At 50.2% G+C, this 57,671-nt stretch carries 50 protein-coding genes (2 of these 50 only partly in view); 30 read left to right on the forward strand and 20 right to left on the reverse strand.

Annotated elements, in window-relative coordinates:
- Positions 1-1,214, reverse strand: the 5' portion of a protein-coding gene (locus DFP95_RS03635) for a carboxypeptidase regulatory-like domain-containing protein (RefSeq protein ID WP_115991173.1). It extends 784 nt beyond the left edge of the window; the window shows 1,214 of its 1,998 coding nt (coding positions 1-1,214); it begins with the start codon at positions 1,212-1,214; the stop codon falls past the left edge of the window.
- Positions 1,215-1,283: 69 nt separating this feature from the next.
- Positions 1,284-1,985, reverse strand: coding sequence for a MerR family transcriptional regulator (locus tag DFP95_RS03640; protein ID WP_115991174.1), 702 nt, complete (start codon positions 1,983-1,985; stop codon positions 1,284-1,286).
- A 179-nt stretch (positions 1,986-2,164) separates the two neighbouring features.
- On the opposite strand from DFP95_RS03640, the gene DFP95_RS03645 reads away from it, so the two are divergent.
- The 4 genes from DFP95_RS03645 to modB all read left to right on the forward strand — a co-directional run bounded on the left by DFP95_RS03645 (position 2,165) and on the right by modB (position 6,235).
- Positions 2,165-4,111, forward strand: a complete 1,947-nt coding sequence (locus DFP95_RS03645) for an ATP-dependent DNA helicase (protein ID WP_115991175.1) — start codon at positions 2,165-2,167, stop codon at positions 4,109-4,111.
- A gap of 109 nt (positions 4,112-4,220) precedes the next feature.
- Positions 4,221-4,766, forward strand: a complete 546-nt coding sequence (locus tag DFP95_RS03650; RefSeq protein WP_115991361.1) for an NADPH-dependent FMN reductase — start codon at positions 4,221-4,223, stop codon at positions 4,764-4,766.
- A 204-nt stretch (positions 4,767-4,970) separates the two neighbouring features.
- A complete protein-coding gene (gene modA, locus DFP95_RS03655; RefSeq protein ID WP_245987312.1) occupies positions 4,971-5,453 on the forward strand; it encodes a molybdate ABC transporter substrate-binding protein in 483 nt (160 codons plus the stop codon).
- A gap of 119 nt (positions 5,454-5,572) precedes the next feature.
- Positions 5,573-6,235: a molybdate ABC transporter permease subunit gene (gene modB, locus DFP95_RS03660; RefSeq protein WP_115991176.1), complete on the forward strand. Its 663-nt coding sequence runs from the start codon at positions 5,573-5,575 to the stop codon at positions 6,233-6,235.
- Between the two features lie 72 nt (positions 6,236-6,307).
- On the opposite strand, the gene DFP95_RS03665 is transcribed toward modB, so the two are convergent.
- Entirely contained in the window at positions 6,308-7,282 is a 975-nt protein-coding gene (locus tag DFP95_RS03665) for a helix-turn-helix transcriptional regulator (RefSeq protein WP_115991177.1), read from the reverse strand.
- 237 nt (positions 7,283-7,519) lie between these two features.
- Between DFP95_RS03665 and DFP95_RS03670 the strand changes: the two genes are divergently transcribed.
- The 3 genes from DFP95_RS03670 to DFP95_RS03680 all read left to right on the forward strand — a co-directional run bounded on the left by DFP95_RS03670 (position 7,520) and on the right by DFP95_RS03680 (position 10,277).
- Positions 7,520-9,001: a DHA2 family efflux MFS transporter permease subunit gene (locus DFP95_RS03670; RefSeq protein ID WP_115991178.1), complete on the forward strand. Its 1,482-nt coding sequence runs from the start codon at positions 7,520-7,522 to the stop codon at positions 8,999-9,001.
- 83 nt (positions 9,002-9,084) lie between these two features.
- A complete protein-coding gene (locus DFP95_RS03675; RefSeq protein WP_245987313.1) occupies positions 9,085-10,026 on the forward strand; it encodes a glycerophosphodiester phosphodiesterase in 942 nt (313 codons plus the stop codon).
- Entirely contained in the window at positions 10,005-10,277 is a 273-nt protein-coding gene (locus tag DFP95_RS03680) for a YqkE family protein (RefSeq protein ID WP_115991363.1), read from the forward strand. Before DFP95_RS03675 ends, DFP95_RS03680 begins: the two co-directional genes overlap by 22 nt.
- Here the strand turns inward: DFP95_RS03680 and DFP95_RS03685 are convergent, their stop codons facing one another.
- Positions 10,278-10,460, reverse strand: coding sequence for a uracil-DNA glycosylase (locus DFP95_RS03685; protein WP_115991179.1), 183 nt, complete (start codon positions 10,458-10,460; stop codon positions 10,278-10,280).
- Between the two features lie 81 nt (positions 10,461-10,541).
- Between DFP95_RS03685 and DFP95_RS03690 the strand changes: the two genes are divergently transcribed.
- From DFP95_RS03690 to DFP95_RS03740, 11 genes are all read left to right on the forward strand, one after another.
- Positions 10,542-11,462, forward strand: coding sequence for a M15 family metallopeptidase (locus DFP95_RS03690; protein ID WP_115991180.1), 921 nt, complete (start codon positions 10,542-10,544; stop codon positions 11,460-11,462).
- A 91-nt stretch (positions 11,463-11,553) separates the two neighbouring features.
- Positions 11,554-11,805: a GlsB/YeaQ/YmgE family stress response membrane protein gene (locus tag DFP95_RS03695; protein ID WP_115991181.1), complete on the forward strand. Its 252-nt coding sequence runs from the start codon at positions 11,554-11,556 to the stop codon at positions 11,803-11,805.
- Positions 11,806-11,830: 25 nt separating this feature from the next.
- Entirely contained in the window at positions 11,831-12,343 is a 513-nt protein-coding gene (locus DFP95_RS03700) for a GNAT family N-acetyltransferase (RefSeq protein WP_115991182.1), read from the forward strand.
- A gap of 17 nt (positions 12,344-12,360) precedes the next feature.
- Complete coding sequence (locus DFP95_RS03705; protein ID WP_115991183.1) at positions 12,361-12,549, forward strand: cold-inducible protein YdjO-related protein; 189 nt, start codon at positions 12,361-12,363, stop codon at positions 12,547-12,549.
- 1,062 nt (positions 12,550-13,611) lie between these two features.
- Positions 13,612-14,292, forward strand: a complete 681-nt coding sequence (locus tag DFP95_RS03710) for a class I SAM-dependent methyltransferase (protein WP_115991184.1) — start codon at positions 13,612-13,614, stop codon at positions 14,290-14,292.
- Positions 14,293-14,396: 104 nt separating this feature from the next.
- Positions 14,397-14,591 carry a hypothetical protein gene (locus DFP95_RS03715; RefSeq protein WP_147304124.1) on the forward strand — a complete coding sequence of 65 codons (195 nt, stop codon included), beginning with the start codon at positions 14,397-14,399 and terminating at the stop codon, positions 14,589-14,591.
- A gap of 203 nt (positions 14,592-14,794) precedes the next feature.
- Entirely contained in the window at positions 14,795-15,979 is a 1,185-nt protein-coding gene (locus DFP95_RS03720; RefSeq protein ID WP_115991186.1) for an ATP-binding protein, read from the forward strand.
- Between the two features lie 46 nt (positions 15,980-16,025).
- Positions 16,026-21,743 (forward strand): HAMP domain-containing protein, encoded by a 5,718-nt coding sequence (locus tag DFP95_RS03725; protein WP_115991187.1) that lies wholly within the window; start codon positions 16,026-16,028, stop codon positions 21,741-21,743.
- Positions 21,744-22,156: 413 nt separating this feature from the next.
- A complete protein-coding gene (locus DFP95_RS03730) occupies positions 22,157-23,896 on the forward strand; it encodes an ABC transporter ATP-binding protein (RefSeq protein WP_115991188.1) in 1,740 nt (579 codons plus the stop codon).
- A gap of 63 nt (positions 23,897-23,959) precedes the next feature.
- A complete protein-coding gene (locus DFP95_RS03735; RefSeq protein ID WP_115991189.1) occupies positions 23,960-28,354 on the forward strand; it encodes a DEAD/DEAH box helicase in 4,395 nt (1,464 codons plus the stop codon).
- A gap of 116 nt (positions 28,355-28,470) precedes the next feature.
- Positions 28,471-28,824, forward strand: a complete 354-nt coding sequence (locus DFP95_RS03740; protein ID WP_115991190.1) for a PH domain-containing protein — start codon at positions 28,471-28,473, stop codon at positions 28,822-28,824.
- 70 nt (positions 28,825-28,894) lie between these two features.
- On the opposite strand, the gene DFP95_RS03745 is transcribed toward DFP95_RS03740, so the two are convergent.
- From DFP95_RS03745 to DFP95_RS03755, 3 genes are all read right to left on the reverse strand, one after another.
- Positions 28,895-29,539 carry a metal-dependent hydrolase gene (locus tag DFP95_RS03745; RefSeq protein WP_115991191.1) on the reverse strand — a complete coding sequence of 215 codons (645 nt, stop codon included), beginning with the start codon at positions 29,537-29,539 and terminating at the stop codon, positions 28,895-28,897.
- A 170-nt stretch (positions 29,540-29,709) separates the two neighbouring features.
- Complete coding sequence (locus tag DFP95_RS03750; protein ID WP_115991192.1) at positions 29,710-30,033, reverse strand: hypothetical protein; 324 nt, start codon at positions 30,031-30,033, stop codon at positions 29,710-29,712.
- Between the two features lie 42 nt (positions 30,034-30,075).
- Positions 30,076-30,849, reverse strand: coding sequence for a stalk domain-containing protein (locus DFP95_RS03755; RefSeq protein ID WP_147304125.1), 774 nt, complete (start codon positions 30,847-30,849; stop codon positions 30,076-30,078).
- Positions 30,850-31,009: 160 nt separating this feature from the next.
- On the opposite strand from DFP95_RS03755, the gene DFP95_RS03760 reads away from it, so the two are divergent.
- A complete protein-coding gene (locus DFP95_RS03760; RefSeq protein ID WP_115991194.1) occupies positions 31,010-31,981 on the forward strand; it encodes a ring-cleaving dioxygenase in 972 nt (323 codons plus the stop codon).
- A 7-nt stretch (positions 31,982-31,988) separates the two neighbouring features.
- Here the strand turns inward: DFP95_RS03760 and DFP95_RS03765 are convergent, their stop codons facing one another.
- On the reverse strand, positions 31,989-32,189 hold the full coding sequence (locus DFP95_RS03765; protein WP_115991195.1) for a hypothetical protein: 201 nt from the start codon (positions 32,187-32,189) through the stop codon (positions 31,989-31,991).
- A 436-nt stretch (positions 32,190-32,625) separates the two neighbouring features.
- On the opposite strand from DFP95_RS03765, the gene DFP95_RS03770 reads away from it, so the two are divergent.
- On the forward strand, positions 32,626-33,675 hold the full coding sequence (locus DFP95_RS03770) for a glucosaminidase domain-containing protein (protein WP_115991196.1): 1,050 nt from the start codon (positions 32,626-32,628) through the stop codon (positions 33,673-33,675).
- On the opposite strand, the gene DFP95_RS03775 is transcribed toward DFP95_RS03770, so the two are convergent.
- From DFP95_RS03775 to desA, 3 genes are all read right to left on the reverse strand, one after another.
- Positions 33,668-34,273 carry a response regulator transcription factor gene (locus tag DFP95_RS03775; RefSeq protein ID WP_115991197.1) on the reverse strand — a complete coding sequence of 202 codons (606 nt, stop codon included), beginning with the start codon at positions 34,271-34,273 and terminating at the stop codon, positions 33,668-33,670. The two genes, DFP95_RS03770 and DFP95_RS03775, sit on opposite strands and share 8 nt — an antisense overlap.
- Positions 34,270-35,415 carry a sensor histidine kinase gene (locus DFP95_RS03780; RefSeq protein ID WP_115991198.1) on the reverse strand — a complete coding sequence of 382 codons (1,146 nt, stop codon included), beginning with the start codon at positions 35,413-35,415 and terminating at the stop codon, positions 34,270-34,272. Before DFP95_RS03780 ends, DFP95_RS03775 begins: the two co-directional genes overlap by 4 nt.
- Before the next feature lie 89 nt (positions 35,416-35,504).
- Positions 35,505-36,569: a Delta(5) desaturase DesA gene (gene desA / locus DFP95_RS03785; RefSeq protein WP_115991199.1), complete on the reverse strand. Its 1,065-nt coding sequence runs from the start codon at positions 36,567-36,569 to the stop codon at positions 35,505-35,507.
- Between the two features lie 249 nt (positions 36,570-36,818).
- On the opposite strand from desA, the gene DFP95_RS03790 reads away from it, so the two are divergent.
- From DFP95_RS03790 to DFP95_RS03825, 8 genes are all read left to right on the forward strand, one after another.
- Positions 36,819-39,092 (forward strand): ATP-binding protein, encoded by a 2,274-nt coding sequence (locus DFP95_RS03790; protein WP_181907225.1) that lies wholly within the window; start codon positions 36,819-36,821, stop codon positions 39,090-39,092.
- A gap of 125 nt (positions 39,093-39,217) precedes the next feature.
- Complete coding sequence (locus DFP95_RS03795) at positions 39,218-39,553, forward strand: metal-sensitive transcriptional regulator (protein WP_181907226.1); 336 nt, start codon at positions 39,218-39,220, stop codon at positions 39,551-39,553.
- A 20-nt stretch (positions 39,554-39,573) separates the two neighbouring features.
- Entirely contained in the window at positions 39,574-39,774 is a 201-nt protein-coding gene (gene copZ, locus DFP95_RS03800; protein WP_115991201.1) for a copper chaperone CopZ, read from the forward strand.
- Between the two features lie 92 nt (positions 39,775-39,866).
- Positions 39,867-42,092 (forward strand): heavy metal translocating P-type ATPase, encoded by a 2,226-nt coding sequence (locus tag DFP95_RS03805; RefSeq protein ID WP_115991202.1) that lies wholly within the window; start codon positions 39,867-39,869, stop codon positions 42,090-42,092.
- Between the two features lie 17 nt (positions 42,093-42,109).
- Positions 42,110-42,985, forward strand: coding sequence for a hypothetical protein (locus DFP95_RS03810; protein ID WP_115991203.1), 876 nt, complete (start codon positions 42,110-42,112; stop codon positions 42,983-42,985).
- 457 nt (positions 42,986-43,442) lie between these two features.
- The gene (locus DFP95_RS29215) at positions 43,443-43,781 is read left to right on the forward strand and encodes a hypothetical protein (RefSeq protein ID WP_245987315.1); all 339 of its coding nucleotides are present in this window, start codon (positions 43,443-43,445) and stop codon (positions 43,779-43,781) included.
- 7 nt (positions 43,782-43,788) lie between these two features.
- Positions 43,789-45,507: an ABC transporter ATP-binding protein gene (locus DFP95_RS03820; RefSeq protein WP_115991204.1), complete on the forward strand. Its 1,719-nt coding sequence runs from the start codon at positions 43,789-43,791 to the stop codon at positions 45,505-45,507.
- Between the two features lie 14 nt (positions 45,508-45,521).
- Positions 45,522-46,028: a GNAT family N-acetyltransferase gene (locus DFP95_RS03825; protein ID WP_115991205.1), complete on the forward strand. Its 507-nt coding sequence runs from the start codon at positions 45,522-45,524 to the stop codon at positions 46,026-46,028.
- 101 nt (positions 46,029-46,129) lie between these two features.
- On the opposite strand, the gene DFP95_RS03830 is transcribed toward DFP95_RS03825, so the two are convergent.
- On the reverse strand, positions 46,130-46,615 hold the full coding sequence (locus tag DFP95_RS03830) for an SRPBCC domain-containing protein (RefSeq protein WP_115991206.1): 486 nt from the start codon (positions 46,613-46,615) through the stop codon (positions 46,130-46,132).
- Between the two features lie 171 nt (positions 46,616-46,786).
- On the opposite strand from DFP95_RS03830, the gene DFP95_RS03835 reads away from it, so the two are divergent.
- Complete coding sequence (locus DFP95_RS03835) at positions 46,787-47,821, forward strand: stalk domain-containing protein (RefSeq protein ID WP_115991366.1); 1,035 nt, start codon at positions 46,787-46,789, stop codon at positions 47,819-47,821.
- An 88-nt stretch (positions 47,822-47,909) separates the two neighbouring features.
- Here the strand turns inward: DFP95_RS03835 and DFP95_RS03840 are convergent, their stop codons facing one another.
- The 8 genes from DFP95_RS03840 to DFP95_RS03875 all read right to left on the reverse strand — a co-directional run bounded on the left by DFP95_RS03840 (position 47,910) and on the right by DFP95_RS03875 (position 56,723).
- On the reverse strand, positions 47,910-49,265 hold the full coding sequence (locus DFP95_RS03840; RefSeq protein WP_115991207.1) for an MATE family efflux transporter: 1,356 nt from the start codon (positions 49,263-49,265) through the stop codon (positions 47,910-47,912).
- 3 nt (positions 49,266-49,268) lie between these two features.
- Positions 49,269-50,099: a Cof-type HAD-IIB family hydrolase gene (locus tag DFP95_RS03845; RefSeq protein WP_115991208.1), complete on the reverse strand. Its 831-nt coding sequence runs from the start codon at positions 50,097-50,099 to the stop codon at positions 49,269-49,271.
- Positions 50,100-50,242: 143 nt separating this feature from the next.
- A complete protein-coding gene (locus DFP95_RS03850) occupies positions 50,243-51,622 on the reverse strand; it encodes an ABC transporter substrate-binding protein (protein WP_115991209.1) in 1,380 nt (459 codons plus the stop codon).
- A gap of 94 nt (positions 51,623-51,716) precedes the next feature.
- Positions 51,717-52,538, reverse strand: a complete 822-nt coding sequence (locus DFP95_RS03855; RefSeq protein ID WP_115991210.1) for a carbohydrate ABC transporter permease — start codon at positions 52,536-52,538, stop codon at positions 51,717-51,719.
- Positions 52,535-53,422: a carbohydrate ABC transporter permease gene (locus tag DFP95_RS03860; protein WP_245987317.1), complete on the reverse strand. Its 888-nt coding sequence runs from the start codon at positions 53,420-53,422 to the stop codon at positions 52,535-52,537. The genes DFP95_RS03855 and DFP95_RS03860 overlap by 4 nt, the downstream gene beginning before the upstream one ends.
- 7 nt (positions 53,423-53,429) lie before the next feature.
- Positions 53,430-54,416: a glycerophosphodiester phosphodiesterase family protein gene (locus DFP95_RS03865; protein ID WP_181907227.1), complete on the reverse strand. Its 987-nt coding sequence runs from the start codon at positions 54,414-54,416 to the stop codon at positions 53,430-53,432.
- A 46-nt stretch (positions 54,417-54,462) separates the two neighbouring features.
- The gene (locus DFP95_RS03870) at positions 54,463-55,170 is read right to left on the reverse strand and encodes a GntR family transcriptional regulator (protein WP_115991213.1); all 708 of its coding nucleotides are present in this window, start codon (positions 55,168-55,170) and stop codon (positions 54,463-54,465) included.
- 386 nt (positions 55,171-55,556) lie between these two features.
- Positions 55,557-56,723 carry an AI-2E family transporter gene (locus DFP95_RS03875; RefSeq protein WP_115991214.1) on the reverse strand — a complete coding sequence of 389 codons (1,167 nt, stop codon included), beginning with the start codon at positions 56,721-56,723 and terminating at the stop codon, positions 55,557-55,559.
- Between the two features lie 203 nt (positions 56,724-56,926).
- Between DFP95_RS03875 and DFP95_RS03880 the strand changes: the two genes are divergently transcribed.
- Positions 56,927-57,671: the 5' end (the start) of an outer membrane protein assembly factor BamB family protein gene (locus DFP95_RS03880; protein ID WP_115991215.1), read on the forward strand. Its footprint extends 746 nt past the window's final position; the window shows 745 of its 1,491 coding nt (coding positions 1-745); the start codon lies at positions 56,927-56,929; its stop codon lies off the right edge, out of view.

The raw sequence follows: 57,671 nt of genomic DNA on the forward strand, positions 1-57,671 counted from the left end.
CCCGGATTAATGGAGCTTATTCCATAACCTCCGCCTAGATCCGAGGTTGCCATCGCGGTAACGAGGTTGGCGGAATCCAGAAGCTCGATACTTGCCCCGGATATGGGGAGACCCGTCGCTCCGTCGATAATCCTACCGCTGACGCCTCCCGAATCCGTAGCATTTACGGTAATAATCGCTTGGGCGGAAGCTAAGTTACCTCCCGTAAAGGCATCGAACCCCGTAGCCACGGCAGTGTTCAGAATGGCGGAGCCCCCCGTCTGCGAAGTGAATTGTCCAGTCACGCTAAATGTTAACGTCGCGCTTTGCCCCGACGTTAGATTCCCTACGTTCCAACTGATGGTATTCCGAAACAAGTCCACTGAAACGTTTCCGATGGAAGGTTTCTCGGAAGTGAGGAAAGTGATTAGGTTAAGACCGAATGAACTGCTGACGAATACCGTGGTAGCCGTGCTTTTCCCCGTATTCGTAATGGTGACCGTTTCGGTCCATAGACCGACTTGACCGGTTACGACGGATTTCGGTCCACCTATGAGCGTGTTGGATAGAGTAAGCAAGGCCCTTACATTTCCGGTAGAGAACGTTATCGGATCCGAAAAAGCGTCTTTGAATTGAAATCCTTGATTTTGCAGCGAGTCTTTATTGATATTATTCCCATCCGTCGCGGTGAAGATTACGACGCGGATTTGCGAGTCCGCTTTAATTTCAAGAAAGGAAAAGAGAATGGAAGCGGGGACGGTATAATCAAGAAAATAATTAGGCTGTCCGCCGAAGGAGGAGCCGTCTCCGGTCAGCCTTGCCCTGGCGGTATCATAGTTGACGACTTGTTGAATGTAGTTGGGTATCCCTTGCCCGGGCGTGCTTTCCGCGGGATCGGCCCAAGTGTTGATCTTTTGCGTTGCATTCTTGATAATAAGCAGCTTACTGTTGACGCCTGCTAAAGTCAGAAGCCATTCATAAGAATTGGGATCGTTGTTCGTATCGAACAAATACCCCCATGAGAAGCTTTGAAACCCTGTCTTGAAGCGAGGGTCTTCTAATAAACGCATACGAAAGAACACATTGCTCCCATCGTATGCGTAATAAGCCGCCGGGAATTTCTCATCCCCCACGATATCCGTACTAGTAGGAGTCTGGTCACCTGGCGGATCGAAATAAGGGGTTCCTTTAAGCAGGAGGGGTTGAAACTGAATGTCATCAGGAAATTTGGTCATCGTACACCCGCTTTCTCAAGCATTAGTGTAGGTATATGACCAGTCTCGCGGAATGTGACCTTTGTAGCTTTATGTTAACTTTAATTTACTACAGAGAAGATATAAGGAATGCATGCCCCGTAGCTGATTTTGCACGATCCGGTCCAAATATTTCAGGGAATCGCGCGCAACTCGCCTCGCTTGTTCATAGTTATTGTCGTCCAGCTCGCTAAGCACCTCGCTAATGACATCAAGAGACCAGACCGCCGATTTAAGCGTGCGAATGAGCAGAATCTTGCGAAGATGGGAATCGGATAGCAATCTATACCCGTTGTCCGGGTCGCGCGGAATTTGCAGGATGCCCATTTTATCCCAGTGCCTGATCGCCGAGCTCGGAATTCCGGTCTCCCGGGATACTTGACCGATCGTCATTCGAGGTTTTATATCGCTAACCCTATCCTCGATGAATTCCGTAGACTCCAGTAATTGTATCGTTTTCTCGGCAATCATCTTATCCTGATGAAGAGACGCTTGACGCTCGTTCACCATCCATAAGGCAGCGTTAATGTCCTGAACGATCAGCTTGCGCAACACATCCGAGGTCAACGCGAATCCGAACCCGGGGTGCATGGCCCGAATGCATTCGAAATAAGCGACATGCTCTTCCGTATACATACGGTAACCGTTCGCGGACCGTTCGATCGGAGGCAATATCCCCCAGCTCTCGTAGTGTCTTAAGGCGCTGGTGCTTATCTTCAGCTTTCGTGCGATATCGATAGGTTTAATTCGCATTGGAGCACCTCGTATGTACAATGAAAAACATTAATCAACCTAGACGGATAAATTCGATAAATGATCCGTTAGTGCAGAGATCATAACATAAAACCTTTGAGCATGGCATGGAAAGCTTTGCAATTCCGAGGCGATCGTGTGATAATGTCACGACAACAAGTCGTGGAGGCCTTAACATTGTGAACCGATATCCATTTGAATACGAACATTCCAAACCCTTCTTGCAGCAGGTCGGCGAGTGGGTCGCCGACGTGTTCTACGACATACTTCCGGAGGCCGGATTCGAGGTTCGCGACGAGCAAATCTATATGGCTTTCCAATTGGAGCGGGCTTTCGCCGAGAAGCAGACGATATTCGCGGAAGCGGGCGTCGGTACCGGGAAGACGCTCGTCTATTTGTTATACGCGGTTTGTTATGCGCGATATCATCGCAAACCGGCTATCATCGCATGCGCGGACGAGTCCTTGATCGAGCAGTTGGTAAAACCGGAAGGCGACCTGGCGAAGCTTGCGCAGCACCTGAGCTTAGCCATCGACGCTCGATTAGGCAAATCGCAGGATCGTTATCTCTGTCTGGCTAAGCTGGAGCATGCCCGAACGGACTACGAAGACGTCGAAATATACAGAAGCTTATATGAGGAACTTCCGTCCTTCGTTCACAAAAGCGAGGGCTTGCAATCGTTCTACGCATACGGAGACCGTAAGCAGTATCCGCATTTAAACGACGTGCAATGGGAACGTATCAATTGGGATCCGTTCCAGGACTGTTTCGTATGCGACAAGAGACATCGCTGCGGACAAACCTTGTCTAGAGAACATTACAGGCAATCCACGGATTTGATCATATGCTCGCACGACTTCTATATGGAGCATGTCTGGACTTACGAAGGAAGAAAGCGCGAAGGACAGCTTCCATTGCTGCCGGATCATTGCATGGTGGTATTCGACGAAGGTCATTTGCTCGAATCCGCGGCGCAGAAGGCTTTGACTTACCGGATCAAGCATACGATCTTCGAGGAGCAGCTTACCCGTCTGCTGAAGAACGAGATTCGCGAATCGCTCGCCGTACTGATCGACGAAGCTATCGAACGGAGCGAAGCGTTATTCGAGTTGCTCGAGCGTCAGAGCGTATCCATTTCCGGCTCCGATCGTAGGCAGATAAACCTGAACGACAAGCTGATTCAATCGGTAACCAAGCTTCGCGGAACGCTAGACGGGATAGAAGAAGAACTCGTCTTCGAGAGCGAGCTGTATACCCTCGACTCCTATCAGCTCCGCATCGTCGAGGAGCATTTGGAGATGATGCAGAAGGCGCTCAGCTTGTTCCAAAGCTCAAGCTCCTTGATCTGTTGGGCAACGGAGAGTCCGACCGGCCTGACCCTCGTGATTATGCCCAAAGCGGTGAAGGAAGTTCTTCGCGAGCGCGTATTCTCGATGAACATGCCTGTCGTTTTCTCGTCGGCTACCTTGTCCATAAACGGCTCGTTCGATTATTTGGCATACAGCTTGGGCGTCGAGAAATATCTTTCCTTCAGCGTAGATTCGCCGTACGATTACGAGAATCGCATGGAGGTGCTTGCGCCTAAGTGGAAGGATGGTGCGTCCTTCGACGAAAAAATGGGAACGGCCGTCAAAATGCTGCAACGCACGGAAGGCCGCGCTTTGATTCTTTTCCCTTCCAAGGAGGAGTTAAATCAATTCAAGGATGCCGTACCTTCTTATGCGGAATGCGCGGATATGAGCTTCGGATTCGAAGGAGACCGCGAGATCAGCCACCTGATCTCGGATTTCCAACGCGACGAGAAAAGCGTGCTGTGCGCGGTAACCTTGTGGGAAGGGCTGGATGTTCCGGGTCCTTCGTTATCGAACGTTATCGTCTGGTCGTTGCCCTATCCGCCGCAGGATCCCGTATTCACGGCCAAGCGGCAGGAGGCGACTTCACCATACGAAGAAGTGGATTTACCCTACATGCTGTTGCGTCTCAAGCAAGGAATCGGCCGCCTGATCCGTACGCGGGAAGATTCGGGAATGATCGTGATTCTAAGCGAACGGATCCACGACGATGCCGCTTTGCGGGAAGCGATCGAAAGCTTGCTGCCGCAAGGCGTAGTTCTGACCGTCGATTAATCGTTGCTCTCGATCTACCAAATCAAATCAATTGTTTATTACGGGGTTACGGTGATAGAATAGCTTTAGATATTATTGGAACGCAACTAGAGGAGGATGTGATCGAATGTTGAAAATCGCCGTACTTATCGGAAGTCTTAGACAAGGTTCCTACAACCTGCAATTGGCCAACACGATGAAGGAACGTTACATTAACAAATTAGACCTAGAAATCGCGGACATTCGATCTCTTCCGTTTTTTGACCAGGATATCGAGCTAAACCCTCCTCAAGTCGTCAGAGAATTGCTTGGCAAGATCGCCGGCGCCGACGGAGTGCTTATCATTACCCCGGAATATAATTGGTCGGTCCCTGGCGTGCTGAAGAACGCGTTGGATTGGTTATCGCGAGTGGACAAGGTGCTGATAGGCAAACCCGTTATGACCGCAGGAGTATCTCCCGGCATGATGGGAACGATTCGTGCTCAGCTTCATCTGCGCGAAATTCTGGCAAGCCCGGGCATTCTGGCGAAGCTATTGCCTCCGGCGGGCAACGAAATTTACATCAGTTCCGCAGGCTTGAAATTCGACGAAAGCACGGGACGTTTAGTCGACGAATCAACTCTTCGGTTTATCGACAGGGTCGTGGATAAGTTCATCGAATTCGCCAACAAATAATCGAAATGGCCGAGAAGGTTTTTCCTAGATCCTCGATAAGAGACCGGGAAGGGAACCTTCTTTTTTATGTCCAATTAAAAACTAAATATATCTATATATAATTATTTATATCTAAACATAACATGATTGTTCATTTTCCAAGGTGCATATAGTATACTCCTATACATCCATATCCGAAATCATACATAGAAGAGGTGTAGGGAAATGTATCGGAAAAGTTCGCTCATAGTCTTAAGCATGGCTTTGCGATTATCGACGATTACGGATCCTTCGAACCGCGCGAACGCGGCAACTCCCAAAACGGAGCCGCTCGTTTCCGCCGCCGCTAGCTTGAAGGATAGTCTGGATCAAATCGGAATCAAGTACGAGAAGCTTCACCCGGATATCGATCTGCAATTCAACTTAGGCTCATCCGGCACGCTGCAGAAGCAAATCGAACAAGGAGCACCGGCAGACTTGTTCCTCTCGGCGGGCACGAAACAAATGGATGCTTTGATCAACGGCAAGCTGGTATTGAAGAGCACGATGCTGCTCAAGAACGACCTCGTGCTCATCGTTCCTTCAGATTCTAAGAAAACGTTCAAATCGGTTAGCGACCTTACCGATAAAAGCATTAAGAATATCGCGATCGGACAACCCGAATCCGTTCCGGCAGCCGTGCTTAAGGAATCCAAGCATTCGAAATAAGCGGAAGATTTCTACGCTTATCTTCAGACGGCGGAAGCGGAAGCCGTCTTCGTAAAGTTCGGATTTAAATTGCCGTAACGCGAAGTCTACTTAGGATGAGGAGAGAAGGTGAATGAAAGTTGGACGGTCATGATTTTCTGGCTCCGGTCATTCTCTCGATCAAGATATCCGCGATCGCGAGCGTTCTCGTATTCGGTATGGCCGTTCTCTTCGCTCGCTGGATGGCCAAGGCAAGATTTATCGGCAAGAGTATCGTGGAGACGGTTCTTTTGCTTCCTTTGGTTTTACCGCCTACGGTAGTCGGATTCGTTCTGCTTATTATACTTGGTCGACGAAGCTTGATCGGGCAATGGTACGAGAAGTTATTCGACGGACCGATTTTGTTCACGTGGGGAGTCGCGGTCCTGGCCGCGATCGTCATTGCTTTCCCGCTTGTTTATCGTACGATGAGAGCGGGCTTCGAGGAAATCGATCGCGACCTGGAGGACGCGGCCAGAGCGCAGGGAGCGGGAGAGTGGCAGGTGTTCCGGTACGTTACGATGCCGCTCGCGTCTAGATCGTTGACCGCGGGTTACGTCCTCGGATTCGCCCGCGCGCTCGGCGAATTCGGCGCGACATTGATGGTAGCCGGCAATATTCCCGGTCGCACTCAGACGATTCCGACCGCCATCTACGTTGCCGTAGACGGAGGGAATATGCGATTAGCCTGGATGTGGGTCGGCGCGATCGTCGTGTTGGCATTCGTCATGCTAATGGTCGCGAACCGCAATTCCAAAAATTAAAAGAAGCTTTCCCTTATTAAGAATAGGGGGGAAGCTTCTTTTTGGTATGGGCTGAATAGGGATGGGTTTCAATTAGGTCTCAAACATAACGCGGCCGGTAAGGGCGAGGTCGTATCCTTGTATCATTCGCAGTTCGTTACGGAAGGCGTCCGATTGGACGATGGACAGGACGGAAGCGATCCAAGCCTTATTCTGAGGACGTTTGAGCATCATAATATCGTAGTGCTCTTGAACGAGCGGGATAAAATCGATATTCCCGACGAGGTGCGCGGCGTTCGCGATACCTATTCCGACATCCGCTTCATGGGAAGCGACTTTGCCCGCAACCGCTAAATGACTTGCTTCTTCTTGCAGATAACCGTTCAGGTTGGAGGCGTCTACATGTCGAACTCGCATTTGCTCATCCAGTAGGACGCGGGCGCCCGAGCCTGTCTCGCGATTCGCGATTCGGATTCCGGGTCGGGTCAGGTCATCCCAGCCCAAGATTCCTTTCGGATTACCGGTGCGCACGTACATTCCGGCAGAACGGGTTAGTAAACGAACGACGAGATAAGATTGCCCCACGAACAGCTTGCGAATATACGGTAGGTTGTATTCGCCCGTATCTCCGTCCCATAGGTGGGAGCTTACGATGTCCGACTCTCCCCGATACATCGACACCAATCCGTCCATGCTGCCGGTATAAGAACGAAGAGGACGCACCCCCTGCGTTCGACCTTCCATATATCTTGAAAGAATGTCTAAGCTAACGTCCTGTCCGGTAATGACAAGCTGTCTCTCGCCGCCGGCGGCTTGCTGTTGGATTCCGTTATGTATCGTTGATCTTACCGGCATAAGGTCGCTGCTCGGCAGCGGCAGCTCACTGGCAAACGTACCCTTGGATCGCATCTTGAAAGCTTCGAGGTCGCTTGCATCGACGCGCATTTGCTTTCCTACGCGGTAAGAGGGTAGATCGCCTTTTTTAAGCAGATCGTACACGGTAAGCTTGGATATTTTAAGTAATTTGGCGACTTCCTCTGTCGTATAGGATTCGTCGGATACAGACATCTCAAACCTCCGTCAATGAAATAGCTCGTTCAAACAGTATAACACATGTGTTTATTCGTCTTGCGTGAAGTTCCGTTGCGGTATACTAGCTACTCTAATTTATGTTCAAACTTACATATGTAAACATTGACATACAATTTGAATGGGAGTATTTTATTTTGTATGCGAAATATTCTACTGCGAATAATACCCGAAGAGCAGAGTAAAGGCGGGAAAAGTCAGAAAGGGGTCCAATCCATGAATAGCGTTGCCACTACCCTCAAAAGAGGCCCGATCGTCGCATCCCTCTTAATCGGAGCATTCGTCGCTTTATTAGCGCAAACTCTGCTTAACGTAGCTATGCCGGTCATGATGATCGATTTGGGCATTAGCGCGAATACGATCCAGTGGCTTTCCACAGGTTACTTGTTGGTCAACGGGGTGCTTATACCCGTTAGCGCCTTTTTGATCGAACGGTTTACGACACGTAAATTATTTATTACCGCGATGATTTTATTTTCCTTGGGTACGGTACTATGCGCCATCGCTTCGAGTTTCGAAGTGGTCCTAATCGGCCGTTTAGTCCAAGCTGCGGGAGCCGGAATTTTGATGCCGCTGATGTCCGTTATCTTTCTTACGATATTCCCGATCGAAGAGCGCGGCAAAGCGATGGGGATGATGGGACTGGCCATGATTTTCGCTCCGGCGGTAGGTCCAACGCTGTCCGGTTGGGTTGTCGAGCATTACGACTGGAGGGTATTGTTCTATATCGTATTGCCGATTTCATTGTTCGCGTTGATCTTCGGGGCCGTCTCCATGAGGAACGTGACGAAAAACTCCCTGCCCAAATTGGATACCCTCGGCGTGATTTTGTCGACGTTAGGCTTTGGGGGTCTATTGTACGGATTCAGCGATGCGGGACATGACGGCTGGGACAGCACTCGAGTCATTACAAGCATGGTCGTCGGCGGCATTTCATTGGTGCTTTTCTTCGTCAGGGAATGGACCGTCAAGAAACCTATTCTGGAATTCCGGGTATTCAAGTACAACATGTACTCGCTCACGACCGTCATCAATATGATCATTACGATGTGCATGTATTCGGGTATGATTTTATTGCCGATCTATCTGCAGAGCATTCGCGGGTTTAGTCCGCTCGATGCCGGATTGCTTTTGTTGCCCGGGGCAATCCTAATGGGGATCATGTCGCCGATTACGGGTATTATATTCGATAAGGTCGGTGCCAGATGGCTGGCGGTCGTCGGACTAGCCATTACGGTCGTCACGACTTACGAATTCAGCCGATTGACGATCGATTCGACTTATACTCATATGATCTTTATGTATACCTTGCGAATGTTCGGTATGTCGATGCTGATGATGCCGATTCAAACGGCGGGCATGAATCAATTGCCGCAGCGTCTTAATGCGCATGGTTCCGCGATGTCCCAGACACTACGGAACGTCGCGGGAGCTTTGGGCACTGCTTTGCTCGTAACGATTATGACCAATACGGCGGCCGATCGAATTAAAGAGTTAATCGTTCAAGGCAAAATCGCCGAGACGGATAAAACGGCAATTCTGGATGCCACGCAGCAGGGAACGATTTATGGGATCAACCATGCATTCGTTATCGCGACATGGATGACCGTTGCCGCGCTCGCGTTGGCGTTCTTCATTAGGAAGGTAAAGCCTCATTCGGAGACGATCGCGACGGCTCAACCGCAGACCGGTAAGTAACCGGGTTAAGCGGATCGGATATGAAGGTCGGCCTTCCTAGGAAGGACGGCCTTCATTTGCGATTTAACGGGGAGATGGTTAAAATGATAGTTCCGCGTTATTATGGTTACATCGTGCGCGCGTTTCTGTTCGTAGCCTTATTGGGGTTCTTCTGCGGGTTATCGGATTACGGATTCGCAGTCGGAAGCGTATCCGCCCATGATTCCAAGATTACGATCGTAGCCCATCGCGGGGCGTCCGGTTATGCTCCGGAAAATACGCTTGACGCCTATCGCCTGGCGGTTCGCATGCGGGCGGATTATATCGAAATCGATCTTCAGATGACCGAAGACGGCGAGCTCATCGCCATGCATGACGGGACTGTGGACAGAACGACGAACGGAACGGGGTTCGTTCGGAATATGACCTTGTCCGAGATCAAGTCGCTCGATTCAGGTTCTTGGTTCAACGATAAGCATTCATTCTATGCCCGGAAAAAGTATATTAACGAGAAGGTACCCACTTTACGGGAAGTATTCGAAGCTTTCGGCCCGAGCACGCGGTATTTACTCGAGACCAAGTCCCCGAAGGAATATCCGGGACTCGAAGAAAAGATGTGGTCGCTTGTTCAAGAATTCAAGCTCGAGGATCGCATCGCCGTGCAATCGTTCAGTATGGAAAGTCTGAAGAAAATCAGAAAACGGAGTAAGGGCGTTCCGATCTTTCAATTAATGTGGTATAAAAATCCCGCAAGCATTTCAAAAGAAAAATTGAAGGAAATCGGTAAGTACGCGAACGGCATCGGAGCGAATTTCCAGAAACTCGACAAACGATACGTACGCAGAGTCAAGAAAGCAAATTTACTGATGTACGTATACACTCCCAATTTCCGATCGAGCATGGCTAGAGCGTTGAAATGGGGAGTCGATGGCATACATACGGATTATCCGGATATACTCGTTGCCGAACAACGGCAAATCGAGAATTCGTGGTTTGCGAGTAATGACGAGAAGGAGGATCGAGAATGGCTAAAAAAAAGCAAATGAGTCGGACGCCGGCGAATGCTTCCCAGCAGAACGCAGATAAGCCGGTTACTCTTAAGGATATGCTCGGAACGGATATCGTAGCGAAGCTTAAGGAGCAAGCGGAGGCCATGAAGCGGGAGGAAGCGAGCTTGAGGGAAACCAAACGCTTAGAAGAGGAAGCGGCGCGCGCGGCGGAACAAAAGCTTAAAGAGAAGGACTTCGAATATTTGCTGAATAATAGCAGCCCGAAGGACTGGCGGAAATACAATTGATTAATCTTTCGAAGCTTTCGGCTCGAAGTTCAAGCAAGGCTTGCCCGAGGAAGAGAAAACGGCTAGGCTTGGCATCTGGGAGGTTTTGAAGCCGAATGCTTTGCAGCCCTTCGGATTCCGCGGATCCCAAGTGACATAGAAGTGACGACATTTCATGCAGTCGATGCGTGGTTTATTCGGCATTTCGATTCCTCTTTTTATTCGTATATGAACTCTATTATACTTGATGATGAGGGCATTAGAAGAGTAGAGGTGCAAAATATTATGGGCATTAGGATCTCGAGCAACAGAGGAAGAATCATTCTGATCGTACCTGTCTTATTCCTATTCTTGCTAACCGCTTGCGGAGTTGCCGCGAATGTCTCTTCGGAAACGAAGCCCGAATCGCAGCCCGATGTTGCTCAGACGCAGGATGTTCAACATTCTGAGAGCCTACCAGTAGAGAGCCTACCAGTAGAGAGCAAAACCCCGGAGGGCAGTCCGCAGAAAAGCGAAGTGTCGGCAGTTGAACCGCCAGTTAACGATCCTACTGCGACAACGCCTCCTTCGGATTCTGTTATCCCGAAGCAACGGAAGCTCCCCAAAGGATTCGTTTACGTCGACGAGATCATCCCCACGGTGCAATTGGAGGTTCGATATTACGGCGATTACAATTTCGTAGGCGAACGGATTGACGGTTACAAAGCGCCGGTAGCTATTCTGACCGAACAAGCGGCGAAGACTCTCAAGGAAGTCAGCGCGGAGTTGGAGAGCAAAGGGTATGTCTTGCACATTTACGACGCCTATCGTCCTCAGAAGGCGGTCGACCATTTTGCCCGATGGGCCAAGGACGTGAAGGATACGAAGATGAAGAAGGATTTCTATCCTATGGTTGACAAGACAAAGGTGTTCAAGCTTGGATACGTCGCATCGAAATCCGGCCATACTCGGGGTAGTACGGTCGATTTGACCATTGCTTATCAAAAAACGGGAGAAATCGTAGATATGGGTGGGCCGTACGATTTCTTCGGAGATATCTCAAGCCTTGGGACGAAGCTTATTACGGCCAAGCAAACCGCCAATCGCAATATCCTCAAGAACGCGATGTCGAAGCACGGCTTCGAGCCTTACGACAAAGAATGGTGGCACTATACGCTCATTAAAGAGCCGTACCCGAAGAAATACTTCAACTTCGACGTCCAATAGACGAAGCATTGGTTTAGCCTCCCGGCGCGCGGGTATTATAAGGTAAGTCATCATTTTACCAATCGCGTTCATTAAAAGGGAGGAAACAAATATGCATTTACTTTGGGTATTGATTATCGGCGGAGTTATCGGATGGTTAGGCGGATTAATCGTCGGAAGAGACGTTCCTGGCGGCATTATCGGCAACATCGTAGCAGGACTAATCGGTGCTTGGCTCGGAGGACTGCTCTTGGGTAGCTTCGGACCTATCGTCGCCGACTTCGCCATCGTCCCGGCTATTATCGGGGCCATCGTAGTCGTGCTGATTCTCAGCGCGATCTTAAGAGGAACTCGGCGAGCTTAAAGAGATTGACAACAGGAGGAGCTTCATGAATTCATTTACGAGCATTAGAAGAGCCGAACCGGGAGACACGACAGACATCATGCGGCTCCTCGTCAATACCGCGGATTGGTTGCTAAGCAAAGGCTCCTCCCAATGGAATGGATTGCTTAGAGGAGAGGATTCGCACAATACGCCCGAAGCGATCAATCGCGGGGATGTGTTTATTTTCAAACAGGAAGATCAAACGGCGGGAATTGTTATGCTGCTCCGGAATCCCAGCGCTTGGGATCTCGAGCTGTGGCATGATCGATTAGACCAGCCCGCGATTTACTTGCATCGCCTGGCGACCAATCGCGAGTTTGCCGGTCAAGGCGTCGGCAAACGAATCATGCAATGGGTCGATACCGAGGTTCCGACTTGGGGCTCGAACCTTGTCCGACTCGATTGCATCGCTAATAATCAAGCGCTGAATAGCTTTTATAGCTCGCTGGGTTACGAGCGCTTAGGCACGGCAAAGAATAACCTCGGCGAGTTTAGCAAGTTCGAGAAGCAGGTTTAGGAGGCAATACAGTCGTAATGGAAACAGTCAATTTGGCTCCGGTGCCGATCTGGAGATGCGTTAGTCAAGATTGCAAGGCATGGATAAGGGTAGAGATGGCGTCATCGAATACGCCGGGCTGCCCCATTTGCTTGGGAAACATGATTCGGGGAATTAAACACTTACCCAAGCTGATTCATAAGCATAAATCGGTACGAAAAGGCTAAGCGGAATATAGGGCCACCAACGAGGCAGAATCGACCTCGCTGGTGGCCTTTGTGCTTCCTCGTTCATTTCTCCACTCGCATGACCATTAACCAAACCCTTGGTGCTCGAAAAACTCTAGTAACTCCTCCCAAATAGTCGTCCCAAATGTGCGGAATTACCCGTCCAAACCGGGTAATTCCCGGCGCAGTTGGCGATTTGCTCAGAGTTACCCGTTCAAACTGGGTAATTCCCGGCGCAGCTGTCGATATGCTCAGAGTTACCCGTTCAAACCTGGTAATTCTTGGCGCAGCTGTCGATATGCTCAGAGTTACCCGTCCAAACCGGGTAATTCCCGGCGCAGTTGGCGATATGCTCAGAGTTACCCGTTCAAACCGGGTAATTCCCGGCGCAGTTGGCGATATGCTCAGAATTACCCGTTCAAACCGGGTAATTCCCGGCGCAACTGGCGATATGCTCAGAGTTACCCGTTCAAACCGGGTAATTCTCGGCGCAGCTGGCAATTTGTTCAGAGTTACACGTCCAAACCGGGTAATTCCAGGCGCAGTTGGCGATATGCTCAGAGTTACCCGTCCAAACCGGGTAATTCTTGGCGCAGTTGGCGATATGCTCAGAGTTACCCGTCCAAACCGGGTAATTCTTGGCGCAGCTGGCGATTTGCTCAAAGTTACACGTCCAAACCGGGTAATTCTTGGCGCAGCTGTCGATATGCTCAGAGTTACCCGTTCAAACCGGGTAATTCCCGGCGCAGCTGTCGATATGCTCAGAATTACCCGTTCAAACCGGGTAATTCCCGGCGCAGCTGGCAGATGGCGAACTCGAGTTGCACGAATAATTCGAATAACTCTTTCTCAAATGACCTCACCCAAGTCTGAGATACACGAGAAGTTCGAGTATCTATTCCAAATTTGCCTCCGACCCGAGAAGTCCTCCCTCACCTACCGCCGCAAAGAAGATTGTTAGACAAGAGGGTTACGAGTACGAATATAGAAATGTAATTAAACAGTCTAACAGCGGGTAAGCGATGGTTATAAAATGGAAACCGTAGCATTGGAGGATGAGCGGTGGGAGTCGAATGGTACGATAGGATCGCTAGGAAAAACGGCGGATATAGGAACGATGCGGTTTATCATTTAGAAGGAACCTCGGCGGAGAAAATATTCGAAGAACGGTTAGTGGGAATGATGCCTGAATTCCGCTCTGTATTGGATGCCGGCTGCGGACACGGAGAGTTCACGTTAAAGATGTCTAAACACGCAAAGCATGTTACCGGTTTCGATAACTCAATCGAGATGATCAAGATCGCCCGTTCCATGCTAGCGGAATCCAATGCGGGGAACTTAACGTTCGTGCACGCGACCACGAAGACGGAGCTGCCTTTTGCAGACGGGCAATTCGATTTGATTTATGACCGAAGAGGACCGACGTCCATCCTTAATCACGGAAGAGTTCTTCGCTCCGGAGGCACGGTTATTGGAATACATTCTGGCGCATTGGGAACCGTGAAGGAAAGGTTAGTCAATAATGGATTTATAAACATTGAAATCGAAGAATTTAACGAGTCCGTCGTATATTTTCCTAATAGGACTGAATTCGCGAAGTTTATTTCCGGAATACCCGGCAATCCCGATTACACAGCCCCGGATCGAAGCCGGGAACTTGAGATTATCGCTCGGGACAATATCGTTAACGGTAAATTAGGCATTAGAGAATACAGATATATCTGGCAGGCTAATAAAGCGTAGGGCTTAGAAGAAATTAGATTGTAACGGAGTAACGGCGACGTAAGTTTTCCTCTAAGGTTGGATGTGAATACGCGATCATGGAGTCGAGAGGCGGCGATTATAGCATGATACAATTCTTTGCTTTTACATCGATTTTCTTAATGCCCATTCTTGGGTTCTTATTCGTTATCGAATTGCTGCGGGCAATTAAGAAGATAGTCAAAGATAAGCCCTATACGACTGAAGCCGTATGGAGCGGAATTTTATTCGCGCTTATCGTTTGGTGTATTACTTTCGTTGCCGTGTACAGAGAATTATGAATGGAATAAATAGAACTTCCAAGTTTAGGCGACGCTAGAGCATAAAGTGCTTTGGCGTTTTTTTTCTGATTCGCGATATTTGGTTGCAAACTCATGATTCAATCCGCAGCAGAATGGGTATATAACCGTGTAGATTTCATCGAATCCATGATCAAACAATTTCATGAAGCTTTCAATCGGTAAAGGACCCGAGGAGGGATGATGTGGAGAAAACAGTCAACATATTAATCGTAGATGATCATCCCGAGAATTTGATCGCCATTGAGGCCGTGTTGACCGGGGAACCCTATCGTCTCGTTCGTGCATACTCCGGAATCGAAGCGTTGCGCGCTCTGCTGGAGGACGAATTCGCGGTTATCGTCATGGACGTGCAGATGCCGGAGATGGACGGATTCGAAACGGCCAGCATTATCCGTACGCGCGAGAAGACGAAGATGGTTCCTATCATCTTCTTGTCGGCGACGAATAACAAAATGGAGCATTACTTCACCGGATATTCCGTAGGGGCTATAGACTATATGTCCAAGCCGTTCATACCGGCGATCTTCAAATCGAAGATCGAAGGCTACATCGGCATGTACGAGGCCAATCACGCTTTGCAGGAGCAAAGCGAATTGTTGCAGTTTCAAACGAAGCAACTGGAGAAAACGAATCAGGCGCTCGTCCAGGCCAAAGAAACGGCCGAAATCGCTTCACGCGTAAAATCGGAATTTCTCGCCATGATGAGCCATGAGATCAGAACTCCGCTCAACGGCATAATCGGAATGTCCGATTTGCTCTTGGCTTCGGACCTACCGGAAGAATATACGGATATGGCCGAAATCATTCATAAGAGCGGTAACGCTCTGTTATCGGTCATTAATCATATTCTGGACTTCTCCAAGATCGAGTCCGGCAAGATGGACCTGGAAGACGAACCGTTCCTGCTCAAGCATTGCTTGGAGGAGACGGTAGACTTGTTCACCGCGGAAACGCGCAAAAGGAAGCTGGAAATGGTCGTGGCCATCGATCCTTCGCTACCGCTCTATGTAAACGGCGACGTTAACAGGGTAAGGCAGATTCTAATTAATCTCGTTGGGAACGCCGTGAAATTTACGCAAAAGGGAGGCGTCTATCTTGTCGTTAATTTGCTTGAGGATAAGGCGGACTCGCTATTGATCGAATTTATAGTCAAAGATACGGGGATCGGTATTCCGGATGACAAGCTAGAGCAAATGTTTCAGCCTTTCGCCCAATTGGATGCATCGATCAACCGGAGATACGGCGGAACCGGATTAGGACTATCGATATGCAAATCTTTGGTGGAGCTTATGGGGGGGACGATTCGGGTCGAACCTTCGGACGGGCCGGGGGCGACTTTTATTTTCACGATTCGGGCACGTAAATAATCGATTAAAGAGAGACATAAACCTGACAAACGGAGAGGTTGAGATTATGACGAATAAAGAACGGTTGCCTGAAATGGAAGAGGAACAGATCGAAGCGGGGCAATTATTGAATGCTCTAATGGCTTTGAAAAAAGGGGATTTCTCCTACCGAATGCCCTATAACTATAAGGGACTTAACGGTAAAGTGGCCGATACGTTCAACGAGATCATGGACATGCAGGAAAGCCTTGTAAATGAAGTTCAAACGGTTGCAAGAGTCGTAGGCAAAGAAGGGAAGCTCTCCAGAAGGTTCGTCCATAAAAATAGCGGCGGTTCATGGGAAACGGTATTCGATTCGCTGAACGGACTAGTCATCGATCTCATTCAACCGACCAGCGAGATGGTTCGGGTTATTAACGCGGTCGCCAAAGGGGATTTGTCCCAGAGCGTAGACTTGGAGTTCGAGGGCAGGCCGCTTACGGGAGAGTTCCAAAGAACGGCTAGCAATATTAACATGATGGTAACCCAACTCAGTACGTTCGCCTCCGAGGTTACGCGCGTGGCGCGAGAGGTCGGTACGGACGGCAAGCTAGGCGGACAAGCGGACGTAAAAGGCGTATCCGGAACGTGGAAGGACTTAACCGACAGCGTTAACAACATGGCGAGCAATCTGACGGATCAGGTGCGGAATATCGCCGCCGTGACGACGGCCGTCGCGAACGGAGACCTATCGAAACAGATTACGGTAAACGCCAAAGGCGAGATCCAGGAATTGAAAAATACGATCAACACGATGGTGGATCAGCTCTCGATGTTCTCCTCGGAGGTAACGCGCGTGGCGCGGGAGGTAGGCACGGAAGGCAAGCTCGGCGGACAAGCGGATGTTAAAGGCGTATCCGGAACTTGGCGGGATTTGACCGAAAGCGTTAACTACATGGCTTCCAACTTAACGAACCAAGTGCGGAACATCGCCGTCGTTACGACCGCGGTAGCTAACGGGGACTTGTCCAAGAAAATCACGGCGGACGTTCAAGGCGAGATTCTCGAGCTGAAGAATACGATCAACACGATGGTGGAGCAGCTTTCTACGTTTGCCTCGGAGGTTACGCGGGTAGCGCGGGAAGTCGGTACGGAAGGAATGCTGGGCGGACAAGCCGAGGTTAGCGGCGTCGCGGGCACTTGGCGCGACTTGACGGAAAGCGTTAATTACATGGCGACGAACTTAACGAATCAAGTGCGGAACATTGCCGAAGTGACGACGGCCGTCGCGAAGGGGGACCTCTCCAAGACGATTACCGTCGATGCGAGAGGCGAGATTCTGCAATTGAAGAGCACGATTAATACGATGGTCGATCAATTGAGTAACTTCGCTTCCGAGGTTACGCGGGTGGCGAGAGAGGTTTCGACCGAGGGGATTCTCGGAGGTCAAGCGGACGTTAAGGATGTATCGGGAACATGGAAAGACTTGACCGACAGCGTTAACTTCATGGCCGGAACGTTGACCGACCAAGTGCGTAATATCGCGGAAGTGACGACGGCCGTTGCGAAGGGCGATCTCTCGAAGCAGATTACGGTTAACGCGACGGGCGAGATCCTGGAGCTGAAAAATACGATCAATACGATGGTGGACCAGCTCTCTACCTTCGCGTCCGAGGTTACGAGGGTAGCGCGGGAGGTCGGTACGGAAGGGATGCTGGGCGGGCAAGCGCAGGTTAAAGGAGTCGCGGGCACATGGCGGGATTTAACAGAGAGCGTTAACTACATGGCTTCCAACTTGACGAACCAGGTGCGCAATATCGCGGTCGTCACGACGGCGGTCGCCAACGGGGACTTGTCCAAGAAAATCACGGCTGACGTTCAGGGGGAAATACTCGAGCTCAAGAACACGATCAATACGATGGTGGACCAGCTCTCGATGTTCTCCTCCGAGGTCACGCGGGTCGCCCGCGAGGTCGGTACGGACGGCAAGCTCGGAGGTCAAGCGGAGGTTAAAGGCGTCGGAGGAACTTGGAAGGACTTGACGGAAAGCGTTAATAACATGGCGCGGAATTTGACCGACCAGGTGCGCAATATCGCGGACGTGACGACGGCGGTCGCGAAGGGCGATCTCTCGAAGAAGATCACCGTAGACGTCAAAGGCGAAATTCTGGAATTGAAAAATACGATGAACACGATGGTCGATCAGCTCAGCAACTTCGCTTCCGAGGTCACGAGGGTTGCCCGCGAGGTCGGAACGGAAGGGAATCTGGGAGCCCAGGCGGAAGTGAAGGACGTATCGGGAACATGGAAGGATCTGACCGACACCGTTAACTACATGGCGAGCAACCTGACGGTGCAAATGCGCAATATCGCGGGCGTGACGACGGCGGTCGCGAACGGCGATCTCTCGAAGAAGATTACCGTAGACGTTAAGGGAGAATTGCTTGAGCTGAAAAATACGATCAATACGATGGTGGATCAGCTCAATTCGTTCGCGTCCGAGGTTACGAGGGTTGCCCGCGAGGTCGGAACGGACGGGAAGCTGGGCGGTCAAGCCCAAGTTCGCGGCGTAGGCGGAACGTGGAAGGATCTGACCGATAACGTTAACATCATGGCGACGAACTTGACGGATCAGGTGCGCGGAATCGCGAAGGTCGTCACCGCGGTCGCGAACGGTAATCTGAAGCAGAAGCTCAACGTGGAAGCGAAGGGCGAGATCGCCGAGCTGACGGATACGATCAACAACATGATCGATACGCTGGCGACGTTCGCCGTCCAGGTTACGACCGTTGCGCGCGAGGTCGGCGCGGAAGGGAAACTGGGCGGGCAAGCGAGCGTACCGGGGGCCGCGGGTACGTGGCGCGACCTTACGGACAACGTTAACTACATGGCGAGCACGCTGACGACTCAGGTGCGCGCGATCACGAACGTCGCGACCGCGGTAACGAACGGCGACTTGTCGCGCGCTATCGACGTGGCGGCCGCCGGGGAAGTCGAGACGTTGAAAGACAACATCAACGAAATGATCCGGAACCTGAAGGAAACGACCCGCATAAATACGGAGCAGGATTGGCTCAAGACGAACCTCGCGAAGTTCTCCCGATTGCTGCAGGGCCAACGGGATCTATACGCGGTAAGCCGGATGATCCTCTCGGAATTGGCGCCGCTCGTGTCGATGCAGCATGGGGTGTTCTACATCAACGAGCCGGTCAACGGAGAACCCGTGCTCAAGATGTTCGCGAGCTACGCCTACCAAAGCCGCAAAAATCTATCGAACGAGTTTCGGGCGGGACAAGGTCTCGTCGGACAGTGCTTGATCGAGAAGCAACGGATACTGTTAACGAACGTGCCCGGCGACTACGTCGTCATCTCTTCGGCACTCGGAGAAGCAACGCCTCTTAATATCGTGCTGCTTCCGATTATTTTCGAGGATCAAGTGTTGGCGATTCTGGAGTTAGCTTCCTTCCGAGCGTATAGCGGCATCGATCTGGCATTCCTGGATCAATTGACGGAGTCGATCGGAATCGTCATCAATACGATGCAGGCGAACCAACGGACGGAAGAGCTGCTGATCCAGTCGCAGTCGCTGACGGAAGAACTGCAGAAGCAACAGATGGAGCTGCAGAACACGAACGACGAGCTGGAGGACAAAGCGAAGCTGCTCGTCATTCAGAAGGCCGAAGTGGAGAGCAAGAACAACGAGGTCGAGGTCGCTAAGAGATTCCTGGAGGAGAAGGCGGAACAGCTCGCTCTGACTTCGAAGTACAAATCAGAGTTTTTGGCCAACATGTCCCATGAGCTCCGTACTCCGCTGAACTCCTTGCTCTTGCTCGCGGAGCAATTAGCCGAGAATCCGGACGAGAACTTGACGGGCAATCAGGTGAAATACGCCAAAACGATTCAGGATTCGGGTCTCGAGCTGCTGAATCTCATCAACGATATTTTGGATCTTTCGAAGATCGAATCGGGGACGACGACGCCGGATTACGGTGAATTGACCTTGACGGAGATGACCGGGGGCTTAGATCGGACGTTCCGCCATATGGTGGACGAGAAGAAGCTCGAATATCGGATTAAGATCGAAGCGGACGTACCGGACGTAATCGTGACGGATGCCAAGAGACTTCAGCAAATATTGAAGAATCTACTGTCGAACGCCTTTAAGTTCACGGAGAAAGGCCAGATCATGCTCCTTATCCGCAGAGCTTCCGAAGGCTGGAATCCGGAGAACGAAACGCTTAACCGCGCCGATCGGGTCATCTGCTTCTCGGTGAGCGATACGGGAATAGGCATTCCTCCCGAGAAGCAGAACATCATCTTCGAAGCGTTCCAACAGGCCGACGGAAGCACGAATCGGGAATATGGCGGAACGGGTCTCGGACTAGCGATCTCCAGGGAAATCGCGGAAATGCTGGGCGGAGAGATTACCTTGGTGAGCGAAGTCAACGGCGGCAGCGTGTTCAATCTCTATTTACCCGCGCAATCGGCGTATCCGGACGTACCGGAGAAAGAGCCGAGAACGAAACGCGTGCCCGAGGTCATCGACGTGACGCCTCCTAAGCGGACTCGTAGCTTCGCGAGCGATGCTGAGGATGAAATGATCGATGATCGGAACGATATTCAGCCGGGGGACCGCGTCTTTCTCATTATCGAGGATGACCGGAAGTTTAACGAGATCATGTTGGAGGCGCTGCGGAAAAAGGGTATTAAAGCCGTCATCAGCTCCAAAGGTTTGAACGCATTGGAGCTTGTCCACAAGTACAAGCCTGTTGCGATCACGCTGGATCTGCATCTGGCGGATACGGACGGGTGGCTCGTCATCGAGCATCTGAAGAACGATATCAACGTTCGTCACATTCCGGTGTGCGTTATCACTGTGGACGAAGACGAAGTAGAGCTTATGAAGAAAGGCGTCTACGATTACTTCTGCAAGCCGGTGACGAACGAAGAGCTGGAGAACGCGCTGGATAAGCTGAACAATTTCGCGGACCATGCCGCTCTGAATCTCTTGGTCGTCATCCAGGATGAGGAGCGCCGCAAAGAAACCGTAAAGCTGCTGGATAATAAGGATATTAAGATCATCGCCGTCGATACGGGGCGCAAAGCATTGAATCAATTGCAATCGAAGGCGATCAGTTGCGTGCTCCTCGATTACGAGCTTCCGGATATGAACGTCGCCCATTTTGTCAGGGAAATGCAGAAGCATGCCTCCAACAAGCTGAAGCCGGTCGTGATCAACCGGGGCAACAAGAAGCTGAGCGTTCAGGAAGAGAACGAATTGGACGAAATCGTGAATTCGGCTGTCGTCAGGGTCGCGAAGACGCCCGTGCAGATGATGGACGAGACGACGCTATTCCTTCACCGCAAAGCGGAAAATTTACCGGAGGAATCGAGAGGCGCGCTTAAGAAGCTTCACCAGTCGGACGAGATGATCGAGTATAAGAAGGTGCTTGTCGTGGATGACGATATTCGGAATATTTTCGCGCTGACATCGATCCTCGAACGGCACCACATGAAGGTATTGCCGGCGGAGAACGGTAACGATGCGATTACCCTGCTGGAGAACACTCCGGATATCGGGATCGTGCTAATGGACATCATGATGCCGGTCATGGACGGGTACGAGACGACCCGCGCGATTCGCGACATCCCTCGGTTCAAGGATCTGCCGATCATCGCGCTTACCGCGAAAGCGATGCAGGGTGACCGCGAGCTTTGCTTGGAAGCGGGTGCTTCCGACTACATTACGAAGCCGGTCAATAGCGCGCAGTTGTTATCCATGATTCGCGTGTGGTTGGACGAGTAAAGTGACTTGGTTTGAATTGGTTTGAAATAAGCTGAACTTGCCGGAGAGCGTCTAAGTGGCGCTTTTCGGCTTTTTTGGCGGTTGCAGGCAGGGTATGGAGCGTGAAGCGGAGGGTGGGGGAAGGTGATATATCGAGAGTGACTCAACCGCCGATTTAAAGCGGTGCAGCCGCTCTAATTCCACCAAAAGTGCCTCCGTCGTCGATTTAAAGCGGCACAGCCGCTCTAATTCCGCCGAAAGTGACTCAACCGCCTTAAAGCGGTGCAGCCGCTCTAATTCCGCCGAAAGTGTCTCAGCCGCCGGGTTTAACCCGACAAGGTCGTGTTAATCAGGTTGAGGTAAACGCATTTCCTTGTCATCCACCTCCGATTATCGGTAAGATAGGTACAGCAGATAGGAAGAGGAGACAACCCATGAAAGAATTTCGCATGTATTTCCGGTTCGTGAAGCCCTACCGGTGGCTGGTAGCGTTTACGCTGCTCATCGGCATGGTCAAATTCGCGATCCCGTTGGCGGTACCGTTGTTTCTTCAATACGCGGTAGACGATATTTTGCTAGCCGAGTTATCCAAGGACGACAAAATATCTCGTTTAATAGAATTGATCATTATCTCGTTCTTCTTATTCGTTATCGTTCGTTATCCGATCGAATACTTCCGGCAATATTTTGCCCAGCTCACCACGAGCAAGATATTGTTCGACCTTCGCAACAAGTTATACGGACACCTGCAACGACTATCCCTGAGATTCTATCAGGAACGCAAATCGGGGGAAATTATCTCCCGGATGATGAACGACGCGGAGCAGACGAAAGCAATCGTAGAAACGGGAATGATGAACGTATGGCTGGATTTGTTCACGCTCACTATCGCGATCGTCATTATGCTGAACATGAACGCGACGCTGACATTGGTGGCCATTCTGATCTTGCCTTTCTACGGAATAGCGGTCGTCAAGCTATACAAGAGATTAAAGACGTTCGCCCGTTCCCGGTCGGCCGCGCTTGCGGACATGCAAGGGTATCTGAACGAGCACGTAGTGGGTATACCTGTAGTTAAGAGCTTTACGTTAGAGCAGTACGAGCGCAAACAATTCGGAGTTAAAAACGGAACTTTTCTCGAGAAAGCACTTGCCTTGACGAAGTGGAACGCGCTGACCAACGCCATTATCAATACTCTTACCGAGATCGCGCCGCTCCTCATCCTGTTAGGCGGGGGTTATCTCGTCATCATGGGCGAATTGACGATCGGAGGGTTCGTCGCGTTCTATGGTTACCTGGATCGTCTGTACACGCCGCTTCGCCGATTGGTAAGCGCCTCGACGGAGCTGACGCAAGCTTCCGCCTCCTTGGAGAGAGTCATGGAGCTGCTAAACGAACCGCAGGATATCATGGACGGTAAAGATGCTAAACCGCTAAGGAAAGTTACCGGGAGAATCGAATTCGATAACGTCTTCTTCCGCTACAGAGACGAAACGGACTGGGTGCTGCGCGATATCCGTCTGACCATAGAGCCCGGACAAACCGTTGCTTTCGTAGGAATGAGCGGGGGCGGGAAGTCTTCTCTCATTAGCTTGCTTCCGAGATTTTACGATATTCAGCAAGGCGCCATTCGCATCGACGAACAAGATATATCGAGAGTGACGCAGCACAGCTTGCGCTCGCAGATCGGCATGGTGCTTCAGGATAATATTCTGTTCAGCGGAAGCGTTCGCGAGAACATCATGCTGGGCAATCCGGACGAGAGCGAATCCCATATGCTGAACGCGGCCAAACGAGCGAACGCTCACGATTTTATCATGAGCTTGCCGCAAGGCTACGAAACGGAAATCGGGGAGCGGGGAGTCAAGCTTTCGGGCGGCCAGAAGCAGCGGATCGCCATTGCCCGCGTATTCCTGAAGGACCCGGCGATTCTGGTGCTGGACGAAGCGACCTCCGCGCTCGATTTGGAATCCGAGCATCTCATTCAAGAATCGCTGCAGGCGCTCACGGACAATCGCACGACGCTTGTCGTCGCGCATCGTCTGTCTACCATTACGCACGCGGATCAGATTATCGTCATCGAACGCGGGGAAATCGTCGAACGAGGCAAGCACGAACAGCTGATGGAGCAAGGCGGAGCGTATGCGAGGCTCTATAACGTGCAGAATCTATAATAGGTATTGGGGTGGTAGGGTTCATTCTATTCCATTCTATAACGCTAGGAGGAGTCGAAGCTTATGGCGAACGATAAGTTGTTTTTTCATCCGGTAATCAACGAATGGTTCACCGAATCTTTCGGCGAACCGACCGATGTGCAAAGGCAGGCTTGGCAATCGATCGGAGAGGGCAACCATACGTTAATCGCCGCGCCGACGGGCTCCGGAAAGACTTTGGCCGCGTTATTGCCCTGCATAGACAAGCTAACACGCAGCGCGCGCGACACTCGAGCCGACGAACGCGCCAAAGGCGTGAAAATCTTGTATTTGACTCCTCTTAAAGCGTTGAACAACGATATTCATCACCATGCCGTTCAGTTCGTCGAACAATTAGATAGACTTGCGAAGGAAAGAGATGCCGCTTGGCCGGGCATTCGTTGCGAAGTACGCACCGGGGATACGAGCGCAAGCAAACGGGCGTCTATTCTGCGGAATCCTCCGGAGCTGCTCATTACGACGCCCGAATCGTTATTTCTGTTACTTACTTCCTCCAAAGGCCGAGCCATTCTGGAGAATGTCGATCAAGTCATCGTGGACGAGATCCACGATCTGGCGGCGGACAAGCGCGGTTCGCATTTATCCGTCTCCTTGGAAAGGTTAACGATGCGTTGCGAGATACCTCCGCAACGCATCGGAGTATCGGCAACGCAGAAGCCGCTTGATCGGGTCGCGCGTTTTCTAGCGGGGTGGAAAGAACGGAAAGAACAAGGCGGCGAGTTCGTTCCAAGACCGGTAACGATTATCGAAAGCTCCATGAGCAAGAGCATAAGCGTGCTCGTTACGATGCCCGACCAGAGCAAACCAGCCGCTACGAGGGAAGCGGTGTGGATCCCGTTACTCGATCGGATTATGCAAGCGATGGACGGCTGCCGTTCCGTCTTGCTGTTCGTGAATAGCCGCAGGTTGTGCGAAAGGCTTTGTTTGCGCTTGAACGATCATGTCGGCTACGAGATGGCCCGTTCGCATCATGGAAGCATCTCGCGGGAGCGCCGGCTGGAAGTCGAGCGAATGCTGAAGGACGGAAGCTTGCGTTGCATCGTCGCGACTTCTTCGTTGGAACTCGGCATAGACGTCGGTCATATCGATCTCGTCATTCAGATCGATTCCCCCCAGGAAGCCGCGCGCGGCATTCAACGGATCGGTCGCGCGGGACATGCCGTTGGCGACGCGAGCCAAGGAATTCTAATTGCCAGGCAGAAAGCGACTCTGCCCGAGCTGGCCGTTCTCAGCCGACAGATCGCCCGGAGAGAAATCGAAGACATTCGCATTCCGAGCAGTCCGATGGACGTATTGTCCCAGCAAACGGTCGCGATGGTAGCGATGGACGACTGGGAAATCGAATCCCTGCATCGATTGCTTAGGCGCAGCGACAGCTATCACGACTATCCGCTGGATAAGCTGGAGCAAGTGCTTCAGGTGTTATCGGGCTTCTATCCATTCATTAAGCCGCTGATACAATGGGATCGCGCGAGCCGGACGCTGAGCAAGAGAAGCAATACCGCGATGGCAGCCCTCACGGGAGCGGGAACGATTCCCCAAAGCGGAGGTTACCCGGTCCATCATCTGGAGAGCCGCGCGCATCTTGGCGAATTGGACGAAGAGTTCATTCAGGAGAGCCGGGTCGGAGACGTTTTTCAATTAGGGACGAGCTCTTGGATGATCCGGGATATCCGCAACGACCGGGTATACGTGTCGGAAGCGGGCAATCGGTTCAGCGAGATCCCGTTCTGGCGCAACGAGGCGGGAAGCCGTTCATCCGAGCTAGGGGAGATAATCGGGGCGTTCCTCGGAGAGTTATCGGAGCGTTTGCAATTGAATTCCGAGCCTGACAGTACGGAAAACGAGGCCGAGATCGACGATCGGGTATCGGAGTGGCTGGCTAGTTTCTACGGGATGGATCGCGCTTCGGCGGAGGAGCTATTCTCGCTCGTGAGAGCTCAGCATCGGGCGTGCGCCTTGCCGACCGATCGTCAGATCGTCATCGAGCATTACCGCGACGTGACGAACCAAACGCACGTGATCATCCACAATCATAGCGGCAGAAGGGTCAACCGCGCCTGGCTGTTAGCTATCGAAAGGCAATTCGAGCAGCTGTTGCCTTATAAGCTATACGGAAATGCCAAAGACAACGGTATCGAATTCGTTCTGCCCGAGTGGGATTCATCATGGCTGAGAGTCGTTCATCAGGTTACGCCGGCCAATCTGGAGCAGCTGCTCGTCGAAGCGATAACAGGTTCGCCGCTTCTCGGCATAGCCTTTCGGAGAATCGCGGAGACGTCTCTGCTGTTGTCCCGAAGCTTTACGCGAACTCCGATGTGGCAGAAGCGACTTCGGAGCGAGGAGCTTCTGCGCGGGGCGCTTCCTTACGCGGAGCATTTTCCGTATTTGCGGGAAGCGATGTCGGAGTGCCTTCATGATTACTTAGGCTACGACGAGCTGAAAGCCATGCTTGAAGCGCTGGTAGAGGGGAAAATAACCATTCTCGTGCGGGAAACGCCTTATCCGTCGCCGTTCGCTTCCCAGTTCCTGGCGGATTACGTCAACATGAGAATCTATGAAGGAGACGGATTGGACGAAACGATTCGCCTTCAATTGCTTAACGTGAGCAAGGAAATGGCCGGTCAGCTATTCGACTCTGCGGCACTAGGAAACGCGATCAACGGCGAGGTCATAGAGGAAGAGAGCCGCAGGTTAAGCGGGGTCGATCAACCTCCGGGCAATGCGGAGGAGCTTGCGGCACTGCTTAAGAACAGAGGCGATTCTACTTTGAAGGAAATCGTAAAGGCTGCAGGGGACGCGTCGCTTCAATGGCTTCGACTCTTGCATGAATCAGGCAAGGTAGAGCCGATAGACTTGACCGGAGACGGAGAATTCCGGTGGATCCCTGCAGATGAACGGGAAGTATACGCTTCGTTCCCGGAAGCGGAGAGCTCCCTGCTCTTCGTGCTCGGACGATATGCCGATCGGCTAATCTCCTTCACGGAGGCCGACTTATGCGATAGATATCCGTCGTTGACGTTCGAGTCCGCGAAGGAAGCGGTCGGGAAGCTGCTCGAGAAGGGGATGATCGAGCAGGCACCGCATGCGGCGGACCGAGACGAACGGTTATGGACAAGCTCCAAGGTCGCATCCCGTCTCATACGGCTGTCTATCCGGCATGCCAGAGATCGCGCGGAGCCCGTAGAGCCGGCTAGATGGTGCAGCCAAATCGCCTTCATGCAGCATGCGCTTCAGGGCTATCAGCAGCAGGGCAACGAAGGCTTATTGACCGTTATCGAACGCTTGCAAGGCCTGTTCGTTCCGTTATCCCATTGGGAGACGATTATTTTTCCGTCGCGGATTGTTCCCTATCGTAAAGAACAGCTTGATCAGCTATGCGCTTCGGGTGAAATCATATGGGTCGGCAGCAAGGAGGAAGGGGATAAAGAAGGGAAGATCGCCTTTTTCTTGGCGGAATCCAAGTCGCTATATTCTCCCTTCCTGGATCGTGCGCAACAAGAACCTACCCGACATCCGCGTCTTCTGCGGTATCTGGAAGAAGGGGGCGCCAGCTTCCTGACCAAGCTCAGCCGGGAAATGGAGAAGCCGCCTTCGGAGCTTCTTCCGGATTTGCTGGATTTGGCGTGGGAAGGACGCGTATCGAACGACCAATTCGCGCCGCTTCGGCTGCAGGTCAACGCCAAACAAGCGAACTGGGCAAGGGCAGGCTCGGGGCTCGGGCGTTGGTACGCGACGAGTTCTCTTCGGGACGAGAGCGATCCGGCGGGCGATGTTACCGACACTTCGGAGCGGGATTCTCCGGTACTCGTCTGGACGCATCATCTGTTGCAATCGTACGGCGTCATCAACCGGGAGCTGGTGGCGAATATAGCGCCTTTCTCCTGGGATGTCTTCTACCCTGTCCTTAAGAGACTTGAAGAATGGGGCGTACTAACGAGAGGGACGTTCATTCAAGGCTTAACGAATCTTCAATTTACGACGCGCGAACTGAGCGATTCCATGCGTCAATCTCTCCCCCTTTCCTCGGAGCCCGCTTATACGATTCTCTCTTCCGCAGATCCGGCCAATCCGTTCGGTCTTCTGATGGACTGGCCGGAAGGTACTCGAGGAGCTTCTTTTGCGCGCAAGCCGGGTAACTTCCTGCTATTGAAGGGGGACAAGTGGCTGCTGTGGATCGAGAATAACGGAAAAAGAGTGTTTACGTTGTCCGGGTCGAATGAAGAGTCCGTCACGTCGGAAGAAGAAGCCGAGATTGTTCAGTCCGCGTTTCAAACGATCATTCGCAGACGAAAGCTCGTCAAGATCAAGGTGGATTCCTGGAACGGAGAGGCCATACAAGAATCGGAGACCGGAAAAACGCTGATGCGCTTAGGGGCGGAACGCGATCAACGATCACTGGTGATTTGGTCCAAGTAACTGAATTATTTTGCCATTCGTAACGCTATGCATGAAGGTGCAAAGGGTCCTCGTGGAGAATATAGGAGAAATAAGGCAGATATACTGAATCATCCAGTCGAGAGGAGCGGTCGCGCATGGTTAACGAGAACGTGCTTTGGGAGGGCAAACCGTTTAACTATGGATTTCCGAGCTTCACCCGTTATCAGATCACGGAGAGAAGAGTAATCATCGAAAAAGGGATCTTCACCAAAAAGCGCGAGGAAATCCAGTTGTATCGCGTTCGCGATATTACCTTGAAACGGAATTTGCTCGAGAGAATCTTAAAGTTCGGAGATATCACCATTTTCTCCACCGATACGACCTCGCCATCCTATATTTTACGGAACATAAGGAAAAGCGTAGACGTCTCCGACCTGCTCGGCCAAGCTTCGGAAAGCGCCAGATTGAAGTACAGGGCTCACGAGCTTACGGAAGTACAGGTTCAGTAGACATCGCATGATTCAAGTATAAAGATAAAGCGCCCTCCTGCTCTAGAAAACCAGAGCGGAGGGCGCTTTGCTATATTCGTAGCTTGATCGATTTCTTGTATAGAGGATACAACCACTTTACGCCATTGGTCGTTAAAGTATCCGCGAGTAGATGCGAGGCATATCCGGCCATCGCGACCGCGGTGATGCCGTCGACCTGAATTTGCTTCTCCAATCCCCAGCCGATCGTTCCCCATAGGCCAAGCGCCCATACGGTATGCGTCATTCCGCGATGGGCTAACCAAGGGACCCAACCGACGAACAATCCGAAGCCCATTAGCCAATTGAGCTGGTAAGTCCAGCCTACATAGATGAGCGTAGCGCCAACGACGCTTACGAGCGCGTTCCGGATCGTGCCTTCCCGGGTAACGAATCCGAGTAAGATTAGGGCAACCGCGCTGGTCGTTAACAGCGGATGGAAATCTCTCCTGTCGAAGTACAAATAAGCAAGCACGATAGCGAAGAGAACGCCGCCCCAGAGCAGAAGCTCGCGCAACAACTTGGAAACCGGCCCCAGCTTGCTGCTTAAGAGACTGGGACCATCGAGATCCGCGCTTAACGCGGAAAATCCGGCAACGGACAAATACAACAAAGCATGATTAGCCGTAAACGGGTAATACAGGCTGGCTGCCGCTCCGATAGCGACGCCAATGGCAAGATGAGTGGATCCTTTCATAATAACCTCCGCTGACTGAACTTGATGTAATAGAATATGCGCGTTCATACCGACCGTCTTATGCAAACGTATGTTTGCTTGGCTATTATACAGATAGATTCGCCAGGATGCATCCTACCGGATGACTAAAAAATCGGAAGAGCGATTGCTCTTCCGATTTCCGATGCGTGTTACTTTTGCGAATTGGATGAAGGTAAAACATATTCGTATATCGTATCTATGCCGCTTGTATGGAGCACGGAATGATTACGAAAACGCAAGGTTTGACCCTGCCGATCGATGAATTCAAGAAAATCGCCAAAATAGGGAAAATCATTCGTTTCCGCGATTTGTTGGTCCTTCTCATCTAGTAGCTGCTTGTACAGTTGCAGGGTTTCTCCGGTTTCTCGGTTGTACAGAGTGAGGATTCCCTTGTGATTCGCGCGGAATAAAAGGAAGTCGTCATCGATCCCTTCAATAAAGTAAGCTTCGTCCTCGCCGCCAAGCTTAACCAAATCGATCGTTTCCAGGACGGCGCCCGTTCCGTCTTCAATAATTCACAGCTTTTCTTCATCGATTAACAAGGGGTGATTATCGTATTGAACGACATTGGGAGTAAAGCGATTAAAGTAATTCACGGTCGATTGACGGATAACTCCCCCATCCTTAATGAGAACGGTGAACATCCGATCGTGGACATGGGGTTCGCCATAGTTGTCGTGTATCGTGACAATGAGTAGTCCGCCATCCGTAGGATGAAAATGAAATTCGGTAGAATCAAAATCGTGGTTTCCCAAGTTGGTTAACGTTCGTTTAATGCCTTTGGAGTCCGTAACATACAGGTCGCTTGTTCCAGGCTTGATAGAGTAGATCAACCCGCCGTAAGTTCGATTCTCCGTTGTAGCGTCATGTAAACCAGTCGCATGCAAACTTCTATCCGATTTGTTCCACTTTAGGTTTTTACCGCTTAACGCATTTACGATGAATCGAGCCGGGATATAAGTCCGTTTGTCGGAAACGAAAGGAAACCCGCCGATATCCGTAACCTTCCCGTTTACGTAACCCGTTGTACTTCCCAATCGCAATGCCATCTTCAGCTTATCGCCGATTAATCGAAGGCGTTGATGAGCGCTGTCCCACTCCATCTGTAAACCCGCGATTATGAAAACTTCCTCTGCTCCTATGTAGACGACTCCGTCCCTGACGATTGCGCTGCCGTTAGTCTCCATTTCGTTATGCCACGTGAAACGGAAACTCGCTGGCGTCTCGGCGAACGTAAGAGTAGGGAAAAGCAACGCCATCGCTAGAACGCAGACTGTCAATCTCTTCAAATTCACATTTCCACTCCCTTCTATTTTATAGATATAATTACCAATCTTTAGACGGTTGGGATGCGGAAAAGTTGCACCTTCGCTTTGCGTTTGCTTTCCCGGCGGATATATACTGGATTAGAATGGCTTAGCAGATTGATTGTGAAAGGATGAAGCGACAATGAACGTTAAAGGCATACACCATCTGTCGGCCATGACGGGCGACGTGCAAGGTAACTTTAAGTTTTACACGGAAGTGCTGGGCATGCGTTTGATCAAGAAAACGGTGAACCAGGACGATACGACGGCTTACCATTTATTTTACGGGGACGAGCGGGGGAATCCGGGTACCGAGCTTACGTTCTTCGACTTTCCGGGGATCGGGCCCGCGAAAGCAGGGGTGAGCAGCATTTCGGGAACATCGCTTCGAGTTCCTAACGACAAAGCGTTAGACTATTGGACGAAGCGCTTCGCGGAGAAAAGCGTTAAGCATGAGCCGGTGACCGAGTTCGCCGGACGCAAAGTCGTTTTCTTCGAGGATCCGGAAGGCCAGCAATTGGCGCTTGTATCCGACGAGGGGAATTCCGGCGTCGCGGCAGGAGTGCCGTGGGAAAACAGTCCGGTTCCTGCCGAGGCGGCGATTATCGGCTTAGGACCGGTTAAGCTCACGGTCAGGAAACCGGAAACGACCGTTGCCGTGCTGGGACTGCTCGGATATAGGGAGAAAAGCCGCGTGCCCGCGCTTGTAGAAGGTCAAGAGGACATCATCGTCTTGCAGGTAGGAGAAGGAGGATCGGGGGCGGAGGTGCAGGTCGAGCCGCGCAACGATCTATCGGCGGCGGGGCCGGGAAAAGGCGGCGTACACCATGTAGCTTTCCGCATCGAGGACAAGGAAGAGTTAATGGCTTGGATCGAATTGCTGAACCAATTCCGATTGCCGCACTCCGGCTTCGTGGAAAGATTCTATTTCCGCTCTTTATACTTCCGGGAACCGAACGGAATCCTGTTCGAGCTGGCAACGGATGGACCCGGTTTCGTGACGGACGAGCCCTTCGAGACATTAGGAGAGTCGCTCTCCTTGCCTCCGTTCTTGGAAAATCAACGGAAATCCATCGAGGCTAAATTGAGGCCGCTCCATACGAAACGGTCGTAGGGAAAAGTTATTTTTTCTTGCCGCGCTTCATGGATAATCGAATCAAATAAGGACCGACCATGCTTCCGGCCGTCGCCGCGATCATGGAGTGCAGAGGGAGCTTCAATAGATAATAAAGAAGCGTCCCTCCCACTAGGTCTATGGCAATGAATTTCTTAACTTCCGATAACGGAATGACGATTACGACGAAACCGCGGTTTTTTTCCACTTTTATACCCCCACCTCAGAACCATTCGAACCTCTATTGCTTTACGTTCGGCGATGTCCTACCTTCAGTGTACTTTTCCGCCTTTTTGTCCCATTCCTATAAGATGCAGAGTTATGAAAAAATCCGTTTCGTTACTATCTCGTCTCGATTCGCCGGTAGAGGAAGGAGATAGTCCGATTTCGTTTCACGACCTTAAGCAACAATATCACCATTCATGAGAAAATATTAATTTTTCGGAAATCGCATAGAAATCACTCTCAAACCCGCGCCGTTAGCGGGTTTTTGATATTCCAAGAGCTGCAATGGAGCGTCCGGGATCGACAAATTAACATGAATTATTCACTTAAAGAATGACAAGCTTTTCAACCGCATATATGTACAATCTAACCTATATTACTGCGAGTAGCCTTCACCATTTGACGAAAGAGGTGTTGTCATGCGTAGGAAATTCATTCGGAATTTGTTCATTTGCGCGTTTGGAGCGGCGCTGCTCCTGGCACTAGGATTACGATTCCAAGCTTCGAACAACGAAGAAGCGGCGAGTTCGATCGTTTCGGCCAATGTCTCCGTTCAACCATCTATTTCGACCATAGTAACAAAGAGTTACGCAAAACTTTCCCCTGAAACGGAGAACTCGGAAAGCAACGACGATCAGATTATTGAGAGTATGGACGAAACAGCCGTATTAGAAGAACTGGCAAAGAACGCTAAGAACGAAGTACATATCTCGGCATTACCAGCACAGACAGTTAATACATATCAAGTTACGGCACATTACTTAAACGTTCGAGCGAACGGTTATCCGAAATCGAAAGTGATTAAAGTGATCGAAAAGGGGACTCTGCTTGAAATCGTCCGGACAACGGACAATGGTTGGCTGAGAATCAAGGGCGGGGGATACGTGCACGGAGATTACGCGGCAAGAGTTAGCGGAGGGATCGCGATGGAAACGTCGCTATCGGCAAAGCCCAAGCAAGGCGAGATATCGGACGTAGTCGACACAGTTGCTAAAATCAAGCAAGCCGAAGATTTATTGAACCCCGTGAAGCCTTCGTCTACAGTCGGCGTGGATTCCGGATTATCCGAAGAGGATATCGCGGTTATTTTCGAAGGTACGGATCTGGAAGGGCACGGGCTTGAGGAAGCTATTCTGCAGGTGGAGGAGGAGTATGGAATCAACGCCTTGTTCACCATAGCGGTCATGAAGCTGGAGAGCGGCAACGGCAGCAGCAAGCTAGCCAAGAGCAAAAATAATCTGTTCGGCCTGAACGCATCGGGCGGCGATGCTCACAAGAGAGCGTTCAGCTTCGAGACGAAGGGCGATAGCGTCAGGAAATTCGGTCAGCTTCTATCCAAGAGTTACGTAGGTAAGGGATACACGACGATCGAGAAAATCGCCACGAAGTACTGTCCTGCCAATTCCAAGTGGTCGGGGCTAGTCAAGAATATCATGAAGAGGGATTACAAGAAGCTGGATCTTATTTGAACCAGCCCTTCTCGTTAAACCGTTTGATCGCTTCCACCCGGTTGCTGACGTTAAGCTTGTCTAGAATAATGGAGATGTAATTACGTATCGTGCCCGTGGTTAAATAGAGCTCCGTCGCGATTTCCTTCGTGTTTTTCCCGTCGGCGATCAGCTCAAGCACTTCTCTCTCCCGATCCGTGAGCGGGTTCTCTTTGTCGCCGCCGTAAGCATCGTCCACGAGTTCGGAGGCGAATACGCGTCGGCCGGCTAGGACGCTGCGTATCGTACTGGCAAGCTCTTCGCTGGGACTATCCTTCAATAAGTAACCGCTAACGCCGGCTTTAATGGCGCGATCGAAATAACCCGACCTGGCGAACGTCGTCAATATGATGACCTTGCACGGAAGATCGCGAATCTCTTCCGCGGCTTCGAGACCGCTTTTACCCGGCATTTCGATATCCATGATGCAGATATCCGGCTTGTGCAAGCGGACGAGATCGATCGCTTTCTCGCCGTCCGACGCTTTGCCGACGACGATCATATCCTCTTCTAAATCAAGCAGAGAGCCAAGCGCTCCTAGTAGCATACGTTGGTCTTCGGCGATGACTATTCGAATCATGCATTCTCCTCCTTGTCGGTGCGTTTCGTGATTAGAGGGATTCTCGTAGTGATGGTCGTACCTTCAGCCAAAGAGATCTCTAAGGTGCCATTGACGAATTCCAGTCTTTCCTTCATGCCTTGCAAACCGTGGCCTTGCTTAAAATTTAGTCCGTTCGATCCTAAGTTGCCATTGTCCTTAACTTTCATAACGATCGCTGTGGAAGTCTCCTCCAAACAGAGGATGCAAGCCGAAGCTCCGCTATGCTTCACTACATTGTTGACTGCTTCCTTTAAGCACATGCTGAGAACATTCTCGGATAAGAGGGAGACGTTCCTGAGATTCGAGTCGCCTTCTACCGTAAATTCGATTTGCGCGGCATTCAGAATCTGCTTGATGCGTATGATCTCGTCCTCGAGCTTCGTACCGCGCATACGCGAGACGAGCAATCGGACTTCCTGCAAGGCGGTTCTCGCGGTTTGCTGGACGTCCTTCATCTCCAAGCGGGCTTGTTCCGGATTCTTGGCGATGAGCTTGTGGGCTAGGTCGCTTTTCAGTCCGATCAAGGACAGCTTCTGTCCCAGCGTATCGTGCAAGTCCCGGGCGATGCGCTGACGTTCTTCGAGCTTCACGAGCTCCGAGATCCGGATATTGGCGTCTTTAAGCTGTTCTTGGAGCACGCCCCGCTTATTGCGGTTATAGTTCCCAAGAGGAAGCAATATGACGGCGAGAAGACTGATCAGGATAAACGGAGTTTGCGTGATGAAAAACTTGTCCTGCTTAATAAAGCCGATATTGACGGTGAGGAAGCTAGTGGCGACGTGAATCGTATACAACGTAATAAACCCGGCCCGATTCTGTATGTTCCCGATGAAGAATGCCAGGAAGAAGGCGAAATACGCATAATTGTATAGCAGGGTCATCGCGATGGAAATGAGGATTTGCACGCTCGTCCCGACGTAAACCAGCCAACCTTTGGCGTTCAAGGTTAGCCGGTAGCAGAAGAAGAACAAGATGATCATCAATATACCCGAAGCGATCTCGATATCGGTTGAAGCCCGGAATATAAAATAGAACGGAAGAATGGAGAACATCAGCCATACATAAGGGCTAATTCCATTCGTTTTCGGAAAAACCTGGGCTTTCTTCAAGCGCTTGTACATGGGTAACGCTCCTATTGGCGGAATGAGCTTATGTCTATTTTATCATAAACAAAAGCCCGAGTAGACGAATCCCTCAGGCATTTGCAACTTTAGGCGACTTCTCCGTTCACCGGAGGTTCCGCTTTATTGGATTTTGCGGTAATCGGCTCGATCGGCTTCCCATGCAGATGTTTGATCTGCTTAAAGCTGACGAAGGTTTTGTTCCGTTCGTCCCAAAGTCGGAAGCGCAGAGCCTTCAGGCTATCGGCGAACGTGATCGTCGTCGCGTGTTGAAGCGGAGGCACGGCGTTATGAGCTTCTTCAAGGTTATAATTCGGTACTCTCGGGCTTAAATGGTGAACGTGATGATAACCGATATTGCCGGTTAACCATTGCATGATCTTAGGGAGCTTGTAGAACGAGCTTCCTTCGACGGCCGCTTTCACGTAGCTCCATTCCCCTTCGTTCTCGAAGTAAGAATCCTCGAACTGATGCTGTACGTAGAACAGCCAGATGCCGACCGCCCCGGATAACCAGAAAATCGGAGCTTGCACGAGCAAGAAATTCTGCCAGCCTAACGCCCAAGAGAGAAGGCCGTATAGCGTGATGATCGCCGCGTTGGTGATCCAAGTATTGATTCGCTCAGCGCGTCTAGCGCCTTTGACGTTGAAACGGTATTCGACAAGGAAAATCGCGATCGGACCGATTCCGAACATCACGAACGGACTGCGGTATATACGGTAATAAATTCGTTTCCATAGGGGAGCCGCGAGATATTCGTCGACGGTATATAACCACATGTCGCCGATGCCGCGTTTATCCAAGTTACTGCTCGTAGAGTGATGGATGGAGTGGCTATGCTTCCATTGATGATAAGGGAATAAAGTAAGAACTCCCGTTATCGTTCCGAGTATTTCATTGGCCTTGCGGCTCTTGAAGAACGATTGATGGCAACAGTCGTGAAAGATGATGAATGTCCGCACAACGAACCCGGACGCCAATATCACGAAAAGAAGCGTTAACCAATAGGACACGGATAAGCTCAGGTAAGCCGCGGTCCATAGAATGAAGAAAGGGGGAAGCGTATTCACGAGCTGACGGATGCTTGATTTCGTATTTGATTTCTCATAAGGAGCGACGCCTTTTTTAAGTTGCGCATGATTCGGGGTAGTCATAAGTTTCCTCCTTGTGATTTAAGCCTTTTGTAGTTTAACCAGCAGGATAGCAACTGTAATCCCTATTGTACGGGACGGCTGCGATTGCGGTTAGTCATAAGTGTCAATAGTCGCATATGACAAATGTCATATTCAGCTAATGGATAAAGCATTATGCAGCTATTGGATAAAGCATTAATGAAGGATTTTTTCGAACCGCGTCTAATATGTAATAGATGTAAAGCACCTTAGATTGTGGAGGCAAGAGTTGTGTCCATCAAAGTTAAACTATCGTTGCTAATCTCCATAGTCGTAACGATTATTCTTACGTTGAACATTTCCATATTTTATTATTCATCCAAGAGCGAGCTCGAATCGAAGACCAAGCAAGAGATGATAACGATTGCCATGCAGATCGGGACGAGCCTTGACGCGGCGGAGAAGTCCAGGAAATTCATGGAGGATACGCTAGGAGAGACATTGCGAGCGGTCTCTATAGCCGCCCAGAGCGAGCTCGATCCGCATATAGATAAAGTAAGCAACGAGCAGCTTGTCTCCCTGAGCCGCAAGCTTGGCGTCGATCAAATATCGTTGTGGAAGAGGACAAGCGACAATATCGTCGTCCAGAAATCGTCCGACCCAGGAGAAATCGGATTAGGCTCGAAGACGTTCGATTATTGGTATAAAGCCTTCAACCAACTGTTCGACCTCCAACCCGTTACGATACCGCAAGGCCAGAAGCTTCCGAATTATTGGTCCGGTCCTTATGAGTATTCGACTTCAGATCCTTCGAACATCAATAAATGGGGCTACTATTATGATGGTACGACGGATTACATGATCAATCCATACGTAAACGCGCAGGTGTTTCTGGACTTCGAGAACAATATCGGGACGGAAGCGCTTATTCGCAGTTTAATGGAAGACAATCCGAATATCGTGGGGATTAACGGGTTCGACCCTAGATTTTTCGGCAAGCCGGAAATCCGTAATTCGAAGAAAGGGGTAGTCGTGCATAACCTCGATGTGCGTCCTATTCCTTTCGGAGAATATGACTTCATGGATATGGATAACGATGTCATGAACGTCAATCTCGCGGTGGGTGCGGGAGAGCTGATCACGTCTATTTACCATCAGGAAGGCAAATCGATCATGAAGAGCTTCATTCCGCTAAGAGGCGGTACTCCATACGTCATTGGCGTGAATTTCGATAACGGCGCGATCGAGAAAGCACTGTACCGCCAACTGTTCCTTCATTCCGTCATTTCAATAAGCTTGATTATAGCCTCGTGGTTTGCCAGTTATTTTATCGCGGGTTTTATGATCAAGCCGCTTAGGCATATTTTAGATTATGTAAATGAAATCGCGCTCGGTCGTTTCGGCGGCAAAATCTCGATTCGCAGCAAAGACGAGCTAGGGACGTTATCGAGCAGGGTCAACATGATGGCAGATAATTTGCAGCTGTATCTGGGCAGGCTTCGCGATTCCGCGGAAGAATTAAGAAGCACTAAGGAATATCTGGAATCGTTCGTCAACCAAACCTCGGACGCGATCCATGTCACTGATCTCCAAGGCAACGTCATTCAAGTGAATAATGCATTCGAATCGATGTACGGTTGGGGGAGAGAAGAGGTACTCCATCGGACGCTTGCCCATATTCCGGATGAACTGATTTGCGAATACGAGGATATCAGGGGGAAAATCGAAAGCGGTCAATCTATCGCGGATTATGAAACCGTTCGTTATCGGAAGAAAGGGCAGCCGATCGACGTTAGCATTACGGTATCGCCGATTCGCAACGAGAAGGAGAAGGTCGTGGCGATTGCGGAAATCTCCCGGAACATTACGATACGCAAGCAAACCGAGGAGGTTATTCGCCGCTCGGAGAAGCTGTCCGTAATCGGTCAACTCGCAGCCGGAGTGGCTCACGAGATTCGCAATCCGTTGACCACGATTAGAGGCTTCGTTCAATTGAATCAACAACAGGGCTTTCTGTCACCCTCCTATCTGGACATCATGATGTCGGAGTTAGATCGGATTAATTTTATCGTGAGCGAATTTCTCGTCTTGTCCAAGCCTCAGGTTAATCACTATCAGCCGGTCGATATCAAAAGCTTGCTCAGCGATATGATTTCATTGTTGGACTCGCAAGCCAGTCTGCTTAACGTATCGTTCGAAACGAGATTTTCTCCCGACCTCCTTATGAGCTTGGGAGACGCGAACCAACTCAAGCAAGTAATCATCAATGTCATAAAGAATAGCATCGAAGCGATGGAAGATACGGGCGGCATCATTACGGTGGAACTGGAAAGCAGCCCAAGCAACGAATTCATCGTCATTCGGATCACGGATCAAGGCAGAGGAATTTCCGACGAGGACATGAAGAGGTTAGGCGAGCCTTTCTTCACGAACAAGACTTCCGGAAACGGGCTTGGGCTAATGGTGAGCCAGCGGATCATCACGAACCATAAAGGGACGATGAACATCAGCAGCAAGCTGGGCGAGGGAACGAGCGTGGAGATTCGTCTGAAGGTACGGACATAATCAGGGATATAAACTTTTCGCCCCTACGCATAATAAATCGATTGACATACATACTACTGGGGGGTATATTTAAGGGGCGAGATACCCTGCCGGGGTATGCCGGAAGGAAAGGAGCGATGGTAGAGATGGAGAATGAGCTTACGATCGATGCTCACGAAGAGCATTGCGACACGCATACGGAAGAAAGAAAAAGCCACCACTCCAACAAGACGAAATCGTCTTTGATTTCCAGGCTGAATCGGATCGAAGGGCAGATTCGCGGCATTAAAGGACTAATCGATAAGGATACTTATTGCGACGATGTCCTTAATCAAATCGCGGCGGCACAATCCGCGCTCAGTAGCGTTGGAAAGCTTCTGCTTGAAGATCACATGAAAAGCTGCATTGTCGAACGTATCCAATCCGGTGATCACGAGGTTCTGGATGAATTAATCGTTACGGTAAACAAATTAATAAGATAATGAAGATGGAGGGAATCTATATGTCTAACGTTACATTGAACGTTCAAGGAATGTCTTGCGGCCATTGCGTTAATTCCGTCGAAGGCGCGGTTAACAATCTAGGAGCGAAGGCTAAAGTCGATCTTCCGACGGGTTCGGTATCGATCGAATACGATGAGGACAAAGTTACTCTTGTTGCCATCCGAGAAGCGATCGAAGATCAGGGCTATGACGTCGTTTAATCGTATCGGAGTCATCTTAGAATGATGACTCCCTTTTTTTACTTATAAATATACCCCGTGTGGGTATAAGTCGAAAGCGAAGGTGACGAAATATGAACGGAAATCCAACCTTAGACGATAACGAGCAAGCATCCTTGCAAATTACGGGGATGACCTGCGCGGCATGCGCGAATCGCATCGAGAAAGGGCTAAACAAATTGGACGGAGTATCCCAAGCGACCGTGAACCTCGCATTGGAGTCCGCCCGCGTCGAGTTTACGCCATCCAACGTGTCCATTCCCGATATGATCAAGAAAGTCGAGCAGCTCGGGTATAAGGCTAAAATCAAAGAAGAAAATAAGGATAGGAGCGCGGAGCGGAAAATAGAAATACGCAAGCGGAGTCGCAGACTGCTGATCTCGGCGGTACTATCCTTGCCTTTACTGTGGGCAATGGTTGGGCACTTCTCCTTCACCTCTTGGATTTGGGTACCGGAGCCGTTCATGAATCCATGGGTTCAGTTGTTTCTAGCGACCCCCGTTCAGCTCGTTATCGGCTTTCCTTTTTACGTGAGCGCTTATAAAGCACTTCGCAACGGAAGCGCGAATATGGACGTCCTTGTCTCGTTGGGGACTTCCGCGGCTTATTTCTATAGCCTCTATTTGACCTTCCAATCCATCGGCAGCCACCATCAAGTCGATTTGTATTACGAAACGAGCTCGATATTGATTACTCTCATTTTGATGGGAAAATGGTTCGAAGCGATGGCGAAGGGGCGTACTTCGGATGCGATCAAGACATTAATCGGCTTGCGAGCTAAGACAGCGCTTGTCGTTCGGGACGGGATGGAGTTACGAGTTCCCGTCGAGGAAGTCGTCGTGGGAGACATCGTACTAGCGAAGCCAGGGGAGAAAATTCCCGTGGACGGCATCGTTATCGACGGGATATCGGCCGTAGACGAGTCGATGATTACGGGCGAAAGCATCCCGGCGGATAAGCGGGCAGGGGATTCGGTGGTAGGCTCTACCGTGAACACGAACGGAGCGTTGCGGATTCGGGCGACTAGAGTCGGTCATGAGACGGCGCTCGCGCAAATCATTAAAGTCGTCGAAGAGGCGCAAGGCTCCAAGGCGCCGATTCAACGCGTCGCTGACGTCATATCGGGCATCTTCGTTCCGATCGTCGTCGGAATAGCCGTCGCTGCGTTTCTCATCTGGTTCTTCGGCGTGGATAGTGGAAATTTCTCGGGAGCTCTGGAGAAGGCAATAGCCGTTCTGGTCATCGCTTGTCCGTGTGCGCTCGGATTGGCGACTCCTACGTCGATTATGGCCGGATCGGGCCGAGCCGCCGAGATGGGAATTCTCTTCAAGGGCGGGGAGCATCTGGAATCGACTCATAGGCTGGACGTCGTACTGCTAGACAAAACAGGAACGGTAACCAAGGGGAAACCCGAGTTGACGGATATTGAATTTAATTCGGATCCGGACAACCGGGATCGAATGCTGACATGGATCGCTTCGGCTGAACGCCATTCCGAGCATCCGTTGGCGGAAGCCATCGTTGCCGGAATCGAAGCCAAGGGGATATCGGCAGTCGCCACGGAGTCGTTCGAAGCCATTCCCGGATACGGGGTTAAGGCCGTCGTCGAAGGGCAAGAATTGCTTATCGGGACCCGCAAGCTAATGGAACGGCATTCGATAAATATGGACAATGTTCTAGGGAGAATGGCCGAGCTGGAGGAAGAGGGCAAGACGGCCATGCTTGTCGCGGTGAATGGCTCCGTTGCGGCTGTGATCGCGGTAGCGGATACGATTAAGGAGACATCCATAGCTGCGATCGCGAAGCTTCATGCGCTAGGTTTGCAGGTCATCATGATTACCGGCGATAATGCGCGAACCGCTTCGGCGATCGCGAAACAATCCGGAATACTCGAAGTACGCGCCGAGGTATTGCCGGAAGGCAAAGCCGAAGAGGTAAGGAAGCTGCAAGCGGCGGGCAAGAAGGTAGCGATGGTTGGAGACGGGATTAACGACGCTCCGGCATTGGCTACGGCGGATATCGGGATGGCGATCGGAACGGGAACGGACGTGGCGATGGAGGCGGCGGACGTGACCTTGATGCGCGGCGACCTGAGCAGCATTCCGGATGCGATATCGATGAGCCGTAGAACGATGCTCAATATTAAGCAAAATCTATTCTGGGCGCTTGCGTTCAACGTAATCGGTATACCGATAGCAGCGAGCGGATATCTAGCGCCATGGTTGGCAGGCGCCGCAATGGCGTTAAGCTCGGTATCCGTCGTGCTTAACGCGCTTAGGTTGCAAAGAGTCAGGCTGTAAATCGCGGAGGTAAACGAATGAGGAAAATAGGGTTATGGATGTTAGCGTTCGCGCTATTCCTGGTTAGCGCTTGCGGGAATCGTAACAATGGAGGCGCGGATCAGGAAGCGATCGTTCATGGCGAGCATATGGAAAATCGCGAAGCAAGCGTAGGCGAAGATCATCGCGAACATGGCGATACGAGCTCATCGGCGGCGGCGGAGGTTACGACTAGCGCTGAATGGAAGCTTTCAGTGCCAAAGCCTAATGTCGCTGAAGATACGGAAGTTACGATTCTAATCCGCGACGCTAAGGGACAACCGGTGAACGAATTCGAGAATAATCACGAGAAAAAAATGCATTTAATCGTCGTGAGCAAAGACCTCTCCTATTTCAATCATATTCATCCGGCTTATAAGGGCGGAGGCGCGTTCTCGGTTACGACCCGGTTCCCGGCTGCCGGCGAATACAAGCTGATAGCCGATTATATTCCCGGCGGCGGATCGTCGACTTCGCAGACCAAGCGGGTCGAGGTTCAAGGGAAGGTCGGCGAACAAACGCAGATCTTACCTGACTCGAGCTTGACGCGTATCGTCGACGGCGTTGAAGCGACGCTGTCGTTGGACCATTTGATGGCGGGCATGGAGACGGGGTTGACCTTTACTTTTGCCGACGCCGGTTCGAATAAACCGATTGAGGATTTGCAGCCTTATCTGGGAGCCGTCGGTCACGTCGTCATTCTAAGCGAGGACACGGAGCTTTATCTGCACGTTCATCCGACGGACGAAGATGCCAAAGGGCCGGAAGCGCGTTTCATGACAAGCTTCCCGAAGAGCGGCATCTATAAAATCTGGGGTCAATTCAAGAGGAATGATCGTACGTTCATCGTTCCGTTCGTCGTGAAGGTTCCTTAAGGGGCGGCAACGCTTTACGCGCGGACTATTGAAGAACACACAAAAGAACGGCATTCCGATGGCCTCGACGGCGCGGGATGCCGTTATGCGTTAAACGACTGTTCGAATCTATTATTAAAGTAACGCTAATAAAAAAAGCACTGTCAATTAGACAATGGCTTGTTGGTTTCATCGGCATCCGGCTTGGTTTTGACTAGTTCCTTTTCCTCGTCCGCATCATCGAACGGTACTCGGTCTTCTTCGTAATACACTTTGCTTCCACCTCCTCTTGTTCAACATCATAGCAAGCAAACGTTTTCTCAATATTCGGACGATGTAAGAACAGAGTAAAATTCTCGAGGACGGAAGCCTCTTTTTCAACCTGGCTGCAATTTTGGTTGACACTGGAAAAACAATCGTATACTTTTGTATACATGGAGTAAATTGTATGCGTTTGTATACAGAAGTGAGGTGTTGGATGAGAACGGAGCATCGCGGAAGGCACGGTGACAGTGAAGGAAGAGAGAGCAAGGACGGAAGACGAGGCGGCGTCGAACATTCCGGGGCTAACGGCGCGCAGACGTTCAGAAGAGGTCGCATTCTCGTTTTCTTGGAGCAGCTGCGGGTCAAGAGATCGACGGTAGCTCGGCAATTAGGCGAGTCGGAATTCGAACCTATCAAAGCCGTGTTATGCGGCGAGCTTAAAGCGATAGATCAAGTTATCGAGGATTATATTCATTTATTCGATCTGCAGGAGGACGCCATGGATTCGCAAGAGTCGGCGTCCGTCTCGGGTCTTGAACAAACGGGAGTGTGATTTAAATATGATTCGCAGATTTTTCGCTTATTATCGTCCTTATAAAGGGTTATTCTATCTGGATTTCTCGTGCGCGGTAGTCGCCGGCCTGCTGGAGCTGGCATTCCCGCTGGCCGTAAGCAAGTTCATCGACGATCTGTTGCCAAGCGAGAATTGGACGATGATCGTGGTTGCATGCGTTGCCTTGCTTAGTATTTACGCGCTGAATACGGTATTAAACTATGTCGTGACCTACTGGGGACATATGCTCGGCATCAATATCGAAACGGATATGCGGCGTAAAATGTTCGAGCACATCCAGAAGCTCTCGTTCCGCTTCTTCGATAATCACAAGACGGGACATCTGGTCGGAAGGGTAACGAACGACCTGAACGATATCGGGGAAGTCGCCCACCATGGTCCGGAGGACGTCTTCATCGCGGTCATGACGCTTGCGGGATCTTTTACCCTGATGGCGTACATCAATCTAGAGTTGGCCTTGCTTACCTTCATCATCATTCCGATCATGGCTTGGCTCATCATCGTATTCGGCGGTAAAATGACGAACACTTACAGAAGATTATTCGGTAACGTAGGGAACTTCAACGCGCGTATCGAGGAAAACGTGGGCGGTATCCGCGTCGTACAATCGTTCGCCAACGAAGAGCACGAGAAGAAGCTGTTCGCGGTCGATAACAAGAACTTTCGCGAGACCAAGCTATTAGCTTACAAGACAATGGCCAAGAGCTTATCGATCAACTATATGATGATGCGCTTGATTACCGTATTCGTCATGATCTGCGGTGCTTGGTTCTTCATTCAAGGTAGGCTGGAGCTAGGAGAATTCATGGCATTCCTGCTATTATCCAACATCTTCTTCCGGCCGATCGAGAAGATCAACGCCGTTATCGAGAGTTATCCGAAGGGGATCGCGGGCTTTAAGCGTTACCTCGAGATCATCGATACGGAGCCCGATATTGCGGACGCGAAAGATGCGGTCGACGTAGCTTCGCTTCAAGGGAACATCCGGTTCGACGGGGTAGATTTCGGCTACGAGCCGGGAAGAAACATTTTAAGCGGAATCGATCTATCGATCAAATCCGGAGAGACTATCGCGTTCGTAGGTCCTTCCGGCGCGGGAAAAACGACGATATGCAGCTTGCTGCCGAGATTCTACGACGTCAACGAAGGCAAGATCACCATCGACGGCATTGATATTCGCGATATGACTTTGCAATCGCTGCGCAAGCACATCGGGATCGTGCAACAGGATGTGTTCTTGTTCTCGGGATCGATCAGGGAGAACATCGCTTACGGGAATCTTGACGCTACGGAAGAGCAAATCTGGGAAGCCGCCAGACGGGCTTCGCTCGAAGAGATGATCCGGCAGCAGCCGGAAGGCATGGACACGATCATCGGCGAGCGCGGAGTGAAGCTGTCCGGAGGTCAGAAGCAACGGATGTCGATCGCGAGGATGTTCCTGAAGAATCCGCCGATCCTTATTCTGGACGAAGCGACGTCGGCGCTCGATACCGAGACGGAAGCGGCGATTCAGAAATCGCTTGCCGAATTGTCCGTCGGCCGTACGACGCTGGTCATCGCTCACAGGCTCACGACGATCAAGAACGCAGATAGGATCGTCGTCGTCGACGAGAACGGAATCGCCGAGCAGGGCGGGCATCAGGAGCTGGTTAACTCCGGAGGAATCTACAGCAGGCTGCATCATGCCCAGTATCAATATTCTTGATGGAGGGAGAACCGATGATCATACGAGTTCTGCAAGTTACGGATGCGCAAGCTTATCAAGAGTTGCGATTAGGCTCGCTAACCGTCAATCCGGAAGCATTCGGATCCACTTACGAGAGAGAAGCGAACTTTTCAATGGAAACCGTTATCGAGCGCGTAAAACCGACTAATGACAAATTCGTTATCGGGGCTTTCGATGCTAGCGGCTCGTTAGTCGGAATCGTAACTTTCATGCGGGATAACGGACTTAAGACAGTCCATAAAGGCAATGTTTACGGAATGTACGTGGCGCCTGAACAGCGGGGAAAGGGAATAGGTAAATCCCTCATGCTTGAACTGCTCAAGAAGGCAAAGGAAATCGCGGGTTTGGAGCAAATCAACTTAACGGTCGTATCCGATAACGACTCCGCAAAGAAGCTATACGAATCGGTAGGCTTCGAAGCGTATGGGGTGGAACGAAACGCAATGAAATTCGAAGGGCGATATTTCGACGAGGATTTCATGGTTTGGATCAATCGATGACTGCGGGAACGAGATCTTAGTTACCCCGCAGGACCCGTATGAATAACGAAAAAAACACCGAGATTCGGTGTTTTTTTCGTTATGCCGTATCGCAAGATTTATTATCGCGATAGATATTCGGCTAATTGTTCGAAGGTTCTGGAGAATCCTTCATTAAGGATCTCATGCGATGCCTTGAAGGTTGCCGACTCTACCTCGGTCGGGGATACGAGAGCCACGACTATCGTAATAGTCGTTGTGCCTTCGTCCTCGGCGAGAGTCAGGGTATTCAGCGTTTCCAGGGGCCAATCGGGATCAAACGGGGCCCGAACGATATTGCCTTCCTCATCGGAGAAGAAACTGGAATAGACGAGTTTATCCGATTTGCTGACTTCATGGTAAAGGAATTTAACCCACATGAGATCGCCTTCCGGAGATTTCTGGCTGTAATGAAATACGCCCCCCGGACGGAAATCGGATACGGATACCTCGAACGTCCATCCTTTGGGTCCCCACCAATGCGGAAGCTGTTCCGGGTCGGTAAATGCCTTAAATACAAGATCGCGCGGAGCACGGATTGTACGAGTAATTTCAACTTGAACCGACATTAAGTTTCCTCCAGTAGGTTAATGTTTTAAATAAATATACCATACCGAGAATATACCTGAAATGGAATAAACAATCAAGTCAAACCCATTCCACAATATGGAAGGTAACAAATCGCTCGTCTTTGCGTCTATATCAAAAGACAACTCCGAGAGGGTGACATCAATTTGAAGATGAGTACATATTTCCTTACAGGCGCCGCGACAGCGCTTTTGTCCGTGTCGTTGCTCCAAGCAGCGCCGGCAAACGCCGCCGAGATCGATCCGTCCCTATCCGTATTCTTGGATGGCCGGCAGCTAGCTTTTCAGACGCAACCCGTAATCGAAAAAGGCAGTAGCCTCGTTCCGATGCGAACCATATTCGAGGCCGAAGGTGCCGAAGTCACGTGGAACAATAAGACCCAAACAGTTACCGCTACTAAGGATGGCGTTATCCTTACATATCGACTCGGCGAAACGACCGCATATAAAAATCAGGAACGGCTGAATTTACCCGTACCCGGCAAGATTATAGACAAGACGACTATGGTTCCTTTGCGATTTATAAGCGAGACGCTAGGCAATGTCGTGAAATGGCATGAGTATTCCGGCTCGATCACGATTTCATCCGCGCGCAACTATGAGACCGCAGTCGAATACGGCATTAACCTGCGCGTCTCTCCCGGTAAAGAAAACGATTCCGACGTGATTCGAATGCTTCCGAAAAACGAGCAAGTCCACGTCATCAGAGAAATCAACGCGGACTGGTTGGAAGTACAGACGAAGGACGATACGATTGGATTCATTTCAGCCAAACCGATGTATACCGATTACGCGAGCCCTGCGTTAGTCGATAAGCAAGCGGACGAGCTACTCGCTTTCGGGTCCAAATTCCTGGCCACTCCTTATGAGTTCGGAGCCAAATCCGGTCAAACGAAGACGTTCGACTGCTCTTCATTCGTTCAGTACGTGTTTAACGAAGTGCTGGCTATAGATCTTCCGCGAGTGTCCTACGACCAAGCCCTGAAAGGGAAGGAAGTCAAAGTCGACGAGCTGCGCAAAGGAGATTTGTTGTTCTTCAGCGCACGAGGGCTCGATATCGGACATGTCGGCATCTATGCGGGCGACGGCCGGGTTCTTCATACCTATTCCAAGGTACAAGGCGTTCACTTCGAAGATTTCGACGACGGATGGAAGAAACGTTTTGTTACGGCAAGAAGATTATTCTAATAACGGAAGCATCGGCTAAGCCTATAGAGCAGTAAAAACAAGCATAATGTTGCCGCGCCGGCAACGTTATGCTTGTTTTTATGCTAGCTTATTGCTCAGTACTTACCAGATCGTGCTGCCAATGTCGGGACCTGTAACGAAAGTAACCAAACAGAGTTTTGGAGATTTCCTCTGTGGCAAACAGCCCGTACACGACTTCAATCGGCCACTTCATGATGCCGGCTCCGATAAACGCGAGCGGGATACCGATCAGCCAAGTGGATCCCAAGACAAGCTTCATCGAGTAATGCGTATCGCCGCCGCTTCGGAATACGCCGACAATCCAGATGTTGTTAAGAAAGCTGCAAGTTAACACGCACGACATGATACGGACAATATTCACGGCTTGGCCGCGCAACTGCTCTCCGATATGAAACAGCCCGACGACTTGCGGTGCCGCAACAAACAGTGCCAACCCGATGAGCACGGCGGCCGCAACGCCGATTCGCGTGAACCTTTCGGCATATTTCTGTGCCTGTTCTTTGTTCCGCAAACCGATCTGCTCGCCGATCATGACGCTTGCGGATTGAGCGAATCCCAGTACGCCGGCGAGAACGAAGTTGCCGATCACTTTCGAAACTTGGATGATCGCAATCGACGCGGCACCCATCATTCCGAACGCTACGATATACATCGTGGTGCCGAGCCCCCACAACGACTCATGAATAATAATCGGTTTAGTAACCCGATACACCCTTCCGAACAAAACACGGTCATAAGGGAACCGTTTCAAGAAAGATACCGAGACTTCCCTTTTCATCGCATATACATACGCCACCGTTAGAATCAGCAGCAGTAGCTTCGAGATAAGCGTAGCAACCGCGGCTCCGTTCACTCCCATCGGCTCAAACCCGAAATGTCCGTAGATCAGGGCATAATTCAACACGGTGTTCAGCAGAAGCGACAGGACCGTCATGTACATGACGGCTTTCACGACGCCGATGCTCTTTAAGCTCATCGTAAACGCGGTCGTGACGGCCGAGGCGATAAACCCGAAACTGACGATGGATACGAAAGACGCTGTCATTTCCAGCAACTGATCGTCTTGCGTAAACGGCCAAAAGACATAGGGAGAGCTTAAAGTCAGGACGATATAGAAAATAAAACTAATAGCGAATCCGCTAAAGACGTTCAAAGCAGCCAGTTTTTTAATCGAGACGTAATCTCTTTTGCCGTAGTACTGCGCCATAAAAACGGCCGGTCCGCTTAACGCGCCGGCCAATATCATGACAAGCAGAAATTCCAGTTGTCCGGCGATGCCCGCCGCGGCAATCTGCAGCTCGCCCAAATCCGCTACCATCACGGTATCGAGCAGAGAGAAGGATGAGGTGAATAAAAACTGAAGCGTCAGCGGTACGGAAAGCCGGTATAATTGGCTAATGAATTCATCGTTTTTATACGGCATCGCTTATATAGCCACGGCTTTTTGGTCAAACACTTCGATTATCGCATCTTCATCATTGCTCCGCGAGGTTACCCAATCGGCTGTTTCCTTTAATATCGGATGGGCATTTTGTACCGCGACTCCGTTCGGGATCAGGGCAATCATTTCAATATCGTTCAAATTGTCTCCTACAGCGGTGAGATCGGCCATATCCAGTCCCAAGACTTCTATCAATTCCAAGCATGCAGAGCCCTTATTAACGTTGGGCGGAAGAATTTCAAGAAGCTCCGGCTCGGACTGAACCGCATGCCATAAGGGGGCGACCGGTTGTTCGGTACGGGAGAAACACTTCTCCTGAAAAGATTTTAGCGCATCGGGATCGCCTAAAAACATGATTTTAGTCGATGATTGAAATAGGTCATATAAATCGGACATCGATGTTTCGATGATATTAACTTTATCTTTTTGCATGTAACGTTCTACTGTATTCGTAATAGAAGGGCAGTAAATCTGCTCCTGACAAAATACCAATACATTCAATCCCAATCCCTCGCCGGTCAGCTCGTAGTTGTACAAAGCATGCCGAAAAGAGGATACGGGCAAAGCATGCTCCTTAAGAAATACCTTTTGGATAGGGTCATATAGTTTAGCGCCGTTGTACAGAATAACTGGCACTTTGATATTTAGCTCTTCGATAAAAGGTAAAGCGCTGTTCAATGACCGGCCTGTTGCCAAAGTAAAAAAGCCGCCATCTTGTTGGAAAAGTCGTATACGTTGTTTAACGGCTTGCGTGATTTGTTGTCGTGAATCCAATAGAGTACCGTCTAGATCTGAAATTACCCATTTGCCTTGCAAAGTAGTTTCCGCCTTTCTGCGACATGAAGCTTGTTGATATAAACCATATAATTGGAAATTTCGTCATGTACAAAGACAGGGCGAAGAAAATTTCGTCCTGTCTTTGTTTGTTTGAAAATACGGTGGTTGCTTAAAGGAATGATTTATTTATTAGTCTCGTTATATTTTTGAATAGCTTCCGTGCTGCTTTTCGCCGCTTTGTCCAATGCTTCCTGAGGAGACTTGCCGTTCATTGCTTCTTCGACGGCGCTCGCATAGAAGTTTCTCATTTCCTGGAATACCCCGACCGAAGCGCCTTGCGAAGCATAATTGGATTTCGCTTGATGAAGCTGTTCGATCGCCGCGTTAAACTGAGGGTATTTAACGAGATTGTCTTTGACGATCTGCTCGTTATACGCATCCTTCGTGATAGGGAAGTAGCCGGTGCTAATGTGCCAGAAGGCTTGTACTTTAGGAGACGACAAGTATTTGATGAATTCCCATGCCGCATCTTGCTCTTCCTGGGACTTGTTGTTCATGATCCAGTTGCTTGCTCCCCCGATTGCGACTCCTCCGTCTTTGGCAGAGCCTTCAGGGATCGGGAAGAAGCCGGTTCCGACTTCGAATTTACCTTTCGCAGCGTCGACGAGACCGCGAAGCGCTCCGGTCGAGCCTGTCAACATAGCGGTTTTTCCGGCAATAAAGGATTTCTGAGCATCGGCGGAGACGCGGCCGAAGTTAAGAGCAAGCTTGTTGTCCAACATGTTTTTCCACCAAGTCAGCGTGTCGACGCCCGGTTTCGTGTTCATGAAAGACTCCGTCGCGGGCTCGCTGGAACGTCCGTTATCGTTATTGACATACAATTCTCCTTGCTTGGCGAAGGATTGTTCCATATCCCACGGCTCAAGATAGAAAGCATAACCGGTAACTCCGTTTTTGGTGAGCGCTTGGGCGTCTTTAGTCACTTCTTCGAACGTTGCCGGCGGGTTTTCCGGGTCTAGGCCAGCCGCTTTGAATAAATCTTTATTGTAATAAAACACGTCATTGGAGGTATTGAACGGCATCGAGTAGAGTTGGTTGTCGACCGTGTAATAATTCAGGATGTGCTCTTCTAGCTGCGAGATATCGAACTTGTCCCGATCAATGAGGGTTTGAACGGGCGTTATCATCTTGGAATCAATCATAAAGCGGGTATTTACGTCGTTCACTTGAACCATCGAAGGGCCGCTTTTCGAACCCATCGTTGCTTTCACTTTATTCAGCAGTTCGTCGTAAGCTCCTTGGAAGGTTACTTTCACAACGATATTGGATTGGGAGGCATTGAAATCCTTAACGACCTGATCGATGACTTTTCCGTTGGCGCCGCTCATCGCGTGCCACCAATTAATCGTGATCGGAGCAGCGCTTGAACTTGAGCTTGATTCTTTCGTAGGCTGATTATTGGTCGAGTTCGAGTTCGATGCGGAATTGCCGCAGCCTTGAAGGGCTATTGCGGAAGCTACTAGCAATACAGGTACGGTCGTTTTCCATTTTAAGTTCTTCATCGGGTTTATCTCTCCTAGTTGTCGTCTTTTTGACGTATTGTATATTAACCGATTGGTCTCGGACGTTTTACGATAACCGAACTTCAGGGTTTGCTCAGCCTTTAAGGGCTCCCAACGTAACGTTGCCGACGAGTTGCTTCAATCCGAACACGAGCAACAGCAGCGGGGGGAGCATCATCAAGGTCAGTCCTGCCAATACCAGATTCCAAGAAGTAAATTCTTCGAACTGCAGCATCGTGACTCCGATTTGAACGGTTCGCATGGATTCTTCGTTCGTAATCAACAGCGGCCAAAGATACATATTCCATGCACCGATAAAGCTGTGAACCGCCAATGTCGCGAAAGCGGAGCGCGTGAGCGGAAGGGCGATTCGAACAAAGGCACCCATATGTCCCAACCCGTCCATCTTCGCCGCTTCGAAAATTTCCTTAGGCAATTGCAGGAAAAATTGTCTAAACAAAAACGTGCCGAAGCCTGTCGTTAGAAAAGGTACGATCAAACCCCAATAAGAATCCGTCCATCCCCAGTTGCGTATCGTCAAGAAGTTGGGAATCATCGTTACTTCCCAAGGAATCATCATCGTGGCAACGAACAGGGAGAAAATAAACGCTTTGAACGGAAACCGGATAAAAGCGAATGCATAGGCAGCCAAGCTTGCGGTAAGCAAATGTCCGGCCGTAATCGCTATGGCGACGACGAAGCTGTTATACAAAAACTGGGCAACCGGAACCAAGCTGAAAACAAGCTTGAAGTTAGCCAAGTAAAGGCTCGAAGGAAACAGATGAGGCGGGAAGGAATCCATTTCGCCCGATGTCATCATCGACGCCGCGAAAGCGTAATAGATAGGATAAATAATGACTACGGCAGCCAGAATCAGAATAATCAATGCCGCCGGACGCTGTAATCTGCTTATCATGAATAATGCACTTTCCTTTCCGCGATTCGAAACTGAACGATCGTAAACAGAAGAATGATCAGGAACAAGATAATAGCCTGAGCGCTTCCGGTACCGAATCGATAGTTAACGAAAGCTTCCTGGTACAAATCGTAGACGACGACATTGGTCGAATTCGCCGGTCCGCCCTCCGTTAGGATGTTGATTTGGGAAAAGCTTTGCAGAGCACCGATAACGGATATGACGCTCATGAAAAAGATAGCAGGGGACAGCAATGGCAACGTGATTTTACGAACCATGGCGGACGAGCCTGCGCCGTCCATTTTGGCGCTCTCGTACAAGTCCTCCGGGATGCCCTTAATTCCGCTTAGCAGGACAAGGTAGGTAAATCCGATGCTTATCCATACGGTCATGATGGAAACGGAAATCAAAGCGTAAGCCGGATCCGTTAGCCAACCGATGGGATCGATGCCCAGAAAGCTTAGGAAATAGTTGAACATACCGGCGGTAGGGTGGAACAGGATTTTCCAAATGACGGAAGCATTACCGATGGGTATCGCAATGGAACTGGCAAAGATAAGCTGAAAATAAATATTGATTTTGTTTTTTTTGTGCGTCAACAGCGCCAGACATAAGGAGATGATCAAGCAAGTCGGGATCGTCATCAGCGCGAATAGAAACGAGATTTTAATGCTTTGGTAAAAATGCTCGGAGCCGAGGATATCCTTGAAATTGTCGAACCAGACAAAGTCGACGATTTGTCCACGCGGATTCGTGCTATGAAGACTTAAATAGACGGACTTAAAGAACGGATAAAATAAGAAGATGCCGAAGCCAAGTAAGGACGGCATTAAAAATCCGAATCCGAACGCCGCTTCTTTGAATTTAGCCAGCTTGTTGCCCACAGTAAGTTCACTTCCCTGCATTTAAATAGTGATAGAGTTCTTCAGGGTGATCGGACAAGATCATATTGGCTCCGCGCTCCTTGTGCCAATCCCAGCCAAACTCCGGATTGTTCAGCGAAATCTCGTCCGTATGTCCTCCGCAATCCCAGCCGAACATCGTATTCACCCAGATTCTGCACGAACGCTCCTTCAGGCGCCGAATCGTTTCCGAAGCCATAATCTCGCTGCGATCGTATAGAAAGTTAAGCTCGAACGCTTTGGGCTTGATTCGCGCAAATAGCTCGTCCAAATGTTCAAGCAATTCATTATTGGGCTTCGGCAATTTCTTGATGAGCTCCGCCGGCCCAACCTGGCTTAACCATTTTTTTAGCTCCTCGTTTTCCGCGAAGCTGCTGAACAAATCCTTAATTCCCACGTCCGTTTGAACGACCTTGTAGTCATGAATGATTTGAATGAATTCCGGGCGCTCCGCTTTGCCGTTCAAGAACGGTTCGACCTCGTCCATTCCCGCCGCGCTCTTGAACAAGCCCTGTCTTACCGTTCCCGTTTCGAGAAGAACCCGGTAGACGTCTTCGCGGACATCCCAGCACTTGTCCAGGTTCACCAAGATTTTATTCGTAATCAACTCCATCGCTTCCCTGAGCGTAGGAACAAGCTCGTTCGTAACGGAAGCTTCGACTCCGCCCCGACCCTGCTTCAGGCGAAGCTCGCGAATTTCTTGATACGTAAGCTCCGAGACTTTGCCGGATCCGTTCGTCATGCGATCGACCGTCTCGTCATGCATGAGAACCAATGTCCCGTCTTTGGTTTTCCGGATATCGACTTCGACGACATCCATGCCGAGATCAATGGCGGCTTGAATGGCTTGAAGCGAATTTTCAGAAGCCCGCCTCCAGATTCCCCGGTGCGCCGCGATCATGACTCTCCCGTTAGAATCCAGGTAGTCCGTATAAATTTTCTCAAAGGGGGTTTGTACAACCGGATTTACGCTCATATCCATAATCCTCCGTTTCGTAGGTTTTACTAATTCGTTGAAATCATTAAGTTCTTCGCACATAAAACCGTATTAAGTCGTTTCTCATGTAATCGTAGGAAATATAAATAGGATTCGCCTTGTCGTCGTAATGCACTTGAATAAATTTCAAGAGAGGAGGGTCGCTAAGCTTCAAACGGTACGGGAGGACATCTTCTTCCCGTACCGCTTGGATTTCCATGAGCGATTCGACAATGTAAATGCCATATTTAAGTTCGAGATATTTGGATAAGGAGCCGGGCTCATAGTATTCCGCAAAATCTTGACCTACGATGCTTTGCGGCAAAATATTTCGCGAATATACAATCGACTCGCCGTTTGCCGTTCGTATCCTTTCGAGAATAAACATGGAATCCTGCTTGTTAATATTCAACATGCCGATTTCTTCATCGTTCGGTTTTCTCTTGAAGATTTGAACTTCTATATCTCCTTCAGTCAAGTTGGCGTTTTGGATCAGTTCGGTGATGCTGGAAAATTTATTCAAAGTGCTTGCCATGTGAAGGCCATTCCGGCGCAAATAGTAACCAGAGCCTTGAATGTTGTAGATCTTGCCTAGCTCTATGAGATTCTTTAGCGCCTTGCGGATGGTCTCGCGGCTAACCTGAAATCGTGCAGCCAAAGTTTTTTCGGTAGGTAGCTTGTCTCCCTCGGCAAACAAATTTCGATCGATTTCATCGGCGATCACTTTGCTGATTTCCTCATATTTGTTCATCATTTATCCGACTGCTCACCTCCTAGAGTTTACGTTCACCTGACGGGTTGATAATCCTTAGTTTACAAGCCGAGTATTCGAGAGTCGTTAATCTAAAAACAAAAATTGTTATAGGAATGTGAAGGTGATGTAAAGTTGTCTAGTCAAATTTATGCATTTGGAGAAGTTGTACGGAGATAACCGTTATATTAATGCCCGTTTTCCATCAACGATCGAATAGAACAACGTGGAGCAAGCGTTAATTTGTCTAGTTCACTTGCGTGAAGGATGACGATACAAGGCACCTCTATGTTATTTTGATTCATTGCATACAAATTCATGTAATAAATAAAGCGGCAGCCCAAGACTTAACGTCTAAGGCTGCCGCTTATGATTATAAGGATGATTTTTCACTCCGCCGATGGTTCTGCTTTCAAGGTTTCCGGAGGATCGTAGAGCCCCGTCCGTAGCTTAAACCATCGGAATAAATGAGTGGCAATGACTTTCAGAATGGCGTAGCCGGGAACGGCAAGGATAATGCCGATCATGCCGAATAAGTTACCGGCTGTAATAATGACGAAGATAATCGTGATCGGGTGGACGTGCATCGTCTTGCCCATGATTTGCGGAGATATGAACTTTCCTTCGATTAGCTGAACGATCGTCCAAATAACGAGCATCTTAAGAAGCATTACGGGTGACGTTACCATGGCTACGACTAATGCCGGCGTGATGGCGATAGCCGGGCCTAAGTAAGGAACGATGCTGGTACAGGCCGCGATAACCGCTAGAACGAGAGAATAGTCGAGTCCGATAATCAAATAACCGATATAGAGGAGTCCGCCGATGCAGAAGCTGATGACGATCTGCCCGCGAATATAAGAGCTGATCTGATGATTCATCTCCATCATGACGCGGAACGAACGATCTCTCAAGAAGGTGGGAACGAAGCTTAGCACGAAAGGAGACAGCTTCTTCCGGTCTTTCAGCAGGTAGAACAGGATGAAGGGAACGGTAATGATAGCGAGTACCGTTTCCGTGATTCTGCCTACGACGCTGCCGATTCCGGACCAAGCGTTGCTCATGAGCGACGAGGCCTTGCCCGAGAATTCTTGAACCAGCTTCTCGGAATCGATTCCAAGCGTGCTCTGCAGCTGATTGAAGTATTCGTTGCCGATTAGCTCCTCGAACTTTTGTTGGGCGCCTTGGCTATATGTAGGAAACTGCACGATTAAACTCGTAATTTGCTCGCTGAGCAAAGGCACGACTTTCATTATGACTAAAGTGAGCACGGTGATGATAATTAAATAAAGAACGATAATGGAATACACCCGACGCACGTTGTAGCGGCTTTCCATGTACTCCACGATTGGATTAAGCAGGTAATAAGCGACACCCGTCAACAGAAAGGGGAGGAATACGGTCTCCAGAACGACGATGAAGGGGTGGAAGACGTAGGAGATCTTGTCCAGCACCAATATATTCAAGCTTAATAACAAAATGACTACAAGAAATAAGATAACCTTCTGGTTAAGCAGCATCCATTTTATCCGATCAGACCACTTGCGCGTTGGCATGAAACATCCTCCTTAGTTACTTCCTATTTTAACCGACTTCAATCCTCGAGAACAATGCTTCGGGCTCATCGCACGCCCAATTCCGATCATTGGTTCGCGGATGCGACAATTTATCCTCGAATACTCGCCCACCGTTTGACAAGCTTCTCGGAGTCTAGTGAGTACAATCTATTTATCCTAATCGTTGGGGGGATTTAATAGAGATGTTCCGCGGAAAAAAGATCGCCATACTCGCACTCGTCCTTATCTGTCTGTACCAGGGAATCGCCCAAGCCGGAAATCTCTCCTCTTATCAATGGAGCAGCAAGCCCTCGATGTCGCTAGCTTTCCCGGCTAAATATACCGAGGTGGAAGGCATATTAACCTTTCGGGGATCCAACGAACGAAGCTCGCCGTCTTACGGCACGGCCGATATGACAACCTTTCGTCCGAAAATCGCTTGGGAGAAGAAAACAAAGTCCAGCTCATGGGGCGGAGGCGCAGGCTGGACGGGTCAGCCCGCTATCGTCAAGTGGTCGCAGGAGGTTCTTCGGACAATGAACGTAAAAGCCGAATTTCGGAATAAGCCGGGATTTACGGAAGTAATCTACGCTTCCTTAGACGGGTACGTCTACTTCCTGGACTTGGAATCCGGCGAGGAAACGCGTAATCCGATCAAAGTAGGCAATCCGATTAAGGGCAGCGTATCGGTTGACGCGAGAGGTTATCCTCTTCTCTATGTGGGAGAAGGCATACCCGAGAACGGTACGATCGGATTTAACTTGTACAGTCTCACGGACCAGAAGAGGCTGCTGCGGGTGAACGGAAAGGATAAGTTCGCTTATAGGAGCTGGGGAGCGTTCGATAGCTCGGCCATCTTTAACAGGCTGGACGATTCTCTCACGGTCGGCGGCGAGAACGGCGTGGTCTATAGGATCAAACTCAATACGGCGTTCAATCCAAGCAAGA

Origin of the sequence: Cohnella lupini (assembly GCF_003386205.1) — a bacterium.
GTDB lineage: Bacteria > Bacillota > Bacilli > Paenibacillales > Paenibacillaceae > Cohnella > Cohnella lupini.

Excerpts from the sequence above, each read along its gene's own strand:
- DFP95_RS03640 (WP_115991174.1), bottom strand. The coding sequence starts at position 1,985 with ATGCGAATTAAACCTATCGATATCGCACGAAAGCTGAAGATAAGCACC.
- modA (WP_245987312.1), top strand. The coding sequence starts at position 4,971 with ATGTATCGGAAAAGTTCGCTCATAGTCTTAAGCATGGCTTTGCGATTA.
- DFP95_RS03665 (WP_115991177.1), bottom strand. The coding sequence starts at position 7,282 with ATGTCTGTATCCGACGAATCCTATACGACAGAGGAAGTCGCCAAATTA.
- DFP95_RS03670 (WP_115991178.1), top strand. The coding sequence starts at position 7,520 with ATGAATAGCGTTGCCACTACCCTCAAAAGAGGCCCGATCGTCGCATCC.
- DFP95_RS03675 (WP_245987313.1), top strand. The coding sequence starts at position 9,085 with ATGATAGTTCCGCGTTATTATGGTTACATCGTGCGCGCGTTTCTGTTC.
- DFP95_RS03680 (WP_115991363.1), top strand. The coding sequence starts at position 10,005 with ATGGCTAAAAAAAAGCAAATGAGTCGGACGCCGGCGAATGCTTCCCAG.
- DFP95_RS03685 (WP_115991179.1), bottom strand. The coding sequence starts at position 10,460 with ATGCCGAATAAACCACGCATCGACTGCATGAAATGTCGTCACTTCTAT.
- DFP95_RS03690 (WP_115991180.1), top strand. The coding sequence starts at position 10,542 with ATGGGCATTAGGATCTCGAGCAACAGAGGAAGAATCATTCTGATCGTA.
- DFP95_RS03695 (WP_115991181.1), top strand. The coding sequence starts at position 11,554 with ATGCATTTACTTTGGGTATTGATTATCGGCGGAGTTATCGGATGGTTA.
- DFP95_RS03700 (WP_115991182.1), top strand. The coding sequence starts at position 11,831 with ATGAATTCATTTACGAGCATTAGAAGAGCCGAACCGGGAGACACGACA.
- DFP95_RS03705 (WP_115991183.1), top strand. The coding sequence starts at position 12,361 with ATGGAAACAGTCAATTTGGCTCCGGTGCCGATCTGGAGATGCGTTAGT.
- DFP95_RS03715 (WP_147304124.1), top strand. The coding sequence starts at position 14,397 with ATGATACAATTCTTTGCTTTTACATCGATTTTCTTAATGCCCATTCTT.
- DFP95_RS03725 (WP_115991187.1), top strand. The coding sequence starts at position 16,026 with ATGACGAATAAAGAACGGTTGCCTGAAATGGAAGAGGAACAGATCGAA.
- DFP95_RS03730 (WP_115991188.1), top strand. The coding sequence starts at position 22,157 with ATGAAAGAATTTCGCATGTATTTCCGGTTCGTGAAGCCCTACCGGTGG.
- DFP95_RS03735 (WP_115991189.1), top strand. The coding sequence starts at position 23,960 with ATGGCGAACGATAAGTTGTTTTTTCATCCGGTAATCAACGAATGGTTC.
- DFP95_RS03740 (WP_115991190.1), top strand. The coding sequence starts at position 28,471 with ATGGTTAACGAGAACGTGCTTTGGGAGGGCAAACCGTTTAACTATGGA.
- DFP95_RS03745 (WP_115991191.1), bottom strand. The coding sequence starts at position 29,539 with ATGAAAGGATCCACTCATCTTGCCATTGGCGTCGCTATCGGAGCGGCA.
- DFP95_RS03760 (WP_115991194.1), top strand. The coding sequence starts at position 31,010 with ATGAACGTTAAAGGCATACACCATCTGTCGGCCATGACGGGCGACGTG.
- DFP95_RS03770 (WP_115991196.1), top strand. The coding sequence starts at position 32,626 with ATGCGTAGGAAATTCATTCGGAATTTGTTCATTTGCGCGTTTGGAGCG.
- DFP95_RS03775 (WP_115991197.1), bottom strand. The coding sequence starts at position 34,273 with ATGATTCGAATAGTCATCGCCGAAGACCAACGTATGCTACTAGGAGCG.
- DFP95_RS03780 (WP_115991198.1), bottom strand. The coding sequence starts at position 35,415 with ATGTACAAGCGCTTGAAGAAAGCCCAGGTTTTTCCGAAAACGAATGGA.
- desA (WP_115991199.1), bottom strand. The coding sequence starts at position 36,569 with ATGACTACCCCGAATCATGCGCAACTTAAAAAAGGCGTCGCTCCTTAT.
- DFP95_RS03795 (WP_181907226.1), top strand. The coding sequence starts at position 39,218 with ATGGAGAATGAGCTTACGATCGATGCTCACGAAGAGCATTGCGACACG.
- copZ (WP_115991201.1), top strand. The coding sequence starts at position 39,574 with ATGTCTAACGTTACATTGAACGTTCAAGGAATGTCTTGCGGCCATTGC.
- DFP95_RS03805 (WP_115991202.1), top strand. The coding sequence starts at position 39,867 with ATGAACGGAAATCCAACCTTAGACGATAACGAGCAAGCATCCTTGCAA.
- DFP95_RS03810 (WP_115991203.1), top strand. The coding sequence starts at position 42,110 with ATGAGGAAAATAGGGTTATGGATGTTAGCGTTCGCGCTATTCCTGGTT.
- DFP95_RS29215 (WP_245987315.1), top strand. The coding sequence starts at position 43,443 with ATGAGAACGGAGCATCGCGGAAGGCACGGTGACAGTGAAGGAAGAGAG.
- DFP95_RS03820 (WP_115991204.1), top strand. The coding sequence starts at position 43,789 with ATGATTCGCAGATTTTTCGCTTATTATCGTCCTTATAAAGGGTTATTC.
- DFP95_RS03825 (WP_115991205.1), top strand. The coding sequence starts at position 45,522 with ATGATCATACGAGTTCTGCAAGTTACGGATGCGCAAGCTTATCAAGAG.
- DFP95_RS03830 (WP_115991206.1), bottom strand. The coding sequence starts at position 46,615 with ATGTCGGTTCAAGTTGAAATTACTCGTACAATCCGTGCTCCGCGCGAT.
- DFP95_RS03835 (WP_115991366.1), top strand. The coding sequence starts at position 46,787 with ATGAGTACATATTTCCTTACAGGCGCCGCGACAGCGCTTTTGTCCGTG.
- DFP95_RS03840 (WP_115991207.1), bottom strand. The coding sequence starts at position 49,265 with ATGCCGTATAAAAACGATGAATTCATTAGCCAATTATACCGGCTTTCC.
- DFP95_RS03850 (WP_115991209.1), bottom strand. The coding sequence starts at position 51,622 with ATGAAGAACTTAAAATGGAAAACGACCGTACCTGTATTGCTAGTAGCT.
- DFP95_RS03855 (WP_115991210.1), bottom strand. The coding sequence starts at position 52,538 with ATGATAAGCAGATTACAGCGTCCGGCGGCATTGATTATTCTGATTCTG.
- DFP95_RS03865 (WP_181907227.1), bottom strand. The coding sequence starts at position 54,416 with ATGAGCGTAAATCCGGTTGTACAAACCCCCTTTGAGAAAATTTATACG.
- DFP95_RS03870 (WP_115991213.1), bottom strand. The coding sequence starts at position 55,170 with ATGATGAACAAATATGAGGAAATCAGCAAAGTGATCGCCGATGAAATC.
- DFP95_RS03875 (WP_115991214.1), bottom strand. The coding sequence starts at position 56,723 with ATGCCAACGCGCAAGTGGTCTGATCGGATAAAATGGATGCTGCTTAAC.